55 protein-coding genes and 1 tRNA gene (2 of these 56 only partly in view) are annotated in these 57,474 nt (G+C 61.6%); 14 read left to right on the top strand and 42 right to left on the bottom strand.

Annotated features, from left to right (window positions below; translation table 11 throughout):
- From M0D64_RS10460 to M0D64_RS10325, 28 genes are all read right to left on the bottom strand, one after another.
- A protein-coding gene (locus tag M0D64_RS10460) for an acyl-CoA dehydrogenase family protein (RefSeq protein WP_266257557.1) crosses the window boundary here: on the bottom strand, positions 1-942 show its 5' portion. The gene continues 186 nt to the left of window position 1, outside the view; only the first 942 of its 1,128 coding nucleotides appear in the window; its start codon is at positions 940-942; its stop codon lies beyond the left edge, outside the window.
- A 10-nt stretch (positions 943-952) separates the two neighbouring features.
- Positions 953-2,149, bottom strand: coding sequence for an acyl-CoA dehydrogenase family protein (locus M0D64_RS10455; protein ID WP_266257556.1), 1,197 nt, complete (start codon positions 2,147-2,149; stop codon positions 953-955).
- Positions 2,150-2,197: 48 nt separating this feature from the next.
- Positions 2,198-2,623 (bottom strand): DUF1178 family protein, encoded by a 426-nt coding sequence (locus tag M0D64_RS10450; protein WP_266257554.1) that lies wholly within the window; start codon positions 2,621-2,623, stop codon positions 2,198-2,200.
- Positions 2,624-2,874: 251 nt separating this feature from the next.
- The gene (locus tag M0D64_RS10445) at positions 2,875-3,399 is read right to left on the bottom strand and encodes an AlpA family transcriptional regulator (RefSeq protein WP_266257552.1); all 525 of its coding nucleotides are present in this window, start codon (positions 3,397-3,399) and stop codon (positions 2,875-2,877) included.
- Positions 3,400-3,449: 50 nt separating this feature from the next.
- Positions 3,450-3,698, bottom strand: a complete 249-nt coding sequence (locus M0D64_RS10440) for a hypothetical protein (RefSeq protein ID WP_266257550.1) — start codon at positions 3,696-3,698, stop codon at positions 3,450-3,452.
- A 339-nt stretch (positions 3,699-4,037) separates the two neighbouring features.
- Positions 4,038-4,622 carry an NUDIX domain-containing protein gene (locus M0D64_RS10435; RefSeq protein ID WP_266257549.1) on the bottom strand — a complete coding sequence of 195 codons (585 nt, stop codon included), beginning with the start codon at positions 4,620-4,622 and terminating at the stop codon, positions 4,038-4,040.
- Positions 4,623-4,664: 42 nt separating this feature from the next.
- Positions 4,665-4,961, bottom strand: a complete 297-nt coding sequence (locus M0D64_RS10430; protein WP_266257547.1) for a DUF2818 family protein — start codon at positions 4,959-4,961, stop codon at positions 4,665-4,667.
- Entirely contained in the window at positions 4,961-6,433 is a 1,473-nt protein-coding gene (gene nuoN, locus M0D64_RS10425) for an NADH-quinone oxidoreductase subunit NuoN (RefSeq protein ID WP_266257545.1), read from the bottom strand. Before nuoN ends, M0D64_RS10430 begins: the two co-directional genes overlap by 1 nt.
- A gap of 25 nt (positions 6,434-6,458) precedes the next feature.
- Entirely contained in the window at positions 6,459-7,949 is a 1,491-nt protein-coding gene (locus M0D64_RS10420) for an NADH-quinone oxidoreductase subunit M (protein ID WP_154567196.1), read from the bottom strand.
- Positions 7,950-7,963: 14 nt separating this feature from the next.
- A complete protein-coding gene (gene nuoL / locus M0D64_RS10415; RefSeq protein ID WP_154567197.1) occupies positions 7,964-10,036 on the bottom strand; it encodes an NADH-quinone oxidoreductase subunit L in 2,073 nt (690 codons plus the stop codon).
- A gap of 17 nt (positions 10,037-10,053) precedes the next feature.
- Complete coding sequence (gene nuoK, locus M0D64_RS10410; protein WP_013339863.1) at positions 10,054-10,359, bottom strand: NADH-quinone oxidoreductase subunit NuoK; 306 nt, start codon at positions 10,357-10,359, stop codon at positions 10,054-10,056.
- Between the two features lie 20 nt (positions 10,360-10,379).
- Positions 10,380-11,069, bottom strand: a complete 690-nt coding sequence (locus M0D64_RS10405; RefSeq protein ID WP_154567198.1) for an NADH-quinone oxidoreductase subunit J — start codon at positions 11,067-11,069, stop codon at positions 10,380-10,382.
- A 193-nt stretch (positions 11,070-11,262) separates the two neighbouring features.
- Complete coding sequence (gene nuoI / locus M0D64_RS10400; RefSeq protein WP_054034957.1) at positions 11,263-11,751, bottom strand: NADH-quinone oxidoreductase subunit NuoI; 489 nt, start codon at positions 11,749-11,751, stop codon at positions 11,263-11,265.
- 15 nt (positions 11,752-11,766) lie between these two features.
- Positions 11,767-12,831, bottom strand: a complete 1,065-nt coding sequence (gene nuoH, locus M0D64_RS10395) for an NADH-quinone oxidoreductase subunit NuoH (RefSeq protein ID WP_154567199.1) — start codon at positions 12,829-12,831, stop codon at positions 11,767-11,769.
- The gene (gene nuoG, locus M0D64_RS10390) at positions 12,832-15,165 is read right to left on the bottom strand and encodes an NADH-quinone oxidoreductase subunit NuoG (protein ID WP_266257543.1); all 2,334 of its coding nucleotides are present in this window, start codon (positions 15,163-15,165) and stop codon (positions 12,832-12,834) included.
- A gap of 110 nt (positions 15,166-15,275) precedes the next feature.
- Complete coding sequence (gene nuoF, locus M0D64_RS10385; RefSeq protein ID WP_154567201.1) at positions 15,276-16,604, bottom strand: NADH-quinone oxidoreductase subunit NuoF; 1,329 nt, start codon at positions 16,602-16,604, stop codon at positions 15,276-15,278.
- A complete protein-coding gene (gene nuoE, locus M0D64_RS10380) occupies positions 16,601-17,086 on the bottom strand; it encodes an NADH-quinone oxidoreductase subunit NuoE (protein WP_054034960.1) in 486 nt (161 codons plus the stop codon). Before nuoE ends, nuoF begins: the two co-directional genes overlap by 4 nt.
- 131 nt (positions 17,087-17,217) lie before the next feature.
- Positions 17,218-18,471, bottom strand: coding sequence for an NADH-quinone oxidoreductase subunit D (locus M0D64_RS10375; RefSeq protein ID WP_093639630.1), 1,254 nt, complete (start codon positions 18,469-18,471; stop codon positions 17,218-17,220).
- A gap of 9 nt (positions 18,472-18,480) precedes the next feature.
- Complete coding sequence (locus tag M0D64_RS10370; RefSeq protein WP_154567534.1) at positions 18,481-19,083, bottom strand: NADH-quinone oxidoreductase subunit C; 603 nt, start codon at positions 19,081-19,083, stop codon at positions 18,481-18,483.
- Between the two features lie 22 nt (positions 19,084-19,105).
- The gene (locus M0D64_RS10365) at positions 19,106-19,585 is read right to left on the bottom strand and encodes an NADH-quinone oxidoreductase subunit B family protein (RefSeq protein WP_006052903.1); all 480 of its coding nucleotides are present in this window, start codon (positions 19,583-19,585) and stop codon (positions 19,106-19,108) included.
- Positions 19,586-19,648: 63 nt separating this feature from the next.
- Positions 19,649-20,008: an NADH-quinone oxidoreductase subunit A gene (locus tag M0D64_RS10360; protein ID WP_007175615.1), complete on the bottom strand. Its 360-nt coding sequence runs from the start codon at positions 20,006-20,008 to the stop codon at positions 19,649-19,651.
- Between the two features lie 161 nt (positions 20,009-20,169).
- Positions 20,170-20,254 (bottom strand) — tRNA-Leu (locus M0D64_RS10355).
- Positions 20,255-20,367: 113 nt separating this feature from the next.
- Positions 20,368-20,745 carry a preprotein translocase subunit SecG gene (secG, locus tag M0D64_RS10350; RefSeq protein WP_054034962.1) on the bottom strand — a complete coding sequence of 126 codons (378 nt, stop codon included), beginning with the start codon at positions 20,743-20,745 and terminating at the stop codon, positions 20,368-20,370.
- 82 nt (positions 20,746-20,827) lie between these two features.
- Entirely contained in the window at positions 20,828-21,607 is a 780-nt protein-coding gene (gene tpiA / locus M0D64_RS10345; RefSeq protein ID WP_266257541.1) for a triose-phosphate isomerase, read from the bottom strand.
- Between the two features lie 126 nt (positions 21,608-21,733).
- Positions 21,734-22,750 (bottom strand): NAD(P)H-quinone oxidoreductase, encoded by a 1,017-nt coding sequence (locus M0D64_RS10340; protein WP_154567532.1) that lies wholly within the window; start codon positions 22,748-22,750, stop codon positions 21,734-21,736.
- Between the two features lie 240 nt (positions 22,751-22,990).
- Positions 22,991-25,141: a polyribonucleotide nucleotidyltransferase gene (pnp, locus tag M0D64_RS10335; RefSeq protein ID WP_266257539.1), complete on the bottom strand. Its 2,151-nt coding sequence runs from the start codon at positions 25,139-25,141 to the stop codon at positions 22,991-22,993.
- A gap of 338 nt (positions 25,142-25,479) precedes the next feature.
- Positions 25,480-25,752, bottom strand: coding sequence for a 30S ribosomal protein S15 (gene rpsO, locus M0D64_RS10330; protein ID WP_011487489.1), 273 nt, complete (start codon positions 25,750-25,752; stop codon positions 25,480-25,482).
- A 183-nt stretch (positions 25,753-25,935) separates the two neighbouring features.
- The gene (locus M0D64_RS10325) at positions 25,936-27,255 is read right to left on the bottom strand and encodes a branched-chain amino acid ABC transporter substrate-binding protein (protein ID WP_266257578.1); all 1,320 of its coding nucleotides are present in this window, start codon (positions 27,253-27,255) and stop codon (positions 25,936-25,938) included.
- A 187-nt stretch (positions 27,256-27,442) separates the two neighbouring features.
- Here M0D64_RS10325 and M0D64_RS10320 point away from each other — a divergent pair, with 187 nt between their 5' ends.
- From M0D64_RS10320 to M0D64_RS10310, 3 genes are all read left to right on the top strand, one after another.
- The gene (locus tag M0D64_RS10320) at positions 27,443-28,006 is read left to right on the top strand and encodes a hypothetical protein (RefSeq protein ID WP_266257538.1); all 564 of its coding nucleotides are present in this window, start codon (positions 27,443-27,445) and stop codon (positions 28,004-28,006) included.
- A 230-nt stretch (positions 28,007-28,236) separates the two neighbouring features.
- The gene (locus tag M0D64_RS10315; protein ID WP_266257537.1) at positions 28,237-28,872 is read left to right on the top strand and encodes a carbonic anhydrase; all 636 of its coding nucleotides are present in this window, start codon (positions 28,237-28,239) and stop codon (positions 28,870-28,872) included.
- 100 nt (positions 28,873-28,972) lie between these two features.
- Positions 28,973-30,553, top strand: a complete 1,581-nt coding sequence (locus tag M0D64_RS10310) for a SulP family inorganic anion transporter (protein ID WP_266257535.1) — start codon at positions 28,973-28,975, stop codon at positions 30,551-30,553.
- A gap of 122 nt (positions 30,554-30,675) precedes the next feature.
- On the opposite strand, the gene M0D64_RS10305 is transcribed toward M0D64_RS10310, so the two are convergent.
- The 7 genes from M0D64_RS10305 to M0D64_RS10275 all read right to left on the bottom strand — a co-directional run bounded on the left by M0D64_RS10305 (position 30,676) and on the right by M0D64_RS10275 (position 40,672).
- Positions 30,676-32,223 (bottom strand): 2-isopropylmalate synthase, encoded by a 1,548-nt coding sequence (locus M0D64_RS10305; protein ID WP_154567703.1) that lies wholly within the window; start codon positions 32,221-32,223, stop codon positions 30,676-30,678.
- 367 nt (positions 32,224-32,590) lie between these two features.
- Entirely contained in the window at positions 32,591-33,460 is an 870-nt protein-coding gene (gene pssA / locus M0D64_RS10300) for a CDP-diacylglycerol--serine O-phosphatidyltransferase (RefSeq protein ID WP_266257534.1), read from the bottom strand.
- Positions 33,461-33,484: 24 nt separating this feature from the next.
- The gene (locus tag M0D64_RS10295; protein WP_054034968.1) at positions 33,485-34,123 is read right to left on the bottom strand and encodes a phosphatidylserine decarboxylase; all 639 of its coding nucleotides are present in this window, start codon (positions 34,121-34,123) and stop codon (positions 33,485-33,487) included.
- A gap of 117 nt (positions 34,124-34,240) precedes the next feature.
- On the bottom strand, positions 34,241-35,941 hold the full coding sequence (ltrA, locus tag M0D64_RS10290; protein WP_266257533.1) for a group II intron reverse transcriptase/maturase: 1,701 nt from the start codon (positions 35,939-35,941) through the stop codon (positions 34,241-34,243).
- Between the two features lie 1,171 nt (positions 35,942-37,112).
- Positions 37,113-38,129 carry a ketol-acid reductoisomerase gene (ilvC, locus tag M0D64_RS10285; protein WP_063495284.1) on the bottom strand — a complete coding sequence of 339 codons (1,017 nt, stop codon included), beginning with the start codon at positions 38,127-38,129 and terminating at the stop codon, positions 37,113-37,115.
- Between the two features lie 175 nt (positions 38,130-38,304).
- Positions 38,305-38,796 (bottom strand): acetolactate synthase small subunit, encoded by a 492-nt coding sequence (gene ilvN, locus M0D64_RS10280; protein ID WP_011487482.1) that lies wholly within the window; start codon positions 38,794-38,796, stop codon positions 38,305-38,307.
- A 112-nt stretch (positions 38,797-38,908) separates the two neighbouring features.
- On the bottom strand, positions 38,909-40,672 hold the full coding sequence (locus tag M0D64_RS10275; protein ID WP_266257531.1) for an acetolactate synthase 3 catalytic subunit: 1,764 nt from the start codon (positions 40,670-40,672) through the stop codon (positions 38,909-38,911).
- 364 nt (positions 40,673-41,036) lie between these two features.
- Here M0D64_RS10275 and M0D64_RS10270 point away from each other — a divergent pair, with 364 nt between their 5' ends.
- The 11 genes from M0D64_RS10270 (at position 41,037) to M0D64_RS10220 (ending at position 50,820) form a co-directional block, all read left to right on the top strand.
- Entirely contained in the window at positions 41,037-41,600 is a 564-nt protein-coding gene (locus tag M0D64_RS10270; RefSeq protein ID WP_054034971.1) for an RNA polymerase sigma factor, read from the top strand.
- Positions 41,597-42,025, top strand: coding sequence for a DUF3619 family protein (locus tag M0D64_RS10265; RefSeq protein ID WP_266257530.1), 429 nt, complete (start codon positions 41,597-41,599; stop codon positions 42,023-42,025). The genes M0D64_RS10270 and M0D64_RS10265 overlap by 4 nt, the downstream gene beginning before the upstream one ends.
- Before the next feature lie 16 nt (positions 42,026-42,041).
- Positions 42,042-42,800, top strand: coding sequence for a DUF3106 domain-containing protein (locus M0D64_RS10260; protein ID WP_168435777.1), 759 nt, complete (start codon positions 42,042-42,044; stop codon positions 42,798-42,800).
- Between the two features lie 13 nt (positions 42,801-42,813).
- Entirely contained in the window at positions 42,814-43,335 is a 522-nt protein-coding gene (locus tag M0D64_RS10255; protein WP_266257528.1) for an RDD family protein, read from the top strand.
- 190 nt (positions 43,336-43,525) lie between these two features.
- The gene (locus M0D64_RS10250) at positions 43,526-44,467 is read left to right on the top strand and encodes a UDP-2,3-diacylglucosamine diphosphatase (protein WP_097391861.1); all 942 of its coding nucleotides are present in this window, start codon (positions 43,526-43,528) and stop codon (positions 44,465-44,467) included.
- A gap of 30 nt (positions 44,468-44,497) precedes the next feature.
- Positions 44,498-45,529 (top strand): glycosyltransferase family 1 protein, encoded by a 1,032-nt coding sequence (locus M0D64_RS10245; protein ID WP_154562267.1) that lies wholly within the window; start codon positions 44,498-44,500, stop codon positions 45,527-45,529.
- A 20-nt stretch (positions 45,530-45,549) separates the two neighbouring features.
- The gene (locus M0D64_RS10240) at positions 45,550-46,185 is read left to right on the top strand and encodes a diacylglycerol kinase (RefSeq protein ID WP_266257525.1); all 636 of its coding nucleotides are present in this window, start codon (positions 45,550-45,552) and stop codon (positions 46,183-46,185) included.
- 230 nt (positions 46,186-46,415) lie between these two features.
- Entirely contained in the window at positions 46,416-47,141 is a 726-nt protein-coding gene (locus M0D64_RS10235; RefSeq protein ID WP_266257524.1) for a TetR/AcrR family transcriptional regulator, read from the top strand.
- 2 nt (positions 47,142-47,143) lie between these two features.
- Positions 47,144-47,728, top strand: a complete 585-nt coding sequence (locus M0D64_RS10230; protein WP_266257523.1) for a TIGR00730 family Rossman fold protein — start codon at positions 47,144-47,146, stop codon at positions 47,726-47,728.
- A gap of 95 nt (positions 47,729-47,823) precedes the next feature.
- Complete coding sequence (locus tag M0D64_RS10225; RefSeq protein ID WP_154562261.1) at positions 47,824-48,570, top strand: SDR family oxidoreductase; 747 nt, start codon at positions 47,824-47,826, stop codon at positions 48,568-48,570.
- Between the two features lie 252 nt (positions 48,571-48,822).
- Entirely contained in the window at positions 48,823-50,820 is a 1,998-nt protein-coding gene (locus M0D64_RS10220) for a glycosyltransferase family 39 protein (RefSeq protein WP_266257521.1), read from the top strand.
- 50 nt (positions 50,821-50,870) lie between these two features.
- Here M0D64_RS10220 and M0D64_RS10215 read toward each other — a convergent pair whose 3' ends face one another.
- The 7 genes from M0D64_RS10215 to M0D64_RS10185 all read right to left on the bottom strand — a co-directional run.
- A complete protein-coding gene (locus M0D64_RS10215; protein ID WP_266257520.1) occupies positions 50,871-51,476 on the bottom strand; it encodes a DUF924 family protein in 606 nt (201 codons plus the stop codon).
- Positions 51,469-51,882, bottom strand: a complete 414-nt coding sequence (locus tag M0D64_RS10210) for a group II truncated hemoglobin (protein ID WP_175052842.1) — start codon at positions 51,880-51,882, stop codon at positions 51,469-51,471. The genes M0D64_RS10215 and M0D64_RS10210 overlap by 8 nt, the downstream gene beginning before the upstream one ends.
- A 28-nt stretch (positions 51,883-51,910) precedes the next feature.
- The gene (locus M0D64_RS10205; RefSeq protein ID WP_266257576.1) at positions 51,911-54,400 is read right to left on the bottom strand and encodes an ABC transporter permease; all 2,490 of its coding nucleotides are present in this window, start codon (positions 54,398-54,400) and stop codon (positions 51,911-51,913) included.
- 83 nt (positions 54,401-54,483) lie between these two features.
- A complete protein-coding gene (locus M0D64_RS10200) occupies positions 54,484-55,095 on the bottom strand; it encodes a DUF4126 domain-containing protein (protein WP_054034982.1) in 612 nt (203 codons plus the stop codon).
- A 259-nt stretch (positions 55,096-55,354) separates the two neighbouring features.
- The gene (sugE, locus tag M0D64_RS10195) at positions 55,355-55,675 is read right to left on the bottom strand and encodes a quaternary ammonium compound efflux SMR transporter SugE (RefSeq protein ID WP_266257519.1); all 321 of its coding nucleotides are present in this window, start codon (positions 55,673-55,675) and stop codon (positions 55,355-55,357) included.
- Positions 55,676-55,828: 153 nt separating this feature from the next.
- A complete protein-coding gene (kdpE, locus tag M0D64_RS10190; RefSeq protein WP_063495267.1) occupies positions 55,829-56,527 on the bottom strand; it encodes a two-component system response regulator KdpE in 699 nt (232 codons plus the stop codon).
- A protein-coding gene (locus M0D64_RS10185) for a DUF4118 domain-containing protein (RefSeq protein WP_266257518.1) crosses the window boundary here: on the bottom strand, positions 56,520-57,474 show its end. Its footprint extends 1,880 nt past the window's final position; 955 of the gene's 2,835 nt are visible here — the last part of the coding sequence; its start codon lies off the right edge, out of view; the stop codon is at positions 56,520-56,522. Before M0D64_RS10185 ends, kdpE begins: the two co-directional genes overlap by 8 nt.

Raw genomic sequence — 57,474 nt, 5'->3', positions numbered from 1 at the left:
GACCCGCGCCTTCGCTGCGGAGACGGCACGGCGACGTTCCTCGGCGTCAGCGCTGGTGTAACGCACGGCCGCCAGGTATGTGATCGAACGCGCCTGCTCGGCGTGAATCAACATCTCGACCATGCGATGCTGTAGCGCCTGGAAACGCGCGATCGGCTGGCCAAACTGCTGGCGCGTCTTGGTGTACTCGCCCGTTGCATGGTTCAGTGCGTCGAGCGCGCCGACCGCTTCCGCGCACAGCAATACCGTGCCGTAGTCTGCAATGTGCTCGAGCGCCGCGGCGCCCGAGTGTTTGCCGGTGAGCTGGCGTGCAGGTGTGCCATCGAACTCGAGTGTCGCGGCGCGCTGACCGTCGATTGTGCGGTAGTCAGTGACTTTGACACCGGCCGCATCGCGGGCGACCACAAAAAGCGCGATCTCGCCAATCAGCCGAGCCGGCACGATCCAGTAATCCGCTTGCGCGCCGTGCAGCACAACCGATTTCGTGCCGGTCACCGTCTGCTGATTGCCCTGACCGTTCGCAACCGTGTCGACCTCGAACAGATCGTAGCGTGCGTGCGGCTCGTGAAAGGCCACTGCCAGCTTGATTTCGCCCTGGGCCGCGCGTTCGAGCAGCGACGCGTCTTCGCCCTGCCCGGTGCCCGCCAGCCGCAGCGCCTCGATACCCACAGCAGTCGCCCAATACGGCTCGACCACCAGAGCACGCCCGAGCTCCTGCATGACCACCAGCATGTCGATCGGGCTGCCGTTGAAGCCACCCTGCGCTTCCGGCACCGGCAACGCAGTCAGGCCCAGTTCGGTAAAAGCTGTCCAGTGCGCGTCCGACACCCCGGTTTCCGATTGCACGATCGCCTGGCGCGCTTCGAACCCGTAGCTCTTGTCAAGGTAGCGGCGCAGCGCGTCAGCAAATTGCTGTTGTTCGTCGTTGAAAGTGAAGTCCATGCGCCGCTCCTCAGAGTCCGAGAATCATCTGCGCGATGATGTTCTTTTGAATTTCGTTCGAGCCGCCGTAAATCGACGTCTTGCGGAAGTTGAAGTAGTACGCGGCCAGCGGCGCGGCGTCATCGTCACCGGCGAGGCTGTGCTCGCGTTCGCCTTCGAGGAATGGCACGTCGAATGGCGCGGCGAGGGGCCCGACCGCTTCGAACATCAGTTCGGTCAGCGCCTGCTGCACTTCCGTGCCCTTGATTTTGAGCATCGATGCTTCCGGCCCAGGCCCACGTCCGCCCGTTTCATTGGCGACCACGCGTTGCACGGTGACTTCGAGTGCCATCAGTTCGATCTCGAGGCTCGCGACTTTCGCGGCGAACACAGGATCTTGCAGCAGCGGCTTGCCGTTCTTCTTCTGATCCAGCGCGAGGCGCTTCAGGAATACGAGTTCGCGCTTCGATTGCCCAACGCGCGCAATACCGGTGCGTTCGTGCCCGAGCAGGTACTTCGCATAGGTCCAGCCACGATTCTCTTCGCCGACCAGATTGTCGACCGGCACTTTCACGTCCTCGAAAAAGACTTCGTTGACTTCGTGGTCTTCGTCGAGCGTGATGATCGGGCGCACGGTAATACCGGGCGTTTTCATGTCGATCAACAGGAACGAGATACCCTCCTGCTTTTTAGCGCCGCTATCGGTGCGCACGAGGCAGAACATCATGTCGGCGTACTGGCCGAGCGTAGTCCAGGTCTTCTGGCCGTTGACCACATAGTGATCGCCAACGCGCTCGGCACGTGTGCGCAGCGAGGCCAGGTCGGAACCGGAGCCCGGTTCGGAATAGCCCTGACACCACCAGTCCGTGCCGTCGAGAATGCGCGGCAGATAGTGGCGTTTCTGAGCCTCATTGCCGTACTTCATCAGCACGGGCGCTACCATCGAGACGCCGAACGGCAGGACGGACGGCGCACCGATACGCGCGCACTCTTCGTCCCAGATATGCCGTTGGGTCGCGTCCCAGCCCGGGCCGCCGTATTCTTTCGGCCACGCGATGACCGACCAGCCGCGCATGCCGAGCAGCTTGTGCCAACCCGCGAAGTCTTCGCGGTTCAGACGCTTGTGATTGAGTACTTTGTCGCTCAGCTCGCGAGGCAGATTCGCTTCGAGCCAAGCGCGGATGTCGGCGCGGAATGCGTCGTCAGCGGGGGAATAGTCCAGATTCATGCGTCGTGTCTCCTGGCCGCAACCGCCCGCTGCCAGTGAGCCACTGCGCTATTGCAGCGGTTCCTTCAAGGCAGCCGGGATCGGCAGCGGCATCACTTCGATGCCTTCTTCGACCAAGGCTTTCGCGTCTTCCGGTGTCGTGACACCGCGAATATTGCGTGCTGGCGCTTCGTTGTAGTGAATGCGCCGTGCTTCCTCGGCGAAGCGGTCGCCCACGTTCTCTGTCTTTTCCAGTACCTCGCGCAAGGCACGCATGACGCGCGCCTGCATTTCTCCCGTATCCGCAGGGACTTTCGCTTCGGTCGCTCCCGACAGATTCAGTCGGGGCGCCGACGGCAGACGGCTCACTTCGTTCGCACCGCAGATCGGACATTCGACGAGCTTGCGGGACTGCTGCGACTCGAAGTCATCAGCCGAAGCAAACCAGCCTTCGAACCGATGGCCATGCGGACACTGTAAATCGAGGACCTTCATGTGGAATCAGGGCTTGCGTGCCAGTTTAGCGCAAAATGGAAATTTGTGAACGGTCGTTCGTAAATTTTTACGGACGGCGCGTTGACGCCAGGCGTCGCTGACAAATCGAACGCGGTGCGCGATTTTAACGCTTTGCGCAGTGGGCTGCCGAAGGTGGCTCAATCGGTGAACGGCACGCCGAACCCGTCAACAAAAAGGCACGCTGGTCGTATCGAACTCATGGGTTCGCGCAGCTACTCGCTGCGCCCCTTTTAAGCCACCAGAAATTCGAGGCGGCGGTTAAGCTGCGGTTCGAGTTCGCGCGCCTCTTTGGCAAGGTTGATCTGTTTGGCCGATTTCGCGACATCGAATACGTCGGCCTTGATTTCATACCCGCCACGCGCGGTCAGCCAGCCAAGGATGTCCGACAGATGCCACACCGACGCACTGCCCTCGTGAACCGGCGGCGGAAAGTCGATTGCGTGGCTCAGCATCAGCTTACGCATGTTTTGCCTTGACACGCCCGCGACCTCAGCGACATCCGTCAGGCCGACGAAGTCCGGCCCCGCCTCGACAAGGCGCGCAGACGGCACTGCCTGCTTGATATCTTTGAGTGCACTGATGAGCGCTTCGAACGCCGACGCGCCTTCGCGAGCAAAAACCAGCGCCATGCGCCCCGGTTGCCCCACGCCGATCGTAGCGTCGTCACATCCGGCTTCGCCCAACCGCTCGACGATCTCGTCGAGATCGCAATCTTCAGCCGCGAGCCGGTACTTCAAGGTGAACACATATTCCATAAGCTACTCCTGCCTTCATTCAGCTTCGGGCTTTTGCCCTTCAAACACTTTTACTGCCGACGTGTCGTGCAATTATCGACAATGAGCCTGAGGTGCTTTGCGTGATTGCCGGGATTCTTTGGCGTACTCCACACACTCGAGATGCAGAACTCGCCGCAACGGCATTCCGCGTCGTTGTAGGGACAGTAAATCTTTCCCCATGCGTGACCTTTACCGCCGCCTTGCACACGCCAGCCGTTTCTTTCCGCGTAAGCCAGCGCCGCCTCGACCTCTTTCTTTGAATGGACTCCACGAACCATCTATACCCTCCAATTTAGTCCACGCGCGCATGGTTGTCAAGTGACAACCATGCGCGCGTGGCCATAACCGCATACATCCCACACTCTTCGTTATCCAAAATAACTGCGATAACAGACTCCGTTGACAGACGTCGATACTAGAGCGGCAACGACCACAGGGCGAGACTGTCAGATGGCATAGGACTGGAGCCCGTTTTTCAGACACGGGGGCAACGCATCGAGTCGATATCGTGCTCACAATGACAAAGCCCCTGCCGGTCGTAGACCAACAGGGGCTTTTTTGCGGATTTTCTAACCAGCGTGTGATTCGCGCCGGTTCAGCGTTCTGAACCGTGCACGCTATTGCGGCTCGGTCATTGGCCAGGTACCCGACAAAACCTTCTCCAGCCAGAACGTGCCAATGATGGTTTTCACGTCCGTCACCTTGCCCGTGCGTACCCATTCCAACATATCGGTGACGCTGGCCGTGAACAGTTCGAGGAATTCGCCGTCGTCGAGTTTGCGCTCGCCGGCAGTCAACCCACGCGCCAGGTAAATATCGATGAATTCAGTCGAGTAGGAAATGATCGGATGAATGCGCGTCAGATAGACATACTCGCGCGCCGTATAGCCGGTCTCTTCCTGCAGCTCGCGTTTCGCGCAGGCCAGCGCGCCTTCGTTCGGATCGAGCTTGCCCGCCGGATACTCGACCATAACCTTACCCATCGGATAGCGGTACTGGTTTTCCAGCAACACGCGACCGTCGTCGAATAGCGGAATCACCATCACGGCGCCCGGATGCTGAACATACTCGCGGGTGGCCTGCTTACCGTCGGGCAAGCGGACCGTATCGCACTTGAGCGTCAGGAATGGCCCTTGATGGATCGTTTTGCTCTCGAGACAGGTCTCGGTGAGCGCGGCGTCGTGATCGGGAAGTTCAGCCATATGCGACCTCAGGACAGCGTGGTGCGCGACGGCGAGAGGCCGTCAGCGACGTTTGACGAGATACTGGAAGGTAAAGCCGGGGAATGCGAATACGACGAACAACGCGAACGTGATCGCGTAGAACTGCCACCCCTGCTCGAAGCGGTTACCCGCGCGCGCTTCCAGCAGGAAACCGAGCGCACCGACGATGAAGTACAGCACGATCAACTCGGCAATCCGGATCCAGGCGCTCTTCTTCGCCGCTTTCAAGGGCACGGCGGCGAAGAGACGCTGATTCAGGAACGGCAGGTTGGCGCCGACCAGCGCCAACAACACGATAAACCAACCCGCAGCCGACATCAGAGCAGCAGCGTGTGCTGGATAGCCTGCAGGCAGGCCTTCAACAGCGGATCCGGCACGATACCGAGCACCAGCACGGCAACACCATTAACCGCCAGCAATGCACGCGAGCTCGTGTCGGCGAGGATCGGCGACTTGTCTTGCGGTTCGTCGAAGTACATCAGCTTGACGATACGCAGGTAGTAGAAGGCACCGAACAGCGAGGTGATCACGGCCAACACGGTCAGCCAGGTCAACCCGGCATTCATGGTTGCCTGCAGCACCGCGAGCTTGGCGTAGAAGCCGACCGCGGGCGGGATGCCGGCGAGCGAGAACATCATCACCATCATGACGAACGCAAACACCGGGCTGCGTTGATTCAGGCCCTTGAAGTCTTCGAGCGTATCCGCTTCGAAATCGCGGCGTGCCAGCAGCATGATGATGCCGAAGGTGCCCATCGTCGTGATCAGGTAGACGATGCTGTAGTACATCGCCGAGCCGTACGCGTTGGCGGCGCCCGTGGTCTTGTGGTCGACCACGCCGGCCAGCAGGCCCAGCAGCACGAAGCCCATGTTCGAGATCGCCGAATACGCGAGCATCCGCTTGACGTTGCGTTGCACGATACCGGTGATGTTGCCGACGATCAGCGACAGCGCCGCCAGGATCACCAGCATTTCCTGCCATTCGACCGCAAGCGGCAGCAGACCCATCACGAGGAAGCGCAGGCCCCACGCGAATGCCGCCACCTTCGGACCGCCGCCGACCATCAGCGTCATGGCCGTCGGAGCGCCCTGATACACGTCAGGCACCCACATGTGGAACGGCACCGCGCCCATCTTGAACGCCACGCCTGCCACGATAAAGATCACGCCGAACAGCAGCACGCTCGGATCGTAGTGGCTCGTGCCGATCGCCTTGAACACTTCGTTCAGGTCGAGCGAGCCGGTTGCACCGTACAGCATGGAAATGCCGTACAGCAGGAAGCCGGAAGCCAGGGCACCGAGCACGTAGTACTTCATTGCGGCTTCGTTCGACGGTGCCGCGTCACGACGCAGTGCGATCGCACCGTACAGCGACAGCGACATCAGCTCCAGACCGAGGTACAGCGTCAGGAAGTTGTTGCCGGAGATCATCACGAGCTGACCGAGCAACGAGAACATGCCCAACAGGAAGAACTCACCGCGGAACAGCCCGCGATCCTCGAGGTACCGGCGCGAATAAACAATCGACACTGCGTAGCCGAGCGTCACCACCGCCTTCATCACGCTGGCGAACGAATCCACCACATACATGTGACCGAAGAAGTAATGAACCTGCGGGTCGAACGCGTTCACCGCGAACCAGATGCCGGCAATCAGCGTCGAGAAGAACGCGAGGAAATACGTGGTGCGGCGACCGGCCTGGCCGACGAACGTGTCGTTGAGCCACGCGACCACAACGGCGAGCATCACCAGTGCGTCGGGCAACAGGGCAGTCATAGGGGCGTTTTGCATGATCTTTAAATTCCTCCGCTCTGCATTACTGTGGCAACGGCAGTTTGGACTGCGCGACGTGGGAGAGGAGGTTTTCCACGGATACGTGCATCACATCGGTAAAGGGCTTCGGATACAGGCCCATGAACAGCGTCAGTGCAGCGAGCACTGCCAGCATGAAAAATTCGCGACGGTTGATGTCGAGGAGGCCCTTCACGTGATCGTTGGCGACCGCGCCGAAGTACACGCGCTTGTACATCCACAGCGTGTAGGCCGCGCCGAGAATCAGCGTGACAGCCGCACCGCCCGCGATCCAGAAGTTGTACTGGACAGCAGCCAGAATCACCATGAACTCGCCGACGAAACCGGAAGTACCCGGCAAGCCGCAATTCGCCATCGAAAACAGCATCACGAACGCCGCGAACTTCGGCATCACGTTGACGACGCCGCCGTAATCGGCGATCTGACGCGAGTGCATACGGTCGTACAACACGCCGATGCTCAGGAACATCGCGCCCGACACGAAGCCGTGCGAGATCATCTGTACGATCGCGCCTTCCACGCCGAGCTGATTGAAGATGAAGAAACCAAGCGTCACGAAACCCATGTGCGCGATCGACGAATACGCGACCAGCTTCTTCATGTCGGTCTGCACCATCGCGACCAGACCGATGTAGATCACCGCGATCAGCGACAGCGCAATGACCACCGGAGCAAGGAAGTGGCTTGCGTCCGGTGCGATCGGCAGCGAGAAGCGCACGAAACCGTAGGCGCCCAGCTTCAGCATGATCGCGGCCAGCACGACCGAGCCGCCGGTCGGCGCTTCCACGTGGGCGTCAGGCAACCACGTGTGAACCGGCCACATCGGCACCTTCACGGCGAAGGCCAGGAAGAACGCTATGAATAGCAGTATCTGCGGCGTCATGCCGATCTGCGTGTTCTGCCACGTAGCCAGATCGAACGTGCCGGTCTGGATGTACAGGTAAAGCAACGCGACCAGCATCAGCAGTGAGCCCATCAGCGTGTACAGGAAGAACTTGAACGCCGCATACACGCGGTTCGCTCCGCCCCACACGCCGATGATGATGTACATCGGAATCAGCGTCGCTTCGAAGAACACGTAGAACAGCATGCCGTCCGCTGCGCTGAACACGCCGACCATGATGCCGGACAGGATCAGGAACGCAGCGAGGTACTGGGCCACGTTCTTCGTGATGACTTCCCACGCGGAGATCACAACGATCACCGTAATCAATGCGGTCAACACGACGAACCACATGGAGATGCCGTCGACACCCAGGTGGTACGTAATATTGAAGCGCTCGATCCAGTTCGCCTTTTCGACGAACTGCAGATCGGCGGTACTCGAATCAAAACCCGTAATCAGCGGGATCGTCACGATGAAGCTGACGACCGAGCCGATCAGCGCAATCCAGCGCGCCGGAGCCGGGTTCCGGTCGGAACCAATAGCCAGGACCAGTAGACCTACGAGGATCGGTAACCAGATCGCGATACTGAGAATCGGATAAGCGTGCATTAGTGTCCCTCGCCTTATTTGCCGCCGAGCGTTACAAACAGGGTCAGGAGCCCCAACATGCCGATAATCATGGCAAACGCGTAGTGGTAGATGTAGCCGGATTGGAGGAAGCGGATCACGCCGGCAAACCAGCCGATAAAGCGCGCGCTGCCGTTGACGATGCCGTCGATAACCACGACGTCGCCTTCCTTCCAGAGACCACGGCCAATCGCCACGGCGCCCCGCGCGAACACGACTTCGTTGATCTTGTCCATGTAGTACTTGTTGTCGAGCAGCGTATAGATCGGGCCGAACGCGCGCTTGACGACCGCCGGCAGATCAGGACGAACCAGATACAGGAACCACGCGACCACGACACCCGCAAGTGCCAGCCACACCGGCAGACCTGAAACCGAGTGCAGACCCATCGACGCCCAGCCCTGGAATTCTTCGGCCATCTCATGCAGTGCCGGATGGTTTTCGCCGATGAAGATCACCTTGTCGAACGCCACGCCGTGCTGGAAGAAGTCGCCGAACAGCATCGGAGCGACACCGATCGCACCGATCACCACCGACGGAATCGCCAGCAGAACCAGCGGCAGCCACACCACCCACGGCGTTTCATGCGGCTCGTGCGCGTGGTCGTCGTGACCATGCCCATGGCCGTGTGCGTCATGGCCGTGACCGTCATGTGCATGGGCTGCAGCTTCGATGCCCATCGGCGATTCCGGATGCTTCGGATCGCGGAAGCGCTCCTTGCCGTGGAACACCAGGAAGTACATCCGGAACGAGTACAGCGCAGTAACGAACACGCTCGCCACCACCGCGAAGTAGGCGAAACCCGAACCCGGCAGATGCGACAGCTTCACTGCGTCGATGATCGAGTCTTTCGAGTAGAAGCCTGAGAAGAACGGTGTGCCGATCAGCGCGAGCGAACCGACCAGCGACGTAATCCACGTGATCGGCATGTACTTGCGCAGGCCGCCCATGTTGCGGATGTCCTGATCGTGGTGCATGCCGATGATCACGGAACCCGCGCCGAGGAACAGCAACGCCTTGAAGAACGCGTGCGTCATCAGGTGGAAGATGGCGACCGAGTAAGCCGATGCGCCGAGTGCGACCGTCATGTAACCGAGCTGCGACAGCGTCGAGTAAGCCACCACGCGCTTGATGTCGTTCTGGACGATTCCGAGGAAGCCCATGAACAGCGCCGTGATCGCACCGATCACCATCACGAACGACAGTGCCGTATCCGACAGTTCGAACAGGGGCGACATGCGTGCGACCATGAAGATACCGGCCGTCACCATGGTTGCCGCGTGAATCAGTGCGGAGATCGGCGTCGGGCCTTCCATCGAATCCGGCAGCCAGACGTGCAGCGGGAACTGCGCCGACTTACCCATCGCGCCGATGAAAAGGCAAATGCAGGCAACCGTCAGCAGACCCCAGTCCGTGCCCGGGAAGCTCAATGCCGCGAGTTCGGTGCGCTTCGCGAAGACGTCGCCGTAGTTCATCGAACCGGCGAAAGCGAACAGCAGACCGATCCCGAGCAGGAACCCGAAGTCGCCGATGCGGTTCACGATGAACGCCTTCATGTTCGCGTAGATCGCGCTCTCACGAGTGAAGTAGAAGCCGATCAGCAGGTACGACACCAGACCCACCGCTTCCCAACCGAAGAACAGTTGCAGGAAGTTGTTGCTCATCACGAGCATCAGCATCGAGAACGTGAACAGCGCGATGTACGAGAAGAAGCGCTGGTAGCCGTCGTCGTCGGCCATGTAGCCGATCGTGTAGATGTGCACCATGAGCGACACGAAGGTCACCACGCACATCATCATCGCCGTCAGCGAGTCGACCAGGAAGCCGATCTCGAACTTCGTCTGGCCGATCTGCATCCAGTCATAGACCGTCGCGTTGAAACTCGCGCCGTCCATCACCTGGAAGAAGACGATGGCCGAAAGGATGAAGGAGATCGCGACGCCGAGGATCGTGACCGAATGCGCGCCGGCTCGCCCTACCGCTTTCCCAAACAGCCCCGCAATCAGGGAGCCGGCCAGCGGTGCCAGCGGGATCGCCAGCAGCAGGTTTTCATTGAGTGTCGTTGACATAACCGCTTTACCTGAAATTAACCTTTGAGCTGATCGAGGTCCTCGACATTGATCGTGTCGAGGCTACGGAACAGGGTCACCAGAATTGCGAGTCCGATCGCCGCTTCAGCTGCTGCAACCGTAAGCACGAAGAAGACGAAGATCTGACCATGCACGTCGCCGAGGTAATGCGAGAACGCGACGAAATTGGTGTTCACCGCCAGCAGCATCAGTTCGATCGCCATCAGGATGATGATGACGTTGCGGCGGTTCAGGAAAATGCCCACGACGCTGATCGCAAACAGGATCGCACCGAGGACAAGGTAATGAGCAAGGGTCAACATGATTTCTATCTCCTGTCCGCTCAGCTGTTTTTAGCAGGTGCCGAGTCGGCCGCTGCGGCTGCCGCTGCGGCGGCTTCTTCCGCCGCGACAGTTGCCGCGGTCTTTTCAGATGCCATCTTCACGATACGCACACGGTCCTGGGCACGCACCTTGACCTGCTCGCTGATGTTCTGGCGCTTGCTGTCTTTCTTGTGACTCGTGGTCAGCGCGATCGCCGCGATGATCGCCACCAGCAGCACGAGGCCGGCGACTTCGAACGCGAAGATGTAGTCGGTGTAGATGACCTTGCCGATGATGCGGGTGTTCGACCAGCCGGCCATACCGTTCGCGGCAGCCGTGGTGTCGCGCAGCGCCGTGGCGGTCGCACCGTAGCCGTGCCACAGGATCAGCGCGGTCTCGATCACGATGATCGCGCCCACCAGCGTAGCCATTGGCACGAAGCGTTTGAAGTCTTTTCGCAGCACGTCGATGTTGATGTCCAGCATCATCACGACGAACAGGAACAGCACCATCACCGCGCCGACATACACCAGCACCAGCAGGATCGCGAGGAACTCGGCCTCCAGCAGCATCCAGATCGCGGCTGCGTTGAAGAACGCCAGCACCAGAAACAGTGCGGACGAAACCGGGTTGCGCGAGGTGATCACCTTCAGCCCTGAAACCACCAGGAGCAGCGCGAAGATGTAGAACAGTACGGTCGTGAATTCCATGATTACCGGTTCATCGTTAGGCCATCGTCAGGCATTGTTCTTTGGCACGTGTGGCGGGTAAAAGCGGTCGAGACCGCCAGAACAGCCGCACAGGTGCGCCGTGCCGCGGCGGTCAGACCGCGGCGCTCGGCCCGACAACAGGCCGTGTTACTGCTGCATTTACTGCCGCATTTACCGCTTCAACTGAAGTGCTTCAACGATACGGTGCGTCGGCTGCCTTGCTCGCAGCGATCTCCGCTTCGTAGCGATCGCCCACGGCCAGCAGCATGTCTTTCGTGAAATACAGATCGCCGCGCTTTTCGCCGTGATATTCGAGAATGTGCGTCTCGACGATCGAATCGACCGGGCAGCTCTCTTCGCAGAAACCGCAGAAGATGCACTTGGTCAGGTCGATGTCGTAACGCGTCGTGCGGCGCGTGTTATCCGCACGGGTTTCCGATTCGATCGTGATGGCGAGTGCCGGACACACCGCTTCGCACAGCTTGCAGGCGATGCAGCGTTCTTCGCCGTTTTCATAGCGGCGCAGCGCGTGCAGGCCGCGAAAACGCGGCGAAATCGGCGTCTTCTCTTCAGGGAACTGCACCGTCACCTTGCGCTGGAACGTGTAACGTCCGGTCAGCGCGAGGCCTTTGAGCAGTTCCGTCAGGAAGAAGGTTTTGAAAAAGTTTTGGATTGCGGTCATGGGTTCATCCGCCCTTTATTTCCAGATATTCAACGGCGACATGATCCAGAAGCCGACCACGATGAGCCACACCACGCAAACCGGAATGAAAATCTTCCAGCCCAGACGCATGATCTGGTCATAGCGATAGCGCGGGAACGTGGCACGCGCCCAGATGAATACCGACAGCAGGAAGAAAACCTTGGCGACGAGCCATACGATGCCCGGGACAAACGACAGGAAGCCGAACGGTGCGCTCCAGCCGCCGAGGAACAGTGTTGCAGCCAATGCCGAGATCACGATCATGTTGATGTACTCGGCGAGGAAGAACAGCGCAAACGCCATCCCCGAGTAATCGATCATGTGGCCCGCGACGATTTCCGACTCACCTTCCACCACGTCGAACGGGTGACGGTTCGTTTCGGCGATGCCCGAGATGAAGTACACGACGAACATCGGCAGGAGCGGCAGCCAGTTCCACGACAGGAAGTTCAAGCCGTAGCCGGCGAAAATGCCGCGCTCCTGCGACGTCACGATGTCTGACAGATTCAGACTGCCCGAGGTCATCAGCACGACGACGAGGGCGAAGCCCATCGAAATTTCGTACGAGACCATTTGAGCGGCCGCGCGCATGGCGCCGAGGAACGCGTACTTCGAGTTCGACGCCCAGCCGGCCAGGATCACGCCGTACACACCGACTGACGAAATCGCGATCGCATACAGGAGACCCGCGTTGATGTCGCCGAGCACCGCGCCCGCCTGGAACGGAATCACCGCCCAGACCGCGAAGGCCGGCACTACCACCATGATCGGCGCGATCATGTAGATCCAGCGGCTCGCCTGAGCCGGCTGAATCACTTCTTTCAGCAACAGCTTCAGCACGTCGGCGATCGGCTGCAGCAAACCTGCCGGGCCCACGCGGTTCGGGCCGAGACGCACGTGCATCCAGCCGATCAGCTTACGCTCCCACAGAATCAGGTAAGCCACGCACAGCAGGATCACGACGGCCACCACCAGGATGCGCACCAGTGCCCACACCGTGGGCCATGCCACACCGAGAAGCTGGGTGCCGCCCGAGTTGATCGTATCGAACAAGCTCATTTACGCCTTCTCCACCAGCAGTTCACCGAACAGGCTGCCCAGCGCTGCACCGGCCGGCGTAGCCGCCGATACGCGGACGACCGTCTCCGCAAGATTCGCGTCGCGCACGGCCGGCAACTGCACCGATTGCTCGCCCTGGCGCACGCGCACTGCGTCGCCTTCCTTCAAACCCAGTTTGTCGAACAGCGCAGCCGGCAGACCGACCGAATTCGCTGCGCGCGCCGCTGCCGTCAGATGCAACGATTCGGCGCGACGCACCAGCGGGTCCGCGTGGTAAATCGGCACATCGGCGATACGCTCGAACTTGCCTTCCGCCGCCTTCGCTGCCTTGCCGCGTGCAACCGTGGCGCCCGTCTTGTTCGACAGACGCGACTTGATCTCGCCATCGCCAAGCGCTGCCGTGCGCACTTCTTCCGAGGTGTCGAATTCGAAGCCCGGCACGCCGAGCAGGCTGCCCAGGACGCGCAAGACCTTCCATGCCGGACGCGTGTCGCCGAGCGGGCGCACGACGCCGTTGAACGTCTGCACGGTACCTTCGGCATTGACGAACGTGCCGGCCGTTTCCGTGAACGGTGCGATCGGCAGCAGGACGTCAGCGTATTCAGCGCCCATCTGGAACGGCGACATCACGACGACCATTTCAGCCTGCTTCAGCGCGGCCAAAGCCTGCGCCGGATTGGCCGTGTCGAATTCCGGCTCGACGTTCAGCAACACGTAACCCTTGCGCGGTTGCTCGAACACTTCGCGAGCGTTCAAACCGCCCTCGCCCGGCAATGCATTCACCAGATGCGCGCCGACCGTGTTGGCGGCTTCCGTGAGGAAACCCAAGGTTGCGCCGGTCGCGTCTGCGATCCATTGCGCTGCAGCGTGAATCGCGGCGAAGTCCGGATGACGGACCGCGCCGTTGCCGAGCAACACCACACGCTGTTCGCCGGTGACGAGCGACTTCGCGGTTTGTTTGTTGGCGTCCGTCGACTGCGTGCCGGCGAAGGCTTCCGGCAGTGCAACACCGCTCGCTTCCGACACCGAGGCCGCGATACCAGCCAGTGCGTCGAGCCATGCCGACGGCGCGGCAACGACGCGTTGCGCCTGCGGAATCAGCGCGTCGTCGTTGGTGGCTTGCACCAACGTCAGCTTCGTGCCGCTCTTGGCAGCTTGACGCAGACGCGCGGCAAACAGCGGATGATCGCGGCGCAGATCTGAACCGATCACCAATGCGGCGTCGAGGTTCGAGAGGTCGGCGATCGCCGTACCGAGCCAAGGCGCACCGTTGGCAGGCGCGGAGAAATCCGACTGACGCAGACGGAAGTCGACGTTAGGCGTGCCGACCGCCTGAGCCAGTTGCTTCAACAGGAACAGTTCTTCAACGGTGCTGTGGGCGCTGCCGAGCGCGGCCAGCGCGTTCGCGCCGTGGTCGCCCTTGATGCCCTTCAGACCCTTGACCACGTATTCAAGCGCGGATTGCCAGTCGGTCTCGACCCACTTGCCGCCTTGCTTGAGCATCGGCTGCGTGAGACGTTCCGGGCTGTTCAGACCTTCGTACGAGAAACGGTCCTTGTCCGAAATCCAGCATTCGTTAATGGATTCGTTTTCGAACGGCAGAACACGCATCACGCGATTGTTCTTCACCTGCACCACAAGGTTTGCTCCGACGGAATCGTGCGGGCTCACCGACTTGCGGCGCGACAGTTCCCACGTGCGGGCGCTGTAGCGGAACGGCTTGCTGGTCAGCGCGCCCACCGGGCACAGATCGATCATGTTGCCGGACAGTTCGGAGTCGACCGTCTTGCCGACGAACGACGTGATTTCCGAATGCTCGCCGCGGCCCAGCATGCCGAGCTCCATCACGCCGGCAACTTCCTGGCCGAAGCGGACGCAACGCGTGCAGTGAATGCAACGCGACATTTCTTCCATCGAGATCAGCGGGCCGACGTTCTTGTGGAACACGACGCGCTTTTCTTCGCTATAACGCGACGACGACTTGCCGTAACCCACCGCCAGATCCTGCAGCTGACACTCACCACCCTGATCGCAGATCGGGCAATCCAGCGGGTGGTTGATCAGCAGGAATTCCATCACGGCTTGCTGGCCCTTCACGGCCTTGTCCGATTTGGTGCGCACGATCATGCCTGCCGACACCGGCGTGGCGCATGCGGGCACGGCCTTCGGCATCTTTTCGACATCGACCAGACACATCCGGCAGTTGGCCGCAATCGACAGCTTCTTGTGATAGCAGAAGTGAGGAATGTACGTGTCGACCTTATGCGCAGCCTGGATCACCATGCTGCCTTCAGGCACCTCTACTTTCTTGCCGTCTATTTCAAGTTCAACCATGATGGTCAATCTTCCTTAACCTGTTACCGCTCAATCGTTCGCCCTGTTCATCGCCCGTTTCAGGCGCTGAATCCCGCGGATGACGTGTTCTGGTGCGCTACTTGGCCTACTTAGGCAGCCACTGTTTCTGACGCCGCTGCAGCACCGGCGTGACCGCCGACGAGGCAATGCTTGTGGGCGACGTGGTATTCGAATTCGTCCCAGTAGTGCTTGAGCATGCCGCGAACCGGCATGGCCGCTGCATCGCCGAGCGCGCAAATCGTGCGGCCCATGATGTTCTCAGCGACCGAGTTCAGCAGATCCAGATCTTCCGGACGGCCGAGCCCGTGTTCGATACGATGCACGACGCGATACAGCCAGCCGGTGCCTTCGCGGCACGGCGTGCACTGACCGCACGACTCTTCGTAATAGAAGTACGACAGACGCAGCAGCGAACGGACCATGCAACGCGTCTCGTCCATCACGATGACCGCACCGGAGCCGAGCATCGAGCCAGCTTTGGCGATCGAGTCGTAGTCCATGTCGGTATGCATCATCATTTCGCCCGGGATCACCGGTGCCGACGAGCCGCCAGGAATCACGGCCTTGATCTTCTTGCCGCCGCGCATGCCGCCGGCCAGTTCCATCAGCGTGGCGAACGGCGTGCCGAGCGGAATTTCATAGTTACCCGGACGCTCGACGTCGCCGGCAACCGAGAAGATCTTGGTGCCGCCGTTGTTCGGCTTGCCGATCTCGAGGTAATTCTGCGGACCGATCGCGAGCAGGAACGGCACCGCCGCGAACGTCTCGGTGTTGTTGATCGTGGTCGGCTTGCCGTACACGCCGAAGCTCGCCGGGAAAGGCGGCTTGAAGCGCGGCTGCCCTTTCTTGCCTTCGAGCGATTCGAGCAGCGCGGTCTCTTCGCCGCAAATGTAGGCGCCGTAACCGTGGTGCGCATGCAGTTCGAACGAGAAGCCCGAACCCATGATGTTGTCGCCAAGGAATCCAGCGCGGCGGGCTTCTTCCAACGCTTCTTCGAAGCGCTTGTAGACTTCCCAGATTTCGCCGTGGATATAGTTGTAGCCGACCGTGATGCCCATCGCGTACGCGCCGATGGCCATGCCTTCAATCAGCGAGTGCGGATTGAAACGCAGGATGTCGCGGTCTTTGAAGGTGCCCGGTTCGCCTTCGTCCGAATTGCAGACGAGGTACTTCTGCCCCGGGAACTGACGCGGCATGAAGCTCCACTTCAGACCGGTCGGGAAGCCAGCACCGCCACGGCCGCGCAGACCCGACGCCTTGACGTCGGCGATCACCTGCTCGGGCGGAATCTTTTCTTCCAGAATGCGGCGCAACTGGGCGTAACCGCCGCGCGCCACATAGTCTTCGAGATGCCAGTTGTCGCCGTTCAGGCCGGCGAGAATCAGCGGTTTGATGTGACGATCGTGTAAAGACGTCATTTCGAAAGTTCCTCGAGCAGCTGGTCGATCTTCGCGCGGCTCATGAAGCTGCACATGCGATGGTTGTTCACCAGCATCACCGGCGCATCGCCGCACGAGCCCATGCACTCACCTTCTTTCAAGGTGAACTTGCCGTCAGCCGTGGTTTCGCCGAAGTCGATGCCGAGCTTCTGCTTCAGATATTCAGCGGCACTGTCTGAGCCGCCGTCCGGGCCGAGCTGGCACGGCAGGTTCGTGCAGAGCGTGATCTTGTATTTGCCGACCGGCGAGGTCTCATACATCGTGTAGAAGGTAGCCACCTCCTGCACGGCGACCGCCGGCATGCCGAGATAGTCCGCGACGAACTGCATGAGTTCGGGCGACAGCCAGCCATGCTCTTCCTGAGCAGTAGCCAGCGCCGACATCACGGCGGACTGTTTCTGATCGGCGGGATACTTCGCGATCGCACGATCGATTTCTTTCAGGCCTTCAGCTGAGATCATTTTCAGACACGACTCTTTCAATTCCTACCGAACGAAAACCCGTCGCGCGTTGCATGTTGCGACAGACCCGGCGTTCCTTTGCTTGACGCGCGCTTCGGTGCAATCTGAAAACGCGCGCTGATGAATACGTCCTAGCGATCTACTTCGCCGAACACGATGTCCTGCGTACCGATGATCGTCACAGCGTCGGCAATCATGTGACCGCGCGCCATTTCATCGAGCGTGGACAGGTGCGCATAGCCCGGCGCCCGAATCTTCAGGCGATACGGCTTGTTCGCGCCGTCCGAGATCAGGTAGATACCGAACTCGCCCTTCGGATGTTCGACCGCGGCATATGCTTCGCCTTCCGGCACATGGAAGCCTTCCGTGAAGAGCTTGAAGTGGTGAATCAGATCTTCCATGTTCGACTTCATGCCGACCCGCGACGGCGGCGCAACCTTGTGATTGTCGACCATCACCGGACCCGGATTCTTGCGCAACCACTCAATGCACTGTTTCACAATCCGCGTGGATTGGCGCATTTCTTCGACGCGAACCAGATATCGGTCATAGCAGTCGCCATTCACGCCAACCGGAATGTCGAAATCGAGCTTGTCGTAGACTTCGTACGGCTGCTTCTTGCGCAGATCCCACTCGATACCCGAGCCGCGCAACATCGCGCCGGTCATACCGAGGTTCAGTGCGCGTTCCGGGCTGACCACGCCGATACCGACCAGACGTTGCTTCCAGATCCGGTTGTCGGTAAGCAGCGTTTCGTATTCGTCGACGCACTTCGGGAAACGCGTAAAGAAATCGTCGATGAAGTCGAGCAGCGAACCTTGACGGTTCTCGTTCATCCTCGACAACGCCTTCGCATTGCGGATCTTCGACGCTTTGTATTGCGGCATTGCGTCAGGCAGATCGCGGTACACACCACCCGGACGGTAATAAGCCGCGTGCATCCGTGCGCCGGACACCGCTTCGTACACGTCCATCAGGTCTTCGCGTTCGCGGAACGCGTACAGGAAGACCGCCATCGCGCCGACGTCGAGTGCGTGTGCGCCGATCCACATCAGGTGGTTCAGCACTCGCGTGACTTCGTCGAACATCACGCGGATGTACTGCGCGCGAATCGGCACTTCGATGCCGAGCAGCTTTTCGATCGCCATCACGTAGCCGTGCTCGTTGACCATCATCGACACGTAGTCGAGGCGGTCCATGTACGGCACGGACTGGATGAAGGTTTTGGTTTCCGCGAGCTTTTCAGTCGCGCGATGCAGGAGGCCGATGTGCGGATCGGCGCGCTGGATGACTTCGCCGTCGAGTTCGAGCACGAGGCGCAGCACACCGTGCGCGGCCGGGTGCTGCGGACCGAAGTTGAGCGTGTAGTTCTTGATCTCTGCCATGGCGTTCTCTTAGTGTTTCAGACCGCCATAGCGATCCTCGCGGATCACGCGCGGCGTGATTTCCCGCGGCTCGATCGTCACAGGCTGATAGACGACGCGCTTCTCTTCCGGGTCGTAACGCATTTCGACGTAGCCGGAGACAGGGAAATCTTTACGGAACGGGTGACCAATGAAACCGTAGTCGGTCAGGATGCGGCGCAGGTCCGGGTGACCCTCGAAGACAATGCCGTACAGGTCGAATGCTTCGCGTTCGTACCAGTTGGCCGAACTCCAGATATCGACGACTGACGCGACGATCGGCACTTCGTCGTCTGGTGCGAATACACGCAGACGCAGGCGCCAGTTGTTCTGCACCGACAACAAATGCAGAACGGCCGCGAAACGCGGACCGTCGTATGCGCCATCGGCGTAGGTCTGATAGTCGACGCCGCATAGATCCATCAATTGCTCGAAGCCGAGCGAGCGGTCGTCGCGCAGACGCGTTGCAACGTGGATGTAGTCGCTCGCCTTCACGACGATCGTCAACTCACCGACTGCCTCGGTGGTGCTCAACAGGAGGCCGCCGAAGGCCGCCTCGAGGTTCGCTTTCAGGGTCTCGAGTTTGCTTGCCATATTGTGGGGGGAGGCGTTGGCCTTATTGACGGGCGATTGTGTTGGTGCGACGGATCTTGGCCTGCAGCTGGATCACGCCGTACACCAGCGCTTCCGCCGTAGGCGGACAACCGGGCACGTAGACGTCGACCGGCACGATCCGATCGCAGCCGCGCACCACCGAATAGGAATAGTGGTAGTAGCCGCCGCCGTTCGCGCACGAGCCCATCGAAATCACCCAGCGCGGCTCGGCCATCTGATCGTAGACCTTGCGCAGAGCCGGCGCCATCTTGTTGCACAGCGTGCCGGCGACGATCATCACGTCCGACTGACGCGGACTCGGACGAAACACCACGCCGAAACGGTCAAGGTCATAACGGGCGGCGCCCGCATGCATCATCTCGACCGCGCAGCACGCGAGACCGAACGTCATCGGCCACAGCGAGCCGGTGCGCGTCCAGTTGATCAGTTTGTCTGCCGTCGTGGTGACAAACCCTTCCTTCAAGACCCCTTCGATACTCATTTGCTTTCCACTCCAGACGGGGCGGCAAGCCTTGGCCACCCACGCAAACCGGCGATTAATCCATCATTCCCAGTCGAGGCCGCCCTTCTTCCAGATATAGGCAAAGCCCAACAGGAATTCGAGCAGGAAAATCATCATCGCCATGAAGCCGGGCCAGCCGATGTCGCGCAGGGCTACACCCCACGGGAACAGGAACGCGGTTTCAAGGTCGAAAATGATGAAGAGAATGGCGACGAGGTAGTAGCGCACATCGAACTTCATGCGCGCATCTTCGAATGCTTCGAAGCCGCACTCGTATGGTGCGTTTTTCTCGGTATCGGGCTTGTTGGGACCGAGGATCTTGCCAATGCTGACCAGTGCTACGCCTAAACCGGTGCCCACAATGAGGAACAACAAGACGGGGAAATAGGCTGCGAGGTTCAAGACTATCCTCTATCGGTTGGTTCTGAATGCCGCCAAGAGCATAGCACTCCTGACGCGAAATCACTTCGGCAACGTACATGCCGCAAGTCCAACGCAAGCCGCGCGTCAGAAGTGAAAATGCCAGCCGAAGCGAAGCAAGCGGCTGGCATTTAGATAACATTTGGTGCCGACGGCGAGACTCGAACTCGCACAGCTTTCGCCACTACCCCCTCAAGATAGCGTGTCTACCAATTTCACCACGTCGGCACTAACTGCAATCCGGGAAAACAACTTATAAAACCCGCGAATCGCTTCAAGACTTAGATTGTAACTGGTCTAAACAGTTTGTTCAACGCACAAAAGCACTTTGAACGAAAAATTTATTTCGGCACATCCGTGGCCGGGACGGACGCAGCCGACGCCGGCAACACTGCCGAGCCGCCAGCCGGAGCGGCCGCAGCGGAAGCCGCGACCGGTGCGGTCACAGCCGCGCCCAGCAAGCCTGCGGACGGTTTCGCACGATACGCGCCGAGGTACGTAAGCGTCAATGTCGTGACAAAAAACACGGCTGCGAGGACGGCCGTGGTACGCGACAAAAAGTTTGCCGAACCGGTCGCGCCGAACAGGCTGCCCGATGCGCCGCTACCAAAAGCAGCGCCCATATCGGCGCCTTTGCCGTGTTGCAGCAAGACAAGGCCAATGACCCCGAGTGCCGACAACAGCTGAACGACGATAATCAATGTTTTCAAATACAGCATCACACTCACCTGAGTCTTTATTTAACCGCACCACACAAAGTGTGCCGCGCGGGATTGGGTCATCCTCGCCAAGGCGCCCTGCTTAACCGGCGACGCTCGTCGCAGCCGCCGCTTTGCAGATCGCCAGGAAATCCTGGTCTTTCAACGACGCGCCGCCGATCAGGCCACCGTCGATATCCGGCTCGCGGAACAATTCTTCCGCGTTCTCCGGCTTCACACTGCCGCCGTACAACACCGGCACATCCGCCACCGCCGCGCCCTTTACCGCCAGACGCGAACGCAGGAAAGCATGCACTGCCTGCGCCTGATCCGACGTAGCGCTCTTGCCGGTGCCGATCGCCCAGACCGGCTCGTACGCGACGACGATGCGTGCCGCATCCTCCACCGACAGCTTCGCCAGCACTTCGTCCAGTTGCGCGCCGACCACCTGCTCCGTGGAACCAGCCTCACGCTCTTCAAGCGTTTCGCCGACACACACGATCGGGGTCAAACCCGCTTCCAGTGCACGCTGCGTCTTCACCGCAACCAACTCTGCGCTTTCGCGATGGTAAGCACGGCGCTCCGAGTGCCCGACGATCGCAAGCGTGGCGCCGAAATCCACCGCCATCTGCGCCGCCACTTCGCCGGTATAGGCGCCATGCGTGAACGCGGAGACGTCCTGCACGCCCCACACGACCTTGCTGCCTTCCAGCAACGATTGAGTCTGCGCGAGATAAGGGCACGGCACACAAACACCGACGCGCACATCAGCCGGCAATTCTCCCGCGCCTTGCGCCACGGCCTGTAACAGCGTTGCGTTCTCGGCGAGGCGCCCGTGCATCTTCCAGTTACCGACTACCAGCTTGGCTCGTTGTTTCGACATCGTCTCGTCGTCTCGTGTATTGGCGGCGGACTCGGTTTGCGCTTACAGTCCGCCTTTCGGATTCATGCGGCGTGCGCAAAACGCGCAATTTTACTGCGTGGGGTGGATCGGGTCAAACCGGCCGTGTCAAGCGTCCTGACCCCAAGTCAGCACGATCTTGCCGACGTGCGTGCTGCTTTCCATAAGCGCGTGCGCTTCAGCGGCTTGCGCTGCCGGAAACACACGGTGCACCACCGGCTTGATGCGGCCATCTTCGAGGTGCGGCCACACGCGCTCTTTCAACTGCGCGGCGATCTTCGCCTTGAACTCGATCGGCCGCGGGCGCAACGTCGAACCCGTCACCGTCAGACGGCGGCGCAGCACTTCGTTCAGATTCAGCTCGGCCTTCGCGCCGCCCAGCAAGGCGATCAGCACGATGCGGCCGCCATCGGCCAGCGCGGTCAGCTCGCGCGGCACATAACTGCCCGCCACCATGTCGAGGACGACATCGACACCACGATCGTTCGTCAGCGACTTGATGACTTCAACGAAATCCTCAGTCTTGTAGTTGATCGCCCGTTCGGCGCCGAGCGCTTCGCAGGCGCGGCACTTTTCGTCCGATCCGGCCGTGGCGAACACGCGAAAACCCAGCGCATGCGCAATCTGGATCGCCGTCACGCCGATGCCGCTCGATCCGCCCTGCACCAGCAGCGTCTCGTTCGGCGCGCCCTCGCCTTTGCCGAGCTGCGCACGGTCGAACACATTGCTCCACACCGTGAAGAACGTTTCCGGCAGCGAAGCCGCCTCGACATCCGACAAGCCAGCGGGCACCGGCAAGCACTGCAACAGCGGTGCGGTCGCATATTCCGCATAGCCACCGCCCGCAAGCAATGCGCACACGCGATCGCCGATTTTCAGACCGAACGGATTATTCTTTTCGTCGATGGTGCCGCCGACGATCTCACCCGCCACTTCCAGCCCCGGCAGGTCCGACGCACCCGGCGGCGGCGCATAGCCACCCTTGCGCTGGAACACGTCCGGACGGTTGATGCCTGATGCCGCCACCTTGATCAGCACCTCGCCCGCTTTCGGCTGCGGCGTGGGCCGCTCCGCCAGCTTGAGGACTTCCGGCGCGCCAAATTCGGTGATTTCGATCGCTTTCATCTGCGTCAACTCCAAGATTGGATTGCGTTGCCTACTGACACGAACTGGCGAAAATCGCCTGAACCGCGACGAAGCGCTTCATGCAAACAGAGTACCCGCTTATGTCGGTTTGCACCTGCCGGCATCTGCGTGTGCCTGCTTGAGCCTGCCTGTGCCTGCTTGCAACGCAATCCACCCTGCACCCTTCATGAAAAACGGCCGGCGCGCATTCGCGCTGCCGGCCGTCGTCCTGCTACCGCATTACTGCTGCGGCGTCGGTTCGCCTTGCGGCGCGCCGTTCGCGGCGTCGTTCAGCAACGCCTTGGCCGACAAACGCACGCGACCCTTTTCGTCCGTCTGGATGACCTTGACCTTCACCTGCTGGCCGTCCTTCAGGTAGTCGTTGATGTCCTTGATACGCTCGTTGGCGATTTCGGAGATGTGCAGCAGACCGTCCTTGCCCGGCAGGATGTTCACGATCGCGCCGAAGTCCAGCAGCTTGAGCACAGTGCCTTCGTAGACCTGACCCACTTCGACTTCCAGCGTGATGTTTTCGATACGCTTCTTCGCTTCGGCCATGCCTTCGCTGCTGGTGCTGGCGATGGTGACGACGCCGTCGTCCGAAATATCGATCGTCGTGCCGGTTTCTTCGGTCAGCGCGCGGATCACCGAACCACCCTTGCCGATCACGTCGCGGATCTTTTCCGGATTGATCTTGATGGTGATCATGCGCGGTGCGTAGTCCGACAGCACCGTGTTCGCGCCCGACACCGCCGAGGTCATCTTGCCGAGGATGTGCATACGGCCTTCCTTCGCTTGCGCGAGGGCGACCTGCATGATTTCCTTGGTGATGCCCTGGATCTTGATGTCCATCTGCAGCGCTGTCACACCTTGCTCGGTACCTGCCACCTTGAAGTCCATGTCGCCGAGGTGATCTTCGTCGCCGAGGATGTCGGTCAGCACGGCAAACTTGTTGCCTTCCAGGATCAGGCCCATCGCGATGCCGGCGACGTGCGCCTTCATCGGCACGCCGGCGTCCATCAATGCGAGGCAGCCGCCGCACACCGAAGCCATCGACGACGAACCGTTCGATTCGGTGATTTCCGACACGACGCGAATCGAGTAGCCGAATTCGTCGGCGCTCGGCAAGCACGCAGCCAGCGCGCGCTTGGCCAGACGGCCGTGACCGATTTCACGGCGCTTCGGCGAACCGACGCGACCCGTTTCGCCGGTCGCGAACGGAGGCATGTTGTAGTGGAGCATGAAGCGTTCGCGGTACTCGCCTTCGAGCGCGTCGATGTTCTGCTCGTCGCCCTTGGTGCCCAGCGTTGCGACCACCATGGCCTGCGTTTCGCCACGCGTGAACAAGGCTGAGCCGTGCGTACGCGGCAGGACGCCGGTGCGGATTTCGATCGGGCGCACAGTGCGCGTGTCGCGGCCGTCGATACGCGGCTCGCCGTTCAGGATCTGCGTACGGACGATCTTCGCTTCGATGTCGAACAGCACGTTGCCGACGCTAGCCTTGTCTGCTGCAACCGTGCCGGCTGCCGCTGCTTCTTCTTCCAGCTTGGCCGACGTCGCTGCGTAGACTTCCTTCAGCTTGGTCGAACGGGCTTGCTTGTCGCGGATCTGATAAGCGGCGAGCAGATCGGCTTGCGCCAGTTCCGACACGCGTGCGATCAGCGGCTCATTCTTGGCAGCCGGTTTCCAATCCCATTCCGGCTTGCCACCTTCGCGAACCAGCTCGTGGATCACGTCGATCGCGACCTGCATTTGTTCGTGGCCGAACACCACTGCGCCGAGCATCACTTCTTCGGTCAGTTGTTGTGCTTCCGATTCCACCATCAGCACCGCGCGTTCCGTACCGGCGACGATCAGGTCGAGTGCCGATTCCTTCATCTGCGGACGCGTCGGGTTCAACACGTATTCGTTGTTGATGTAGGCCACGCGTGCTGCGCCGACCGGGCCGTTGAACGGCAGACCGGAAATGGCGAGCGCCGCCGACGCGCCGATCAGCGCGGGGATGTCAGCGGGGATTTCGGGGTTCAGCGACAGGACGTGGATCACGACCTGGACTTCGTTGTAGAAGCCTTCCGGGAACAGCGGACGCAGCGGACGGTCGATCAGGCGCGAGATCAGCGTTTCGCCTTCCGACGGGCGGCCTTCACGGCGGAAGAAACCGCCGGGGATCTTGCCTGCGGCGTAGGTCTTTTCGAGGTAATCGACGGTCAGCGGGAAGAAGTCCTGGCCCGGCTTGGCGGTCTTGGCGCCGACCACAGTAGCCAGCACAACGGTGTCTTCGACGTCGACGATCACCGCACCGCTCGCCTGACGAGCGATTTCGCCCGTTTCGAGGCGAACCTTATGTTGGCCCCACTGAAATTCTTTGACGATCTTATTGAACATAGTCATTGCTTTTCCTCTTCGTTATGCCGCGCGGACCAGAAGCGGCGCGGCAACGCCAGGACCGGCGCCACAGGGGAAGAGTAGTGTTATGCCATTCCAGAGAACCACGCCCTACGCTATGTACGTGCGCGAACCGCTGGAATGACACAAAGCTCTGCCCTGAAGCCCGGCCGTATTTCTGCTTTTTTGCTGCTTTTTTACTGCCGTTTTCCTGCTAGCCGCCGCATGAATCGTCACGCCACCGCGACCGGCAGGCAGTGCGCATCACATGAAGCGCACCGTGCAAAAACAAAATGCCTGTATCAGTGGAACTGACACAGGCATCTTGCTGAACGACTGGCCGATTACTTACGCAGACCCAGCTTCTCGATCAGTGCGCGGTAACGATCCGCGTCCTTACCCTTCAGGTAGTCGAGCAGCTTACGACGGCGGCTCACCATGCGCAGCAGACCGCGGCGGCTGTGGTGATCCTTCGTGTGTGCCTTGAAGTGAACGGTCAGTTCGTTGATGCGGGTCGTGAGCAGCGCGACCTGAACTTCGGGGGAGCCGGTGTCGTTAGCTGCGCGTGCGAATTGCGCAACGACTTCGGACTTCTTGCTTGTTTCAACTGCGGACATGTCGATTTCCTTGAGAACTAGACAGGCGGTCACGGAAGAAAGGCCGTGCCGTGGTTACCCGTGTACGCATACTTTTAGCCATGCCTCACAACGGGACGCGTATTGTAGCACAGCCCAATCCGGCCGCGAACCCTGCTGTGTCGGGCGAGATCGTGGCCGGTCCGGGTTTGCTCAGGGGCCGTTCTACGGCCGTTTCATCCTGCACACGGTCGGCGGCACCGTGCGCTCGGGCGGCAAAGCCAGCACCGTGCGGAAACCATAGCCTGAACCTTCGTTGTCGAACTTGACGCCCGGCGTGCCGGCCTTGTCCATTTCCATCACATAAAGGGGCTGGATCAACTGATGGTCGTCGGCGCGCATCCACGATGCGTGGAAGCCGTTGTCGGACTTGATGCCCTCCAACGCCCGGGCGACGGCCGTCGGGTCGGCACTGCCGGCGCGGTTCATCGCCACGGCGAGGGTTTCGATCATCAGCGGCATGCGCAGCACCGGGTAGTCATCCTGGGCAGCCGGGAAACGGGCGTGAAACGCCGCGTACCACGCGTCGGAGGCCGCGCCGCCGGCGTTCGGGTGCCAGTCGGCCACCGCGATCACGTGTTTGACGCCGGCGTCGCCCAACGCGGCAGGCGCCCCGAGGCTGTTGCCGTAGAAGGTGTAAAACCGGGTGTCCAGGCCCTGCTCCCGCGCCGCCTTGACCAGAAGCGTCAAGTCGTTGCCCCAGTTGCCGGTGATCACCGCGTCCGCGCCGCTCGCGCGGATCTTCGCGATGTAAGGCGCGAAGTCCTTCACGCGGCCGATCGGATGAAATTCGTCGCCGACGACCGCAATATCCGGGCGCTTTGTCGCCAACGTCGAACGCGCGAGGCTGCTGACGTCGTGGCCGAAGCTGTAGTCCTGGTTCAGCAGATAGACCTTCTTCACTGCTTTGTCGCGCTGGATCACATCAGCCAGCGCATCCATGCGCATGCCCGCGTGCGCATCGAAACGGAAGTGCCAGAAACTGCAATTGGCGTTGGTCAGGGCGGGATCGTCGGCGGAATAATTGAGGAACAGTTCGCGGTTGCCCGGCTCGCGGCTGTTCTGTTTGTCGATCGCGCCGATCAGCGCCGCGGCGACTGCCGAGCTGTTGCCCTGCATGATGTAGCCGATGTGACGGTCGGCGGCCGCGCGCAGTTGCACGAGCGCCTCCTCTGCGCTGCCCTTGCTGTCGAGGACGACCAGTTCGAGCGGATGCGCACCGTCGGCGAGCTGCACGCCGCCTTGCGCATTCACCTGCTCGACGCCGAAGCGCAGATTGCGCTCCACCGCCGCACCCGCATTGGCGAATGGGCCGGACATGCCTTCGATCAGCGCCAACTGGATCGGCGTACCCGTCGGCTTATTGACCGGCTTGCTTGCCGGACCCGACACCGCTTCTCCCGCGGCGAGCGCCGCCGCGGCCATCGAAATCGCTGCCAGCCCCACGACTGCCGCTGCTGCCGCCCGTTGCCAATTCGCCATCATCATTGCCCCGCTGGATTCGTCGAAGCGCGGATCATAGGGCGTTCCAGACGGAATAAGCAAGCCGGCGAAGCCGTTATCGTAATTACAGCGAGAGCTTGTATGGAGCGCAAATCTTTTGCCGCCGCCCGTGTCAAAATAATGTGTCTCGATGATAAAAACCGCTACACAAATGCCATCGGAGGAATTCATGTTCAACCGCCACCCATCCACGGCGGCCTCGATCGAAGCGTCGCCCGCAGCACGCCTGCGCCGCGCCGCGCTCGTCTGCCTGAGCGCGCTCGCGCTCACGGCTACGCTCGCCGGCTGCGTGCAGCCATGGCAGCAATACAGCCAAGGTGCGGACGAATCGACTATCGTCGCCCGCCTTGGCGCGCCGCGTGAAAGCTACGACCTGCCCAACGGCGGCAAGCGGCTGATGTGGCCGACCCAGCCGATGGGAGAAACCACTACCGCCGCCGACATCGACGCATCCGGCAAGATCGTCACCGTGCGTCAGGTGCTTCAGCCCAACGAGTTCTACCGGGCGGAAATCGGCAAGTGGACGAAGAGCGACGTACTGGTGAACTTCGGACGCCCAGTCGAAACGTCGTACTTCCCGTTGATGAAGCGCGAGGTCTGGACGTATCGCTATCTGGAAGACAACGTCTGGTACATGATGTACAGCTTCTATTTCGACGACCAGGGCATCGTGCGGCTCACGCAAAAAACACCTGATCCCTTGCACGACCCGGATCGCCGCAGCCTGTTCTGAGCGTTCGCTCGAACCCATTACGCATGGATCTGCCAAGCCGCCTCTTCAGGCGGCTTTTTTTTATTTATTGCGCATGCCCGCGAATTTTATTTCGCGCACAGTAGATTTATTTTTTGATAGAAAGGTTTTCGTAAGCATTGATTCGATGCCGATTACACCCGCTGTGCCGTCCGGGCACAGCCGTGATGTCGGCGACGAGTCTGTGCGCCATACTTACGGAGCCACTATCGATGAACCGTCCGAAACGCCTGCTGGTCGCCAACGTCGCATGGGCGCATGAAACCGCCGCGCGCAACCCCGCATTTTTCCGTGATCTGGTACGAGGCCAGAATCCGCACGTGCTGTGGGTCGGCTGCTCGGACAGCCGCGTGCCCGCGGAAACCATCACGCATTGCGAGCCGGGCGATCTGTTCGTTCACCGCAACATCGCCAACCTTTTTCATCCGGACGACGACAACTCCGCGAGTGTCCTCGAATACGCGGTGCGCGTGTTGAAGGTAGGGCACGTGATCGTCTGCGGCCACTATGGCTGCGGCGGTGTGCGTGCCGCCCTGCTGCCGCCGGAACCGACGCTGCCGCATGTGAATCGACGGATCGCGCCTCTATGTGCATTGGCAAAGGCGCATGGCGACGAGCTGCAGGGCCACGCAAGCGAGCGTGAGCGTATTGACCGGCTCGCGGAGTTGAACGTGCTCGAACAGGTGCGCCAGTTACGAGCGAGTCCGATCGTGCGGGACGCCGACCCGGCACCGCTCGTTCACGGCTGGATCTTTGCGCTCGAGGACGGGCGCATCAAGGTTCTCACGTCCGGCTACGAAGCCGATGACGCGATGACTTGCACAACAGCCGCCCATAGCGCTGCCTAGTGCGCAGCTCTTATCAAACCGGCCTCAGCATGGCCTTTGCCTTTGCCTTTGCCTTTGCCTTCGCCGCACGCAAGGCTCCAACCATTACTGCACCGACCCCATGAACCTACGAGCTTTCTTTTCCACGTTTCAGCGCGATCTGTTGGCAGGCACGGTCGTTTTTCTGGTGGCGCTGCCACTATGTCTGGGCATCGCCAACGCGTCGGGCGTCGAGCCATTTGCCGGGCTTGTGTCGGGCATCGTCGGCGGGCTGGTGGTGGCCGTGCTGAGCGGTTCGCGGCTGAGCGTCAGCGGGCCGGCGGCGGGCCTCGTCGTGATCGTCGTCGACGGAATCGCGCAACTCGGCAGTTTTTCCGCGTTCCTGCTGGCCGTGTTGCTGTCCGGCGCGATTCAATTCGGCTTCGGCATGCTGAAGGCCGGCAGATTTGCGGCCTATGTGCCATCGCCTGTGATCAAGGGCATGCTTGCGGCGATCGGTGTGCTGCTGATCGTCAAGCAGTTTCCGCTTGCGCTTGGGCTATTCGGCGCGAATGCGTCGGCCGGTTCGCACGCTGCCGCCCGGATTGCCGGCAGCGTAACAACGCCGTTCGGCTCGATATCGCTCGCGGCCTGCGTACTCACCTTGCTCTCGCTGGCGATTCTGGTGGGATGGGAAACGCGCGCGTTACGCCGCTTTGTGCTGGTGCGCCTCATCCCCGCGCCGCTCGCGGTGGTGCTGCTGGGCATCGGCGCGACGCTGCTGCTCAGTCTGTTCGCTCCGTCGTTCGCGCCGCCCGCTGAGCATCGCGTCGCGCTGCCGTCGCTCGAATCGTTCGCCGCGTTGCAAGTCGCTCTCCAATGGGTCGACTTCGGGCCGCACTTCGCGCAACTGGTCAATCCTGATGTCTGGCGCGTCGCCATCACCCTGGCGATCGTCGCGAGTCTCGAAACGCTGCTGAGCCTCGAAGCGGTCGAGCAGATCGATCCCGCCCGACGTGCCGCGCCGCCGGATCGCGAATTGAAGGCACAGGGCGTGGGTAATCTGATCGCCGGTGCGATCGGCGGCCTGCCGATCACCTCGGTCATCGTGCGCAGCTCCGCCAACGTGCATGCGGGCGCACAAAGCCGGCTATCCGCGATCATTCATGGCGTGTTGCTGCTGGTAAGCGTGTTCGCGCTCACCAGCGTCATCAACCTGATTCCGCTTGCGTGCCTCGCGGCGATTCTTATCTTCACGGGCGTGAAGCTCGCCAAACCGTCGTTGTTCGTCGCCGTCGCCAAGCAGGGTTTCGCGCCGTTTGCGCCGTTCATCGTCACGCTGGTCGGCGTGCTCGCCACCGATCTGCTGATCGGCATCGTGCTCGGCATTCTGTGCAGCGTGCTGCTCGCGCTGTATGCGAACCTGCGCAGCCCGATCGTGCTCGCGCAGCACGGCGATCACTATCTGCTGTCCTTTCGCAAGGACGTGTCGTTTCTCGGCAAGGTGCCGCTCAAGCACTATCTGCAGCAGATTCCCGACGGCGCGACCTTGATCGTCGACGCAACGCGTGCCGATTTCGTCGATCACGATGTGCGCGAACTGCTGGACGCGTTCGTCGCCGATGCGCCGCGTCGCGAGATCGCAGTCGAAGTGCGGCATCAGGTCCAGGCGCAGGCACGCGCTGCGCGCGGATGGTCGATGCGGCGCGCGGCTGCGGAGTAGTTTCAGCGCGCGATACGCACGAGGAGGAGACACAACGAAAGCAAGAAGCCCCGTGCTTTTCAGGGCACAGGGCTTCTTGACAATCCGGTTCAGCGCGCACGCAATCAGCGCGCCTGCTTCTACTAGTCCGAACGTTGCGGATTCAACTTATCGAAGTTCGAATACAGCTTGTTGAGCGCCGAGATATACGCCTTCGCAGAAGCCGCGACGATATCCGGATCGGTGCCCACGCCGTTGACGATACGCCCGCTCTTCGACAGCCGCACGGTCACTTCTCCCTGCGCCTGCGTGCCGGTGGTGATGGCGTTCACCGAGTACAGCAGCAATTCCGAACCGCTACCCACTTCCGTTTCGATCGCATTGAGCGTGGCATCCACCGGACCGTTGCCGCGTGCTTCACCGGTCACTTCCTTGCCTTCGACCGAGAACACGATCTTCGCGTGCGGCTGCTCGCCGGTTTCCGAATGCTGCGACAGCGACAGGAACTTGTAGTGCTCCCTCTCCTGCGCTTCCGCCGATTCCTCGGTGACGATCGCGATGATGTCTTCGTCGAAGATTTCCGACTTGCGGTCGGCCAATTCCTTGAAGCGTGCGAACGCAGTGTTCAGTTCGCCTTCGCTATCGAGCGCGATGCCCAGTTCCTGCAGACGCTGCTTGAACGCATTACGGCCCGACAACTTGCCGAGCACGATCTTGTTCGCGCTCCAGCCCACATCTTCGGCACGCATGATTTCGTACGTGTCGCGCGCTTTCAGCACGCCGTCCTGGTGGATGCCGGATGCGTGCGCAAATGCGTTCGCGCCGACCACCGCCTTGTTCGGCTGCACGACGAAACCGGTGATCTGCGACACCAGCTTCGAGGCCGGCACGATCTGGGTCGTATCGAGACCGACTTCAAGGCCGAAGTAATCCTTGCGGGTCTTCACCGCCATCACGATTTCTTCGAGCGATGTGTTACCCGCGCGCTCGCCGAGACCGTTGATCGTGCACTCGACCTGACGCGCGCCGCCGATCTGCACACCGGCCAGCGAGTTCGCCACCGCCATGCCGAGGTCGTTATGGCAATGCACCGAGAACACCGCCTTATGCGAGTTCGGAATACGCTCACGCAGCGTCTTCACGAGCTGGCCATACAACTCCGGCACGCCATAGCCGACCGTATCGGCGATGTTGATCGTGGTCGCGCCTTCGGCGATGACCGCTTCCAGCACGCGGCACAGGAAATCCATGTCCGACCGGCTGCCGTCTTCCGGCGAAAACTCGACGTCGTCCGTGAACTTGCGGGCGAAACGCACCGCCAGCTTTGCCTGTTCGAACACCTGATCCGGCGTCATGCGCAGCTTCTTTTCCATATGCAGCGGCGACGTTGCGATGAACGTGTGGATGCGGAAATGATCGGCCGGCTTGAGTGCGTCAGCAGCGCGTTGAATGTCTTTGTCGTTCGCACGGGCCAGCGAGCAGATCGTGCTGTCCTTGATCAGGCCCGCGATTGTGTGGATCGAATCGAAGTCGCCATTCGAGCTGGCCGCGAAGCCCGCTTCGATCACGTCCACTTTCATCCGCTCGAGCTGCTTCGCGATACGGATTTTTTCTTCTTTCGTCATCGACGCGCCGGGCGATTGCTCGCCGTCACGCAACGTGGTGTCGAATATGATCAGTTTGTCGGCCATGTCGGGTCTCCTGAGGAGTCGTTCAATTGTGGGGATCGGGTATTGGAATTCGGGCGTTTTGCGCCACCGTTGGCGACGCTATAAACCGCAGACGAGGCAGACGGGGGGCGGAAAACGATAAGCGATCAACGCGCTAGATGCGCCAGCACTAGCGCACCCGCGGCGCACCAGCTTGTTGAGGCTCGTGCTGCAGCTCAAATGGGAACCTGAACGCATTTATCCAACGACTATAGCGGCATTCCCGTCGCCGTGCAATTGGCGTCGGACCTGCCTGTCGCGCACCGCGGGACGGGCGCGGCAACGAAAAACGGCAGCCTGCGAAGGCTGCCGTTTTCTCATGTCACGTTCGTGCAACGAAGGTGCGCCGTTACCTGTCGCCCGCTATGGACCGAGCCGGATTCGCCCTGCCCCGCATCGCCTGGTAGCCCCAGAACACATAGCCCGACAGGCCGTACAGCACGAACAGGCCGAACAGCATCAGCGGCGGATCGGACGACACCAGCACGAACGCCACCACCACCAGCAGAATCACGCCGAACGGCACGCGGTGCCGCACGTCGAGCGCCTTGCCGCTGTAGAACGGTGCGTTCGACACCATCGTCACACCGGCGTAGATGGTCAGCACAAAGGCGACCCACGGCAGCCACACCAGCTTGAGCGGCACGCGGTTATCGGTGGCGAGCCACACGAAACCGGCGATCAGCGCCGCGGCCGCCGGGCTCGGCATACCCTGGAAGAAGCGCTTGTCGACCACGCCGATGTTCGTGTTGAAGCGCGCGAGACGCAACGCCGCACCCGAACAGTAGACGAACGCCGCGAGCCAGCCCCAGCGGCCGAGATCCTTCAGAATCCACTCGTACATCACGAGCGCCGGCGCCACGCCGAACGAGACCATGTCCGAGAGACTGTCGAACTGTTCGCCGAACGCGCTTTGCGTATGGGTCATACGGGCGACGCGGCCGTCCATGCCGTCCAGCACCATCGCCACGAAGATCGCGATTGCCGCGATTTCGAAGCGCACGTTCATCGCCTGCACCACGGCGAAGAAGCCGCAAAAGAGCGCGGCGGTGGTGAATGCGTTCGGCAGCAGGTAAATGCCGCGTTTCCTCAGGAACTGCTGACGCTGAGCGCGCCGGCTGTCGACTGCTCCCGTCTCCGCCACGATCGGCTTGTTACGGCGGAACGGACGCGGGAGCTGCCCGCTGTTGCGGGGTCGACGCGGTTTGAATGCGGCCATTCGGAAAACCTCCTTGGTGCCGCTTTATAGTTCAGCGAGGATCGTGGACGACGCGGAAACCTTCTCACCGATCGACACACGCGGACGGCTGCCAACTGGCAGGTACACGTCGACACGCGAGCCAAAACGGATAAATCCATAACGCTGGCCACGCGTGAGCGGCTCACCTGAACGTACGTAGCAAAGAATGCGCCGCGCAATCAGACCGGCGATCTGCACCGACGTCACCGTCTGGCCGCCGGCCATTTCGATCACCACTGCATTGCGCTCGTTTTCGAGCGAAGCCTTATCCACAGCGGCATTCAGATACGCGCCCGGGAAATATTCGACCTTGGAGATCGCACCGTCCACCGGTGAGCGCTGCGAATGGACATTGAAAACGTTCATGAACACGCTGATCTTCAGCGCTTCACGGTTGGCATACGGATCATGCGCTGTCTCGACTGCGACGATACGGCCGTCGGCCGGGCACAGTACGGCGTTCGCCTGAGTCGGAATCGGGCGTGCCGGATCGCGGAAAAACTGCACGACGAAGATCAGGATCAGCCAGAACAGCCATGCAAAGCCGAATCCCGCGAAGGCATGAACCAGTAATGCAACGACGGCCGCGATGGCGATGAACGGCCAGCCTTCTCGCGCGATGATCGGATGAGGGTAATTCATGGATGGCTTCTGTATTTTTGGAGGGTAGCCCCCCTTCCTCGCGGAAGAAGGGCCCCCTAAGAACCGTACGTGCGAGTTTCCCCGCATACGGCTCAAATCTACAAACAAAGCCCGGTCTTAGGACCGGGCCGGCTTAGTTACCGCAATTTTACCTGCGTGCACCTGCTGATGGCAGTGCGGGTGAAGCAGAACCCTGTTCGAGAGAGCGTCCGTGCCACCATTCATCCGATACTCTAGATGATGGTCATGCCAGCCGGTCTCCTTTGTCAGGGCACAGCCACAATGCGAGCAAAGCCCGTCTTGCGACATATACAGCGAAACCCATTGCTTCCGATAACGCATTGAGTGTTCCATGCGCGCCTGTCGCAACTGTTCGCCGTACTGCTCCCACTCAGGATCAAAGGGATTGAATGCTCCTTTGACCTTTCTGTGTCGCTTAATTTCCGTACCGCTGATCTGGTACAGGCTAAGCGACCCCTTACCACCGTCGTCACGAGCTACAGGAACAGCGAACACCCAGTGTCGATTGCCCTCCGAGTGAAAGTATTTCTTCTTCACCCATTCGGCGCTCTTGTTCAGGTGCCGCCTCTTCGACCACCGCCAAAGCCTTCGGAAAATCAAAGACTCCATGCGGCTGTATGCCTCTTTGGCGACCACAGGACTGTGATACTGCGCCCAGCCCCGTAGCATCGGGTTCAGCAGTCGAATCAGATTCTCCTGCTTTGCCGTCTTATGACCGCTGATCGTATCCGCCACCTTGCGATAGAACGTTTTCACGTTCTTCTTGCTCGGCTTGATGAGTAGCGTCCCCGAGTACTTACGGAAATTCCACCCCAGGAAATCGAAGCCTTGGTCAATGTGTGTGATCCGCGTTTTCTCCTCGGACAGTTGCAGACCTCGAACGGCAAGGAATGTTTCCACCCAAGGTCGAACTTCCTGCTCCAGCAACTCTTGCGAGTCACCGGTGATCACGAAGTCGTCCGCGTACCGCACCACATTGACTTTAAGCTTGTTGGCTTTTGCGATCCCAAACTTCGCACTAAGGTGCGCTAGCAGTTCTCGCTCCAGCCCGTTCAGCGTCACATTCGCCAGCGTCGGAGAAATGATCCCTCCTTGCGGCGTACCGGCCTCTGTCGCCTGAAGCTGCCCCTTGTAAATCAGGCCAGCTTTCAGCCATTTCCGGAGGATTTCCTTGTCCATCAGGACATGGGTCTCCAACCAGTTATGGCTAATATGGTCGAAGCATCCCTTGATATCCGCCTCCAGCACCCAACGGGCTGAGCCCTTCTGGGACATGGCGACGAATATCTGTGACATGGCGTCAGCCGTCGAGCGGTTTAACCTGAACCCATAAGAGTTCGGGTCGCTCGTCGATTCCGACACCGGCTCCAAGGCCAGCAGATACAAGGCTTGCATCGCCCTGTCCCGCATGGTCGGAATGCCCAGAGGGCGCTCCTTTCCATTGGCCTTGGGGATAAAGACTCTCCGTAAAGGCAGAGGCTTATATCCACGCCGCTTCAACCTGCCGACAGCAAGCCATCGGCTCTCAGGCGAGTCCCAAAGTTCGCGATCGACTCCAGCCGTTCGCGCACCCTGATTCTGCGTAACACGTCGTACCGCATACAGCTTTGCGGACAACGTGCGGGTCAACATCCGTTGCAGGGCTCTCCCCCTGCGCCAGTTGCCTTCCCGCGTCGCCTTCGCAATTCGAATCTGCATCCCTCTCACGTTCCGTTCAACCCGCCGCCAATCTACGGCGTACCAGTTGTCCGGCGCGTGGGAAAGCGCAGATCCGTCCTTTCGGACAGATACTCTCATGCTGCTCTCCTACTCGAAGAAGTGAATCCCGAGCGAAGAACAGATCGCCCCTTGCGGGAGCGATCTGCTCCCGCAAGGGGGTTAAAAACATATGCTGACGGTCCAGAAGCCCGACAGCAATCATCTTCCAGCTAAGGGTTAGTCAGCCATCTTGCGACGGTAGACCAGACGGAAGTCTGCCCGCTTTCGCGTGGGGTAATGTTCCAACCCCTATCCGACCCATTACAGACCGGCTTTCGCTTTCTCCGTCATCCCATACCTGCACAATCAACAGCGTCCCTCACGGTTCGCCTGCCAGTCAAACTACGACCGGCAACCATACAGGCTTACCACGTTCCCGGCGTGTCACACGACTGACTTAGGTTCTGCCTATTCCCCGGCGGTCCGATGACGACGTAACCCGAATTTACAGCGGGTTATCCGACCGCACACCTGTTTGGTTGATGCCTGTCAGCAGCTTTGGCACCGTCCTACTTACGAGGTTTATCAGCAGTTCACTTGCATTAACCATATCAGCCAGCCTAGCCCCTCAACCCCGTTGCTGCTGGGAGTCTCCGGATGGTCATCTCGCAACCACCATCCGCCCGAACTTCCGGGGGGTACATTGTTAGAAGAGCTTCACACCCCACCGTTGCCAGTGACGCATGTCTTCCTAGGCTACTGCTGGTCGTACAGCAGGTTCACTACCCTCGCCAATGCAGCCAGCGAGGCCGAACAATGACACACCGAGCTTTTCGCTCGTATCGTTTAGCGACTCCGTTGCCCTGAGGCGCAGGAATTGCAAACATCACCCCGCCCTGTCGGCGGAGATGAAGCCGCTGACAGGGCGGGACCTGACGGTAATCAGGTCAATGCAATACGGTTGACGGCGGAATGCACCGTGTCCCGTGTTCACTACTAAGGTGTGCCCCTAAGGACACACCTACTGCTTAAAGTGCGGCTCACAAGGGAGCCGCCTGCGGAGGGCATGGTGAGTCCAGTCGAGACCTTCCTCAATAACCCTCTAGTCGATGCCCCGTAACGTGGGGCTGACGGACACGAGCGTGCGTGTCGCACGTAAAACCGTAGGATAGCAAAAGCCGCCCAGGGTTCAGCACCCTTGGACGGCTTTTTGCATTACCGGCTGCTGCGACGAGGCGCCGCGCCGGTCAGATGCGATAAAACTGGCTTCTTAGTTCTTCGACTGGTCGACCAGCTTGTTCGCGGCGATCCACGGCATCATCGAACGCAGCTTGGCACCAACCGTTTCGATCTGGTGCTCGGCCGTCAGACGGCGGCGCGATTGCAGCGTCGGTGCGCCGGCCTTGTTTTCGATGATGAAGCTCTTTGCGTACTCGCCGGTCTGAATGTCCGTCAGCACTGCCTTCATCGCCTTCTTCGTTTCAGCGGTCACGATACGCGGACCCGTCACGTACTCGCCGTATTCGGCGTTGTTCGAGATCGAGTAGTTCATGTTCGCGATGCCGCCTTCGTAGATCAGGTCGACGATCAGCTTCAGTTCGTGCAGGCACTCGAAGTACGCCATTTCCGGCGCGTAGCCCGCTTCCACCAACGTTTCGAAGCCGGCCTTGATCAGGTCGACCGTACCGCCGCACAGCACGGCTTGTTCGCCGAACAGGTCGGTTTCCGTTTCTTCACGGAAGTTCGTTTCGATGATACCGGCACGGCCGCCGCCGTTCGCTGCTGCGTACGACAGGGCGATGTCACGCGCTGCGCCCGACTTGTCTTGCGCAACGGCGATCAGGTGGGGCACGCCGCCACCTTGCGAGTACGTACCGCGAACCGTGTGGCCCGGCGCCTTCGGCGCGATCATGATCACGTCGAGGTCCGCGCGCGGGATCACTTGACCGTAGTGCACGTTGAAACCGTGTGCGAAGGCGAGCGCTGCGCCTTGCTTGATATTGGCGTGCACTTCCTTTGCGTAGACTTCGGCGATCTGCTCGTCCGGCAGCAGCATCATGACGACGTCCGCGCCCTTGACGGCTTCCGCCACTTCCTTGACTTGCAGGCCGGCGTTCTCAGCCTTGCTCCACGATGCGCCGCCCTTGCGCAGACCGACCGTGACCTTCACGCCGCTTTCGCTCAGGTTCAGTGCGTGAGCATGGCCTTGCGAGCCATAGCCGATGATGGTGACTTGCTTGCCCTTGATGAGGGAGAGGTCGGCGTCCTTGTCGTAGAAAACTTTCATGTCGGTTCCTTGGCTAAATTCGGTGAAATCAATGAAATACAAATACTGCGAATGGTGTGTTTTGTGTTGCTGGCCGGACAGGTGCAGATTCAGACACTAGCACTGCCCGGCTTCGATCGAGACGGTTGATAACGCAACTTCGAACGCAACTTCGAACCGTAACCCGGCGCGCGCGTCAAACCTTCAGAATGCGCTCGCCGCGGCCGATACCCGAACTGCCCGTACGGACGGTTTCGAGAATCGCAGTCGCGTCGATCCCTTCGATGAAGGCATCGAGCTTGTCGCTCGCGCCCGTCAGTTCGATCGTGTAGGTCTTTTCTGTGACGTCGATGATCCGGCCGCGGAAAATATCCGACATCCGTTTCATCTCCTCACGTTCCTTGCCGACCGCCCTCACCTTGATCAACATCAGCTCACGCTCGATGTGGGCGCCCTCGGTAAGGTCGACCACTTTCACCACCTCGATCAGGCGGTTCAGATGCTTCGTGATCTGTTCGATCACGTCGTCCGAGCCAATGGAGACGATGGTCATGCGCGACAGCGAACGGTCTTCGGTCGGAGCCACCGTCAAGGTTTCAATGTTGTAGCCGCGTGCCGAGAACAGCCCCACCACGCGTGATAACGCGCCCGGTTCGTTTTCCAGCAGGACAGAAATAATGTGTCTCATGTTTCGCTTCTTCCAGATGTTTTGTCGATGTATGCGAGCGGTTTCGCGCCGCTTCGTCCGCCTTCGCCCTTTGTGGAGGCGCGCATGACGAAGCCAACGCTAAAAACCGTCGTTATAGATCTTCCGAACCCATGAGCATCTCAGTGATGCCCTTGCCGGCCTGGACCATCGGCCAGACGTTTTCGGTCGGATCGGTCTGGAAATCGAGAAACACCGTGCGATCCTTCAGGCGCAGCGCTTCCTTCAGCGCCGGCTCGACATCGGCCGTGCGCTCGATACGCATGCCGACGTGGCCGTACGCTTCGGCGAGCTTCACGAAATCCGGCAGCGCATCCATGTACGAATGCGAATAGCGCTTGCTGTATTCGATCTGCTGCCACTGGCGCACCATGCCCAGATAGCGGTTGTTCAGCGAAATGATCTTGATGGGCGTCTCGTACTGCTTGCAGGTCGAGAGTTCCTGGATACACATCTGGATCGAGCCTTCGCCCGTGATACAGAGCACGTCGTCGTCCGGGTGCGCCATCTTCACGCCCATCGCCGCCGGCAGGCCGAAGCCCATCGTGCCGAGGCCACCGGAATTGATCCAGCGGCGCGGCTTGTTGAAGCGATAGAACTGCGCCGCCCACATCTGGTGCTGGCCGACGTCGGAACACACGAAGGCATTGCCGTCGGTCAGTTCCCACGCCTTTTCCACCACGTACTGCGGCTTGATGATGTCGCTCTTGCGATCGAACTTCAGGCAATCTTTGGCGCGCCAGGCTTCGATGTCCTTCCACCAGTCGACGAGCGCCGCGGTATCCGGGCCATGCTCGGCCGTTTGCAACTGCTCGATCAGCTCCTTCAGCACTTCCTTCACATCGCCCACGATCGGAATGTCGACCTTGACGCGCTTGGAGATGGAAGAAGGATCGATGTCGATATGGATGATCTTGCGCGGGCGCGATGCGAAGTGCGCCGGATCGCCGATCACACGGTCGTCGAAGCGCGCGCCGATCGCGATCAGCACGTCGCAGTGCTGCATCGCCATGTTGGCTTCGTACGTGCCGTGCATGCCGAGCATGCCGAGGAATTTCTTGTCGCTCGCGCGGTAGCCGCCCAGACCCATCAACGTATTGGTTACGGGATAGCCGAGCAGATCGGCGAACTGGTTCAGCTCACGCGATGCATCCGCGAGGATGATGCCGCCGCCGGTGTAGATATACGGACGCCTGGCCGACAGCAACAAGGCCACTGCCTTGCGAATCTGGCCGGAGTGCCCTTTCGTGACCGGGTTGTACGAGCGTAGCGAAACGGTCTTGAGCGGTTCGTACTGGCACGGCATCTTCGACACGTCTTTCGGAATGTCGATCAGCACCGGGCCGGGACGGCCGGTACGGGCGATATAGAAAGCTTTCTTGACGGTAGCGGCGAGGTCGCGCACGTCCTTCACGAGGAAGTTGTGCTTCACGCAGGGACGCGTGATGCCGACCGTATCGCACTCCTGGAACGCATCCTGACCGATCGCAGCAGTCGGCACCTGGCCGCTGATGATCACCATCGGGATCGAATCCATGTAGGCCGTGGCGATGCCGGTCACTGCATTGGTGACGCCGGGGCCGGAGGTCACGAGGCACACACCCACTTTGCCGGTGGAACGCGCATAGGCGTCGGCGGCGTGGACTGCGGCTTGTTCGTGGCGCACGAGGATGTGCTGGAACTTGTCCTGCTTGTACAGCTCGTCGTAAATGTAGAGTACCGAGCCGCCGGGATAGCCCCACACAAACTCGACGTCTTCGTCGGCCAAAGCGCGCATGAGCACGGTGGCGCCGATAGAGTCAGCTTCAGGATGGGGGGTCGTATCCGACGTGGAGAATTCCGCGCTGGGCATATTCATTTATTCACCTTTCGAATTTTCGGCAAAAAATTGATCGGGTGCTCTCTGCCGGGCTTGTGGCTCGGGTTCAAGCGGCGCGTCCAGTTGACAGGTGAGCTTCTTGGGCCACACCTCAATTGAGACAAGTCACTTATGTTGCGAACCAGCGAAGATATCTGCAGATGTTCGCGCGGTCAAGCAAATATTGCCCTAGCGGCCTGCCCCTGAATCTTAATAATGGTCAAAAACGACCGAAAAGCCCGCTATTGAGGTACAAGGTAGGACGGGTTTCGCCCCAGCGGGGCGAAAGTTTGTTAGCATCCGCGAGTTTTACGACATTTTTCGACCGATTACGCGCACGCACGCTGCGCCGACCCCCAAACGGATGGCATCAGACAAGGAACTCGCCGATTTTCTGGCGGGCGTCGAAAGGCGCGCATTCAAGCAGACGGTCTACGCCGTGCGGGACGACGACGCCTCGCTCGATATCGTGCAGGACGCGATGATCAAGCTCGCCGAAAAATACGGCGACCGTCCGGCCGCCGAACTTCCGCTCCTGTTTCAGCGTATTCTCCAGAATGCGATGCACGACTATTTCCGTCGTGCCAAAGTGCGCAATACTTGGGTTAGTCTGTTCTCCTCGCTCGGCAACGCCGACGACGACGAATTCGACCCACTCGAAACATTCGAGGCGCAGCAAGGTTCAGCGGGCTCAGAAAGCAACGAACAGAAACTCGAACGCGAACAGGTCTTACAGTTAATCGACGACGAGATCCAAAAGTTACCGGCACGTCAACGGGAGGCGTTTCTCATGCGTTATTGGGAAGATATGGATGTCGCCGAGACTGCCGCCGCGATGGGCTGCTCCGAAGGCAGTGTGAAAACACACTGCTCGCGGGCCACTCACACGCTGGCGCAAGCGCTCAAGGCTAAAGGAATCACGCTATGAGCTCCCTAGAAACCAAAGAACTCGAGTTCGCCCGCCAGGTGCGCCGCGCGCTCGACGAAACCGCCGCCAGTATCCCGTCCGACACCGTCGACCGGCTCGCCGTGGCGCGCCGTGCCGCGCTCGCTCGCAAGAAGCCCGAGACCGTGAGCGCGCCGGTGTTCGTACCCGCCTTCGCCGGCGCCGGCATGCCCTCAGGTATGCCGCAGGTCGAGATGCCGCAGCGCCGCCGCTCGCCGCTGCGCCGCTTTGCGCTCGCCTGGCCGCTCGTCGCGCTGGTCGTCAGCCTGGTGGGCATCGCCTACTGGGAAGACCAGCAACGCACCGCCGAACTCGCCGATATCGATGCAGCCATGCTTAGCGACGACTTGCCGCTCAATGCCTATCTCGATCACGGTTTCAACGCGTACCTATCACGCGCCCACTGAGCGGGAGATTCTTCGGGTGAGTTACAAGCGCGGCTTGGCCGTTGTTTTCGGATGCGCGATCGCGGCCTTGGTGTCGTTTGCCGCGACGTATCCGCGCTTTTATCCGAGCCCGTCGACCGCCAATGCGCCTGCCGCAGGCGGCAACGCAACCGCCAAGACACCCGCGCCTACGCTCGCCGTCGAACTGCCCGGCCTGTCCGGCAACAATAGCCCGATGGCGTGGTCGCGCCTGAACTCGGCCGAACACCTTGCGCTCGCGCCGTTCGCCGGCGTCTGGGATTCCTTCAGTGACGAACGCAAGCGAAAATGGATCAAGATCGCGGCGCGTTATCCGAAGTTATCGCCTGATGCACAAAAACGCCTGCATGACCGAATGACTGAATGGGTGCGCATGACACCCGATCAGCGGCGCGTTGCACGCGAGAACTACCAGGTGTCGAAGGAGTTGCCGCGCGAAACCCGCCAGAACGCATGGAAGACTTATCAGCAACTGCCGGAAGAGCAGAAGGAGCGACTCGCCGCGAGCGAGCGTAAGCGGCGACCGAGCGTCGTAAGCGCGCCGCCGTCCGGCAAGTCCGAGATCAAGGGCCTGGACCGTCTGGTCAATGCCCGCGAGCATGGCGCGAGCGGCGCCGCAGCGGCGAGTGCCGCGGCTGCCGCTGCATTGCCGAGCCCGGCCGTTACGCCGGCGATTCCGGCTGCGGGCAGCTTCGTGCCCGCCACGCCGGTGCCGGTTTCACCGGCCGAGGCGCCATCGATTTTCAACGGCTCCTGATCCGCGGCCCACTGTGTCCCAGCCGCTCGCCACCTCGACACTGCCCGCCGAATCATCCGGCACCGCACCCACCGTTCGCCGGCGCCTTGCCGCGCTGCTCTACGAAGCCGTGATCCTGTTCGGCGTCGTGTTCATCGCCGGCTATCTGTTCAGCACGTTGACTCAGCAGCGCAACGGTCTCACCCATCACAACCTGCTCGCAGTGTGGATCGGCCTCGTGGTTGGTCTGTATTTCGTCTGGTTCTGGACCCATAGCGGCCAGACGCTGCCGATGAAAACCTGGCGCCTGCGCGTCGTCGCCGCTAACGGCGCGCCGCTGTCCACGGGCCGGGCGATCGTTCGTTACGTACTGGCGTGGCTGTGGTTTTTGCCGCCGCTCGCGCTGCATCCGTTGCTGGGCCTCGCCGTGCCGCAGACGCTGGTGATCGCCGCGATCTGGTTCGTACTGTGGGCCGCCATCGGCCGCTTCGATTCGCAGCGTCAATTCCTGCACGACCGCCTCGCCGGCACCCGCGTCATTAGCGTCGCACACTGAGCAAACTGGCCGCCTCGCACTTCACGCCGCCGCACCCGCGGTTCGCGTTCGCTTGACTGCGGTTGCCGCTCGCCGCAGCCCTGGTCCGCACCGTCTTCTCCCGACACAGTAATAAGAACTTCTCGTGACTGTCACGGCACGGTCACGCGCGACTGGCGCAATACGGGCACCGCAACTCGACGCGTGAGCCATGGACCCCAAAACGTCCGCGACTTCCCTGTTCCGCCAGACCGGCCCGAGCGTCGACCCTGTCGCGTTCCGCCCGGAACCCAACCCTAGCCACGGCTTGCCGTTGCCTGTGCCGTCGCTGCCGCTCGACGCGCACGCCAGCCATCACGACGACGACCACGCCGAACCACACCGCTATCGCACCATCTGGCTGTCCGACATCCACCTCGGCTCAAGCGGTTGTCAGGCGCCGTATCTCCTCGACTTCCTGCGTCACAACGAGTCGGAATACCTGTACCTCGTGGGCGACATCATCGACGGCTGGCAGTTGAAAAAAGGCTGGTACTGGCCGCAGGCGCACAACGACGTCGTGCAGAAGGTGCTGCGCAAAGCACGCAAAGGCACCCAGGTCATCTACGTGCCGGGCAATCATGACGAAGCCGCGCGACAGTTCTGCGACCTCGCGTTCGGCGACATCCACGTGCGCGGCGAAGCCTTCCACACGACGCTCGCCGGCAAGCGCCTGTGGATCGTGCACGGCGATCTGTTCGACGGCGTGATCCAGCACGCGAAGTGGCTCGCCTATCTCGGCGACACGCTCTACACGATGATCCTGATCCTGAACCGCTGGTTCAACCGGATCCGCAGCCGGCTCGGCTTTCCGTACTGGTCGCTGTCGCAATACCTGAAGCATCAGGTGAAGAACGCAGTGAATTTCATTTCGTCCTTCGAGCGCGTGATGACCGACGAAGCACGCCGCCGCGGTTGCGACGGCGTGGTCTGCGGGCACATCCACAAAGCCGAAATCCGCGACATCGACGGCGTGCTGTATTGCAACGACGGCGATTGGGTCGAAAGCCTGTCGGCACTCGTCGAGACGTATGAAGGCGAACTCAAGGTGATCTACTGGACCGTGATGCGCGCACCGGAAGTCGGCGTGCAAAAGGCCCGGGCGACCGCGTAGTCCCTCTCCACTTCTATTGGGCCGAAACCGATGAAGATCATGATCGTCACCGATGCATGGGAACCGCAGGTCAATGGCGTCGTGCGCACGCTGAAGAACACCACGCGCGAACTCACCACACTCGGCCACCAGGTCGATCTGCTGACGCCGCTCGAATTCAAGACGATTCCGTGCCCGACCTATCCGGAGATTCGCCTGTCGCTGCTGCCGCGTCGCAAGCTCCATCAACGCATTGACGAATTCGCGCCCGACGCGCTGCACATCGCCACCGAAGGCCCACTCGGCATGGCCGCACGCTCCTATGCGATCAAGCACAAGCTGCCGTTCACGACCGCTTATCACACGCGCTTTCCCGAATACGTGCAGGCGCGTTTCGGCATTCCGATCGCGGCCACCTACAAGTTTCTGCACTGGTTCCACAAGCCGTCTCTGGCGGTGATGGCGCCCACGCCCGTGGTCAAGGCTGACCTCGAAAAATTCGGCTTCACCAACGTGGTGTTGTGGACTCGCGGCGTCGACCTCGACATCTTTCACCAGATGGACTCGAAGGTTCTCAACACCGCGCGGCCGATCTTTCTGTACGTGGGACGTGTAGCCGTCGAGAAGAACGTCGAGGCGTTTCTCAAGCTCGATCTGCCCGGCTCGAAGTGGGTGGCCGGCGAAGGCCCGGCGCTCGCCGAACTGAAATCGCGCTATCCGCAAGCGAATTACCTGGGCGTGCTGACGCAAGCCGAACTGGCCAAGGTCTACGCGGCCGCCGACGTATTCGTGTTCCCGAGCCGCACCGATACCTTCGGACTCGTGCTGCTCGAAGCGCTGGCCTGCGGCACGCCGGTCGCGGCGTATCCGGTGACCGGCCCGATCGACGTGCTCGGCGACGGCGGCGCGGGCGCCATGCATGAAGACTTGCGCGAGGCTTGCCTCGAAGCGCTGAAGATCGAGCGCAGCCATGCGCGCGCGTGGGCCGAACGCTTCTCGTGGGCAGCCGCGTCCGAGCAGTTCGCGGCGCACCTGAAGCCGCTGCCGCGCACATCGTATAGCGAGGAAAGCGCCGCCGCGTGAAGCGACGCGCCGAGCCGTTTATGCGAACCCGAAACTCCACCGCCGCACGCGCGTCGAAAGGCGCGCTGCGCGCTGTCGACACCGAAGCCGCCGGCATCGAACCGTTCGACGATGTGAGCGAGCACGGCATGCCGAATCATGTCGATCACGCGAATGGTTTTCACGGCATGAACGGTGCAAGCCTTGGGGGTCTCTCGAACCCCGAGAGCGAGCCGCACAACGAACCGCTCAGCCCCGACGATCCATTCGCGCCGCTCCCCTTCAATCCATACAAGGGCAATCGCGGCGTGACCCGCGCGTGGCACGCGATGAAAAATTCGCTGGCCGGGTTTCGCGTGGCGATCCGCGAGGAAAGCGCGTTTCGCCAGGAGCTCACGCTCGCCGCGATTCTGATTCCGTGCGGCGTGCTGGTGCCCGTCGATCCCGTGTCGCGCGTGTTGCTGCTCGGCTCGGTACTGCTGGTGCTGATCGTCGAATTGCTGAATTCGAGCGTCGAGGCGGCCATCGACCGGATTTCGCTTGAGCGCCACGAGTTGTCGCGCCGTGCCAAAGACCTCGGCAGCGCTGCGGTCATGGTCGCGCTCGGCATGTGCGTGATGACGTGGGGACTGATCGTCGGGCCGCTCGTCGTGCATTGGGTCAAAGCGTGGTTCTGAGCGCGCTATGGAATTCACCCCGAAGCACCGCCTGACGCCCTTTCCCGGCGTCCCAAAGAATGAAAACCCTGAGTATCCGTTTGGTATAAGAACGGTCGGTTTATAATCGTCCGACAGTCTCACGGGAAACCGCTGAGGCGCTCAATCAAAATACCAACCGCGTCCGGGTGGATCACGCTAGAGCGGCAAGCCGCCACGCGCCCAGCCCGGCGTAACCAGGGCCGGACGACATGGAAGCCAAACCTCCCCGCCGCACCCGCGAACGGATACTCGAACTATCGTTGAAGCTGTTCAACGAGATCGGCGAGCCGAACGTCACGACGACGACGATCGCCGAAGAAATGGAAATCAGTCCAGGCAACCTGTACTACCACTTCCGCAACAAAGACGACATCATCAACAGCATCTTCAGCCAGTTCGAGCAGGAGATCGAAAAGCGTCTGCGCTTTCCCGACGACCACCGCGCGACGATCGACGAGATGTGGTCGTACCTGCAGTACATGGTCGATTTCACCTGGCGCTATCGTTTCCTGTATCGCGACCTGAACGATCTGCTGGCGCGCAACCGCACGCTCGAGACGCACTTCAAGCAGATCATCAGCCACAAGGTGCGCTTTGCAAGCCAGTTCTGCGAGCAACTCGTGGCCGACGGCGAAATGGTCGCCACGCCCGAAGAACTGCACGTGATCGCCACCAACGTCGGCGTAATCGGCACGTACTGGCTGTCGTATCAGTTCGTGATGAATCCGCGCAAGTACAACGAGCAGGAAACGATTCGCGCGGAACTGCATCAGGTGAGCGTGCAGATCGTCTCGCTCATGGCGCCTTATCTGCGCGGCCGCTCGCGGCAGATTTTCGACGACCTCGTCTCGGGCAAGCTGCCCAAGCGCGAGTTCTATGACTACCTGCCGCCGAAAGAAGGCGCCGCGCCCCGCAACGAACCGAAGGACGCTTGAGTATGAAGTCGGTGTGTGTGTATTGCGGCTCCTCCGACGGAGCCAGACCGTTGTACGCCGAAGCCGCGCGCGCTTTCGGCCGCGCGCTGGTGCGGGCCGATCTCGCGCTGGTCTATGGCGGCGGCAAGGTCGGCCTGATGGGCGTAATCGCCGATACCGTGATGGCCGAAGGCGGCCGCGCGATCGGCGTGATTCCGGAGTTGCTGGTCAACAAGGAAGTCGGCCATAACGGGCTGACCGAGCTGCATGTGGTGCCTGACATGCATCATCGCAAGAAGATGATGGCCGACCTGTCCGACGCATTCGTCGCGATGCCTGGCGGCGCGGGCACGCTCGAAGAGCTGTTCGAGGTCTATACGTGGGCGCAGCTCGGCTATCACCAGAAGCCGGTGGCACTGCTGAATATCGACGGTTTCTACGATCCGCTGATCGCACTCCTCAAGCACACGGTAGACGAAGGTTTCATGCGGCAGACCTATTTCGACATCCTGCAAAGGGATGCCGATCCGGTCGCGCTGATCGACAAGCTGCAACGCTATAAACCGCCTGCCAGCGACAAATGGGCCGTCAAACGCGACGCCGTTTGATCACCAATTGATCGCCGCCAGGCGCGCTTCTTCAACTGTCTGAACGAACACCCGCCGCACGCTCCCGCGGCCCCCGCCCGAACGATGAGGTTGCAATGACGAAAGCCGTTCTGATCACCGGTGGCAGCCGCGGCATTGGCCGTGCGACCGCGCGTTTGCTGGGCGCGCGCGGCTGGTCGGTCGGCGTGAATTACGCACGGAACCTCGCGGCCGCGCAGGACACCGCTGCTGAAGTCGAACGCGCCGGCGGCCAGGCGTTGCCGATTGCCGGCGACGTCGCCAGTGAAGCCGACGTGATCGCGATGTTCGACGCGCTCCTGCAAAAGTTCGGCCGGCTCGATGCGCTCGTCAACAATGCCGGGATCGTTGCGCCTTCGAGCCAGCTCGCGGATATGGACCTCGCGCGCCTGAAACGCATGTTCGACGTCAATGTGCTCGGCGCGTATCTGTGCGCACGCGAAGCCGCGCGCCGGATGTCGACAACTCGTGGCGGCGCGGGTGGTGTGATCGTGAACATCTCGTCGGCGGCCTCGCGTTTGGGTTCGCCGAACGAATACGTCGACTATGCCGGCTCGAAAGGTGCCGTCGACACCATGACGATCGGTCTCGCCAAAGAACTCGGCCCGCAGGGCGTGCGGGTGAACGCGGTGCGCCCTGGCCTGATCGATACCGAAATCCACGCCAGCGGCGGCAAGCCCGAACGCGCCGCCCAGCTCGGCGCGACCACGCCGTTGGGCCGCCCCGGCAGCGCTGACGAAGTCGCCGAGTCGATCGTCTGGTTGCTGAGCGATGCCGCCTCGTACGTGACGGGCGCGCTGCTCGACGTCGCCGGCGGACGCTGAATACCGCTCTTCTGTTCCCGCGGCCGGCAGCTTCGCACGGCCGCCTTCTCCTTTCCCGACCCCGATTCCCGTCAATTTGACGAGGAATCGGCGCAATCTGTTCGGCTGACCGCGATATTCCGTGCTTTTTCTGTAATCGGCCGTAATAAACTCGGACTACAATCGCAGCGTTCGCATGCAACCGCATGCGAACGCATAGCCAAAGCATAAGTCCGCGGCCCACGTCGCCGCGTACGGCGATCAGAGATTCCAATGTACGAAAAGCCATCCGCGCCTTGGCGCGCGGGGAAGGTCGCGATTGCGACGCCAGCGCCGGCCGGCCCCGCCGACGGCGCACCGGACACGCATCCCGGCTCAGCACGCGTTGCCGAATCCGGCGCCGCCTGGCCATCCGACCATACTGCGGCGGCCGAAGCCGCAGTGCCCGCAAGGCCCGCCGCCCCTGCCGGCCCCACGGAGCCCATCGCTCCGGGTCCCGCTTCGCGCGGCGCCCGGCGCTTGCGCGCGCTCACGGCGGCCCGTCCGTTGATGTGGCTGGCCGCGCTTGCGATCCTGTGCGCGTGGCTCCTGCCTGGCACCTTGGGCCATGAGCCATGGAAGCAGGACGAGACCTACACGTTCGGGATCATCCAGCACATGCTCGACACCGGCGATCTGGTCGTGCCGACCAACGCCGGCCAGCCCTTCGTCGAAAAGCCGCCGATCTACGACTGGGTCGCCGCCGGCCTCGCGTGGATGTTCGGCCGCTACCTGCCTTTGCATGACGCCGCACGCCTCGCGAGCGCGCTCTTCGCCGGACTGACCGTCTACTACACGGCACGCGTCGCCCGCCGCGCGGTGGCCGCCTCGAGCTGGCTCGATATCCGTGTGATCGGCACGCTGGCCTTGTTCGCGAGCACGCTCGTCATCATCAAGCACGTGCACGACATGATGACCGACGTCGCGCTGATGGCCGGCGCCGCGATCGGCTTTTGCGGACTATTCGAACTCGTCCTCGTGCATCTGCGCGACGACGCGCGCCTGCTAAGGGGCGATGCACGCCGCCGGCGTCACGCGATTCTGAGCGGCGCGGCGATGTTCGGTGCGGGCGTGGGCGTGTCGTTGCTGGCCAAGGGCCTGTTCGTGCCGCTCGTGTTCGGCGCCACCACCGTCGCAGTGCTGGTGCTGTATCCCGCCTGCCGCACCCGCAGCTTTGCAGGAGCGCTCGGTATCGCCGCGCTGATCTGCGCGCCCTTCGCGCTGATCTGGCCGATCTGTTTCTATCTGCGCTCCGAAGCGCTCTTCAAGGTCTGGCTGTGGGACAACAACGTCGGCCGCTTCTTCGGCTTTTCGGTGGCGGAACTCGGCTCTGAAAACGAAAGCCGTCTGTTCGTGCTGCGCACCGTGCTGAGCGTCGGCTTTCCGGTCGTACCGCTTGCATTGGCCGCGCTCGCCGGCGGCGGATGGCGCCGCTGGCGCGATCCGCGTGTCGCTCTCCCGGTGATTTTCGCGGGCACCGGTTTCGCCGTACTGCAAAGCTCGGCAACGGTGCGCGAACTGTACATCCTGCCGTTCATCGCGCCGCTCGCCCTGGTGGCGATGCAAGGTATCGAAAAGCTGCCGCGGCGTCTGCACGCAGGCTGGGACATGGCAAGCCGCGTGCTGTTCGGCAGCACGGCCGCGCTCGCGTGGATCATCTGGTCGATCATGAGCGATCCGGCCAACACGCATGCGTCGCTGCACCGGCTCGGCCGCTGGTTGCCGCTCGACTGGGTGCTGCCGGTCAAGCCTGGGCTGATCGCGGCCGCGCTGCTGATGACACTCGGCTGGCTGTGGCTCCTGCCACTCTTCAAATACACCGGCAAATGGCGCGGTGTGCTGAGCTGGTGTGCGGGCGCGATTCTCGCGTGGGGATTGGTGAGCACGCTGCTGCTGCCGTGGCTCGACTACGCGAAGAGCTACCGCTCCGTGTTCGAAAACCTCGGCGCCAGGATGAATATCGAATGGAACGATGGGGATTGCATGGCCAGCAAGGGGCTCGGCGAATCCGAAGCGCCGATGTTGTACTACTACACCGGCATCGAGCATCAGCCGACCGCGAACACCGCGGCGACCGAGTGCACGTGGCTAATCGAACAGAGCCGCCGTGACAATGCGCGCGCTCCGGCAGGCGATTGGCGGCTGTTCTGGTCGGGTGCGCGCCCAGGCGACACCGACGAGCTGTTGCGGGTATTCGTGCGGACGCCGGCAACGCCCGCGCGCAGCGAGTAGCACGTGGCGTGCAGATTGCACCTGCCTGCGCCTGCACGTTGCCGTTACGCCTAGAACGACGAGCCGGGTTCTTTCAGGAAAGCCGTTTCTTCATCCGTCGACTGGCGCCCAAGCAGCGCATTGCGATGGGGAAAGCGTCCGAAACGCTCGATGATTCTGGCGTGCCTGACCGCGGAGGAATAGTAGGACGCACCGCCCGGTTCCGCCTTCAACTGTTTGAACAGGCGCAACGATTCGTGCTGGCTGGCAAGCGTTTCGTCGTGCTCGAACGGTAGATACGCGAACGCGCGGTGATGCGCGGTCGGCAACAAGAGATCGGCGCCGCTGGCAATTATCTGTTGCGCGATGCGCAACGCCTGATGATCGCCAGCGAAAGCGCGCGGCGTATTGCGGTGGCAATTGCGGGAAAACTGATCCAGCACGATGACGAGCGCCAACGCGCCGAGCGGAGTCTCTGTCCAGCTATCGAGTGACCCTGTGCGCGCAGCATCGATAAGTGCCCCGAAACGTTCCAGCAGCATCGCATCGAAGGCGGCGTCGCGGGAGAACCAGAGCTTGCGCGCCTCACCGAAGGTGGGCGTATTGGGAGCGCCGAACCAGCACTCCAGGACCGCGCGCGCCTCTGCTGCTTCCGGCTCCGCTACCCGCTCAACCATTGCGATTGCGCATCCAGTCCGCAGTCTCGAAGAACGACGCCAGCAAGCGCTCCCTCAACGGCTCGGAAAGCCCAACGTCTTCCATCGCCCACGCCATGCAGCGAAGCCATTGATCCCGCTCGCTGGACGCGATCGGAAACGGCATATGTCTGGCGCGCAGCCGGGGATGGCCGAACCGGCTGATGTAATGATCGGGGCCGCCCATCCATCCGCACAGGAACCAAAAGAACTTGTCGCGCGAGCCATCGAGTGACTCGGGATGCAAAGCGCGAATCCCGGCGAATTCCGCTTCGAGATCCATCAAGTCATAAAACCGGTCGACCAGTTCGCGCACGCGCGCTTCACCGCCCACCAGTTCGAAGGCCGTCGGCTGTGCCGCGGACACTTCGTCGTTAAGATCGCTCATACCCAATCACAAAAACAGGAAAGAAAAATTACGCATCTCGCAGCGATTGCAAGGCCGGCCGCGCCAGCACGTGCCGCAAGCTGAGCCAGCCACCCACGCCCGCGCAGGCGATGCCGGCTGCGATACCCGCCGGCAACAACCACGGATCGAACGCCAGATAAAACTCGAACACACGCGTCGCCAGTTGCCAGCCGATCACCTGCGCACCGAGCGCCGCCATCAACCCCGCCAGCGCGCCAACCGCCACGAACTCGGCGACCTGCACCGCACGCACCTGGCGATGCGAGGCCCCCAACGCGCGCAGCAGCGCGGATTCTCGCATACGCTCATCGCGGGTGCCGGCAAGCGCCGCATAGAGCACCAGCACGCCGGCCGCAAGCGTGAACGCGAACAGGAACTGCACCGCGCCGATCACCTGCTGCAGGACACGCTGCACCTGCGCCAGAATCGGACCGGTGTCGATTGCCGTGAGGTTCGGATAGGCGGCAATCAACCCGTCGATGGTCGATTGCTTGTCGGGCGGTAAATGGAAGCTCGTGATGAACGTCGCCGGAAAATCCTGCAAGGCCGCCGGTGGCATCAGCACGAAAAAGTTGACCTTGAACGAGCCCCAGTCGAGCTTGCGCACACTCGTCACCGGCGCATCGATTTGCAAGCCCGTCACGTCGAAGCGCAGGGTATCGCCGGGCTTCACGTTGATCAGCTTCGCGAGCCCCTGCTCGATCGATATCTGCGGTGTCTTCGTGTCGCCATACCACGTGCCGGCTGAGAGGCGGTTGTCGTCGGGCAGCTCGGTCGTGTACGACAGATTGAATTCGCGGTCGACGAGACGCTTTGCGTCGTCGCCCTTGAATGAATCCGGATTGACAGGCTTGCCGTTGATCGCAAGCAGCCGGCCGCGCACCATCGGCGCGAGCACCGTGCCGGGCACGCCGTGCGTGCCCAGATATTGCGTGACGGCTTCGCGCTGGTCGGGCTGGATGTCGATGACGAATTCGTTCGGCGCATCAGGCGGCGTCGATTTGCGCCAGCCGGCCACAAGGTCGTTGTGCGTCATCGCGATCAGCAACAGGCACATCAGACCGATGCCGAGCGCGGTGATCTGCAACGCGCTGGCGCCGCTGCGCCGCTCCAGCGATGCCAGCGCGTAACGCCAGCCGATTCCCGCATTTACACGCTCGCTGCGCACGACACGCGACGCACCCCACAACGCCAGCCGCGCGATGCACGCGAACACCAGCAATCCGCCGGCGAAGCCGCCCGCGACGATGCCACCAAGCTTCAACTCGCCCGCCGCGACGATCAGGAGCGCGGCGAACAGCACAATGCCAAGCGCGTAAGCGGCCCAGGCAGTGCGCCCCGCTTCGCCCCATTCGCGGCGCAGCACGCGCACCGGCGGCACGCGCGTCAACGGCAACAGCGGCGGCAACGCGAACCCGAGCAACAACACGAGACCGGCTGCGATACCTTCGAGCGCGGGCCATACGGTTGGATACGGCAGCACGACGTCGATCAGACTGCCGAGCCACGTCAGCAACGCCATATGCCCCAGGTAACCGAGCGCCACGCCGAGCGCGCCACCGATCAAACCCAGCCCCACGAATTCAAGCGTGAACAGCGCGCGCAGCGTGGCCTGGCTGACACCCAGACAGCGCATTGCCGCGCAGCCGTCCAGATGCCGGCGCATATAGCGGTGCGCGGCCATGGCAATCGCCACCGCCGCGAGCAACGCGGTGAGCAGCGAGACCAGCGTGAGGAAGTGGCTCGCGCGGTCGAGCGTCTGACGCACTTGCGGCTGGCCGTCCTGCAACGACTCAAGCGCAACGCCGCGCATCTTGCCGCCGTCCACCTTGTCGTGTGCGAATTGCGCGAAGCGCGCCACCGACGCATCCGAACCCGCCACCAGCAAGCGGTAAGTCACGCGGCTGCCGAAGGTGATGAGGCCGGTCGACTGGACATCGTCGGCACGCAGCATCAAACGCGGCGAAAAATTGACGAACGAGAAGCCACGATCGAGTTCGCGGGTAATCATCGCGCCGATCGTGAAGCTGCGGGACCCGACCTTCACCGCATCGCCGACATGCAGCTTCAGCGCGTCGAGCAATGCCTGATCGACCCATACCGTGCCAGGTGCCGGAATCGATTGGGTGGGATGGTCCGCCGCGCCCGGCGCTGGAGCAATCCGCAACGCGCCGCGCAACGGATAACCGGGCGACACCGCCTTGATAGCGGCCAGCCGCGAGACCGGCTGCGCGCCGGTCGAGTTGATCATGCTGGGAAAGATCGCTGTGCTCGCGGTGTTCAGACCGAGCGCGCCGGCTTGCTGCGCGAACTGCGGATCGACCGGATGATCGGCGCGAACGATGAAATCAGCGGCAATCATGCGCCGTGCATCGCGCTCGAGCCCCTGATGCAAACGGTCAGCCAGAAAGCCGACACTCGACAACGCCGAGACGGCCAGCACCAGCGCCAGCAACAGCATCGTCAGTTCGCCCGCGCGCCAGTCGCGCGCCGTCATGCGGATAGCCTGGCGCAACAGATCCATACTGCCCAACCGGCGCGCTGCCTTGGCGCGCGCCGTTACCCCGAGTCCCGTATCGCTCAATCGTGCCGACTCCTGGCAAAGCGCGACACCATGTGCGTCGCCATCCCGCGAAAACCGCCCTGCACCCCGCGCCACAGACGCGGCAACGCCCAGGCGGCCAGCATCAGGAAGCCCACCATCAACACGAGGAACAGAAGCGGCACGAACAGCGCGAGCAGCATGCCGCCGAACACGAGACCGTCTTCAGCGGTCGAGGTCACGACATTCGACACCGGTTCCGGCGACAGATTGATCAGCGCGCGCGTGCCCGCTTTGGCCAGATGCGCGGTGCCCGCCAGCGTGCCGCCCGCGAGCGCGGCGACCGTCAGCAGCGCAGGATCGGCATGGCCGAGCGCGCCAGCCGCCAGCACGGCGCCTGCGGGAATGCGGATAAAGGTATGGATCGCGTCCCATAAGGAATCGAACGCGGGGATTTTGTCGGCGAGAAATTCGGTGACCGTCAGTACACCGGCGACACCGATTACCCACGGCGAAGACAGCGCGGACAGCGTATCGGGAAGATGGATGAAGCCCAGACGTGCGAACACGCCGGCCAGCAGGACTGTCAGATAGAGGCGCAGACCGCTGCCCCATGAGAGGCCCGCAGCGAGCGAAAGTGATTCAAGCATGGCCGCCTCCAGGCGCGCTGTGCGTGCCGGGCGCTTCGACGGGCATTGGAAAGGGAGCCGCCGCACCGAAGTCGTCAGACCCGCGCCAAGCCGGCCGCGCCAAATAGGCCGCGGGCAAATTCAGGTTGGATTCGATCTCATTATAGCCACGTTAATTCGCAGAACGCAGAGCGACTAACAAATGGCGGACTCTAATGACGGGGGGTTGGCGCACTGTTTGAGCGCATGCGGACACGATATTCGGGTCCGCCAACAGGGCTCAATACCCGGACGACAGCTTCAATCCGATCAATCCGATCACGATCAGCGCCGCGCTCGCCACCCGCGCGACCGTCAGGGCCTCGCCCATCATGATGATGCCGAAGATGAACGCGCCGACCGCGCCGATCCCCGTCCACACGGCGTAGGCCGTGCCGAGCGGCAACTGGCGCATCGCCATGGCGAGCAGAACGAAGCTGCCGAGCGCGGTCACGATCGTGAACACGGACGGCCAGAGCCGGGTGAAACCTTCGGAGGTTTTGAGACCGGCCGCCCACGCGACTTCAAGCAAACCGGCAATCAACAGAAGAATCCAGGACATGAGACAGCTCCATGGTCAGATGGGGCCGTCCCCGTTTGTAGCAGTGCGCAAGGTCGTCCTTACGAACTGTAATTATATCAAAATAGCGTGCCACCTTGCTGCGGCGACAAGCCGCAAAGGCGCGCAACGGCGCGGCGGACGCCTCGGGCAGGCTCAAACCGCGCCCACCAGCCGGTATCCCACGCCGGTTTCCGTGACGATATGCTCCGGCTGCGCCGGGTCGCGTTCGAGTTTCCCGCGCAAGTGCGCCATATAGATGCGCAGATAGTGATGGCTCTCCACATGCGACGGCCCCCACACGTCGCGCAGCAATTGCCGGTGCGTCAGCACGCGGCCGGCGTGGCGCACCAGTGTCGCGAGCAGGCGGTATTCGATCGGCGTGAGATGGACGGCCACGCCGTCGCGGCTCACCTGACGCAAGGCCAGATCGACCGTCACCGCGCCGAAGCGCACCAGCGGCGATTCATTCGCGCCGCCCTGATTGCGCCGCCGCATATGCGCGCGGATCCGCGCCAGCAGTTCGGAGACGCCGAACGGTTTGGTGAGGTAATCGTCCGCGCCAGCGTCGAGCGCGGCAACTTTCTCGGTTTCCTGGGTGCGGGCCGACAGCACGATGACCGGCAGCTCGCTCCAGCCACGTAGTTCGCGAATCACGTCGAGACCGTCGGTGTCGGGCAGGCCGAGATCGACGATGACGAGATCGGGCTTGCGCGTCGCCGCTTCGACGAGACCTTGTTTGCCGGTCTCGGCGTCGTGCACAACGATGCCCTCGCCTTCCAGCGCGGTTCGCACGAAGCGGCGAATCTGCTTTTCGTCTTCAATCAGGACGACTGTGATGCTCGGGTCACTCATGGCTAGGCTTGGAACGCGGGTTAAGAGTTGAATCGAGGTCGGGCAAGGCATCGGCGCCTTCGTCTTCCAGCGCATCCGGTGCTTCGGGCGGCGTTTCCACGGGCAGCGTGAACCAGAAGCGCGCGCCTTCGACACGGCCGTCCGCGGACATCCGATTGAGCGCGCCGATTGTACCGCCGTGCGCTTCCACGATTGCGCGGCAGATCGCGAGGCCAAGGCCGATGCCCGGCTTGGCCGACTCTTTCTCGCCGCGCGTGAATTTCTCGAACACGCGCGCTTCCATGCCGGCCGGCAGACCCGGTCCGTTATCGTCGACGGCGACGCGTACGAACGACTTGCCGTCCGCGTCGAGACGTTGCGCGCCGATCGTCAGGGGCGTGTCCGGCGGTGTGTACTTGGCAGCGTTCTCGAACAGGTTCGAGAAGAGCCGCTCCATCAGCACCGCATCGAGGTGCAGAAGCGGCAAATCCGCGGGCAGCTTCACCTGTACGGGATGATTCGCCAGCACACGCTTGCAGGCCCGCAGCGCGGCGCCCACCGTTTCTTCGAGGAGCGTCCACTGCTGATTAAGTTGCAGGCTGCCGGCCTGCAAGCGCGCCATGTCGAGCAGATTGGTGACGATGCCGGTCATGCGCAGCGCTTCTTCGTGAATGGCTTCGACGAGATCGTCGCCCGGTTGCGCATCGGGATGCGCCTCGCGCGATTGCGCCAGCATCGACGAGAAGCCGACGATCGTCGTCAACGGCGTACGCAGGTCGTGCGAAATCGCCGAGAGGAGCGAATTGCGCAAGCGCTCCGATTCCATATTGACGAGCGCATCGCGTGCGATGTCGACGTAGTGCACACGCTCGAGAGCCAGCGCGATTTGCGCGGCGAACGCGTCGAGCATGCGTTGCTGCTCGGGCACGTCCAGCTCGCGCTCGTCGCGCATCACGACCGCAAGCACG

It is taken from the genome of Paraburkholderia sp. WS6, assembly GCF_030464835.1.
GTDB lineage: Bacteria > Pseudomonadota > Gammaproteobacteria > Burkholderiales > Burkholderiaceae > Paraburkholderia > Paraburkholderia madseniana.
Note: the sequence above shows the minus strand (reverse complement) of the source record. Positions and strands in the feature narration are given on the sequence as shown.

Excerpts from the sequence above, each read along its gene's own strand:
- M0D64_RS10455 (WP_266257556.1), bottom strand. The coding sequence starts at position 2,149 with ATGAATCTGGACTATTCCCCCGCTGACGACGCATTCCGCGCCGACATC.
- M0D64_RS10450 (WP_266257554.1), bottom strand. The coding sequence starts at position 2,623 with ATGAAGGTCCTCGATTTACAGTGTCCGCATGGCCATCGGTTCGAAGGC.
- M0D64_RS10445 (WP_266257552.1), bottom strand. The coding sequence starts at position 3,399 with ATGGAATATGTGTTCACCTTGAAGTACCGGCTCGCGGCTGAAGATTGC.
- M0D64_RS10440 (WP_266257550.1), bottom strand. The coding sequence starts at position 3,698 with ATGGTTCGTGGAGTCCATTCAAAGAAAGAGGTCGAGGCGGCGCTGGCT.
- M0D64_RS10435 (WP_266257549.1), bottom strand. The coding sequence starts at position 4,622 with ATGGCTGAACTTCCCGATCACGACGCCGCGCTCACCGAGACCTGTCTC.
- M0D64_RS10430 (WP_266257547.1), bottom strand. The coding sequence starts at position 4,961 with ATGTCGGCTGCGGGTTGGTTTATCGTGTTGTTGGCGCTGGTCGGCGCC.
- nuoN (WP_266257545.1), bottom strand. The coding sequence starts at position 6,433 with ATGCAAAACGCCCCTATGACTGCCCTGTTGCCCGACGCACTGGTGATG.
- M0D64_RS10420 (WP_154567196.1), bottom strand. The coding sequence starts at position 7,949 with ATGCACGCTTATCCGATTCTCAGTATCGCGATCTGGTTACCGATCCTC.
- nuoL (WP_154567197.1), bottom strand. The coding sequence starts at position 10,036 with ATGTCAACGACACTCAATGAAAACCTGCTGCTGGCGATCCCGCTGGCA.
- nuoK (WP_013339863.1), bottom strand. The coding sequence starts at position 10,359 with ATGTTGACCCTTGCTCATTACCTTGTCCTCGGTGCGATCCTGTTTGCG.
- M0D64_RS10405 (WP_154567198.1), bottom strand. The coding sequence starts at position 11,069 with ATGGAATTCACGACCGTACTGTTCTACATCTTCGCGCTGCTCCTGGTG.
- nuoI (WP_054034957.1), bottom strand. The coding sequence starts at position 11,751 with ATGACCGCAATCCAAAACTTTTTCAAAACCTTCTTCCTGACGGAACTG.
- nuoH (WP_154567199.1), bottom strand. The coding sequence starts at position 12,831 with ATGAGCTTGTTCGATACGATCAACTCGGGCGGCACCCAGCTTCTCGGT.
- nuoG (WP_266257543.1), bottom strand. The coding sequence starts at position 15,165 with ATGGTTGAACTTGAAATAGACGGCAAGAAAGTAGAGGTGCCTGAAGGC.
- nuoF (WP_154567201.1), bottom strand. The coding sequence starts at position 16,604 with ATGACGTCTTTACACGATCGTCACATCAAACCGCTGATTCTCGCCGGC.
- nuoE (WP_054034960.1), bottom strand. The coding sequence starts at position 17,086 with ATGATCTCAGCTGAAGGCCTGAAAGAAATCGATCGTGCGATCGCGAAG.
- M0D64_RS10375 (WP_093639630.1), bottom strand. The coding sequence starts at position 18,471 with ATGGCAGAGATCAAGAACTACACGCTCAACTTCGGTCCGCAGCACCCG.
- M0D64_RS10370 (WP_154567534.1), bottom strand. The coding sequence starts at position 19,083 with ATGGCAAGCAAACTCGAGACCCTGAAAGCGAACCTCGAGGCGGCCTTC.
- M0D64_RS10365 (WP_006052903.1), bottom strand. The coding sequence starts at position 19,585 with ATGAGTATCGAAGGGGTCTTGAAGGAAGGGTTTGTCACCACGACGGCA.
- secG (WP_054034962.1), bottom strand. The coding sequence starts at position 20,745 with ATGCTGTATTTGAAAACATTGATTATCGTCGTTCAGCTGTTGTCGGCA.
- tpiA (WP_266257541.1), bottom strand. The coding sequence starts at position 21,607 with ATGTCGAAACAACGAGCCAAGCTGGTAGTCGGTAACTGGAAGATGCAC.
- M0D64_RS10340 (WP_154567532.1), bottom strand. The coding sequence starts at position 22,750 with ATGAAAGCGATCGAAATCACCGAATTTGGCGCGCCGGAAGTCCTCAAG.
- pnp (WP_266257539.1), bottom strand. The coding sequence starts at position 25,141 with ATGACTATGTTCAATAAGATCGTCAAAGAATTTCAGTGGGGCCAACAT.
- rpsO (WP_011487489.1), bottom strand. The coding sequence starts at position 25,752 with ATGTCCGCAGTTGAAACAAGCAAGAAGTCCGAAGTCGTTGCGCAATTC.
- M0D64_RS10325 (WP_266257578.1), bottom strand. The coding sequence starts at position 27,255 with ATGATGGCGAATTGGCAACGGGCGGCAGCAGCGGCAGTCGTGGGGCTG.
- M0D64_RS10320 (WP_266257538.1), top strand. The coding sequence starts at position 27,443 with ATGTTCAACCGCCACCCATCCACGGCGGCCTCGATCGAAGCGTCGCCC.
- M0D64_RS10315 (WP_266257537.1), top strand. The coding sequence starts at position 28,237 with ATGAACCGTCCGAAACGCCTGCTGGTCGCCAACGTCGCATGGGCGCAT.
- M0D64_RS10310 (WP_266257535.1), top strand. The coding sequence starts at position 28,973 with ATGAACCTACGAGCTTTCTTTTCCACGTTTCAGCGCGATCTGTTGGCA.
- M0D64_RS10305 (WP_154567703.1), bottom strand. The coding sequence starts at position 32,223 with ATGGCCGACAAACTGATCATATTCGACACCACGTTGCGTGACGGCGAG.
- pssA (WP_266257534.1), bottom strand. The coding sequence starts at position 33,460 with ATGGCCGCATTCAAACCGCGTCGACCCCGCAACAGCGGGCAGCTCCCG.
- M0D64_RS10295 (WP_054034968.1), bottom strand. The coding sequence starts at position 34,123 with ATGAATTACCCTCATCCGATCATCGCGCGAGAAGGCTGGCCGTTCATC.
- ltrA (WP_266257533.1), bottom strand. The coding sequence starts at position 35,941 with ATGAGAGTATCTGTCCGAAAGGACGGATCTGCGCTTTCCCACGCGCCG.
- ilvC (WP_063495284.1), bottom strand. The coding sequence starts at position 38,129 with ATGAAAGTTTTCTACGACAAGGACGCCGACCTCTCCCTCATCAAGGGC.
- ilvN (WP_011487482.1), bottom strand. The coding sequence starts at position 38,796 with ATGAGACACATTATTTCTGTCCTGCTGGAAAACGAACCGGGCGCGTTA.
- M0D64_RS10275 (WP_266257531.1), bottom strand. The coding sequence starts at position 40,672 with ATGAATATGCCCAGCGCGGAATTCTCCACGTCGGATACGACCCCCCAT.
- M0D64_RS10270 (WP_054034971.1), top strand. The coding sequence starts at position 41,037 with ATGGCATCAGACAAGGAACTCGCCGATTTTCTGGCGGGCGTCGAAAGG.
- M0D64_RS10265 (WP_266257530.1), top strand. The coding sequence starts at position 41,597 with ATGAGCTCCCTAGAAACCAAAGAACTCGAGTTCGCCCGCCAGGTGCGC.
- M0D64_RS10250 (WP_097391861.1), top strand. The coding sequence starts at position 43,526 with ATGGACCCCAAAACGTCCGCGACTTCCCTGTTCCGCCAGACCGGCCCG.
- M0D64_RS10245 (WP_154562267.1), top strand. The coding sequence starts at position 44,498 with ATGAAGATCATGATCGTCACCGATGCATGGGAACCGCAGGTCAATGGC.
- M0D64_RS10240 (WP_266257525.1), top strand. The coding sequence starts at position 45,550 with ATGCGAACCCGAAACTCCACCGCCGCACGCGCGTCGAAAGGCGCGCTG.
- M0D64_RS10235 (WP_266257524.1), top strand. The coding sequence starts at position 46,416 with ATGGAAGCCAAACCTCCCCGCCGCACCCGCGAACGGATACTCGAACTA.
- M0D64_RS10230 (WP_266257523.1), top strand. The coding sequence starts at position 47,144 with ATGAAGTCGGTGTGTGTGTATTGCGGCTCCTCCGACGGAGCCAGACCG.
- M0D64_RS10225 (WP_154562261.1), top strand. The coding sequence starts at position 47,824 with ATGACGAAAGCCGTTCTGATCACCGGTGGCAGCCGCGGCATTGGCCGT.
- M0D64_RS10220 (WP_266257521.1), top strand. The coding sequence starts at position 48,823 with ATGTACGAAAAGCCATCCGCGCCTTGGCGCGCGGGGAAGGTCGCGATT.
- M0D64_RS10215 (WP_266257520.1), bottom strand. The coding sequence starts at position 51,476 with ATGGTTGAGCGGGTAGCGGAGCCGGAAGCAGCAGAGGCGCGCGCGGTC.
- M0D64_RS10210 (WP_175052842.1), bottom strand. The coding sequence starts at position 51,882 with ATGAGCGATCTTAACGACGAAGTGTCCGCGGCACAGCCGACGGCCTTC.
- M0D64_RS10205 (WP_266257576.1), bottom strand. The coding sequence starts at position 54,400 with ATGACGGCGCGCGACTGGCGCGCGGGCGAACTGACGATGCTGTTGCTG.
- M0D64_RS10200 (WP_054034982.1), bottom strand. The coding sequence starts at position 55,095 with ATGCTTGAATCACTTTCGCTCGCTGCGGGCCTCTCATGGGGCAGCGGT.
- sugE (WP_266257519.1), bottom strand. The coding sequence starts at position 55,675 with ATGTCCTGGATTCTTCTGTTGATTGCCGGTTTGCTTGAAGTCGCGTGG.
- kdpE (WP_063495267.1), bottom strand. The coding sequence starts at position 56,527 with ATGAGTGACCCGAGCATCACAGTCGTCCTGATTGAAGACGAAAAGCAG.